Below are 57,671 nucleotides of genomic sequence, written 5' to 3' on the forward strand. Positions count from 1 at the left end.
ATGAGAAACCGGGGCCAGGACTCTGTGCGTTAGACTTTTCGCACACGCCTGCCCCAGCAAAGCCGGTGCCATATCAGAGCGCAGCCTTTTATTGATGTGTTGTCTCTATAAGCATAGACACAAATCAGGGCCAGCAGGCGCCGCCTGGAAAAGCCACCCATTCGCATTTCATCGCCCCGCGGATTTCCTTACAATTCCCCTCTTCCGCCCACTTCCTGAAAACATGGATGCCGAATGTCAGTCGCGCCGACCGAGCTCACCAAGCACACCCCGATGATGCAGCAGTACCTCAAGATCAAGGTGGAACACCCCAACGAGCTGGTGTTCTATCGCATGGGGGACTTCTACGAGCTGTTCTATGACGACGCCAAGAAGGCGGCTGAATTTCTCGACATTACCCTGACGGCGCGCGGCCAGTCCGGCGGGCAGCCGATCCCCATGGCCGGTGTGCCCTATCATTCGGCCGAAGGTTACATTGCACGCCTGGTGCGTGCGGGCCAGTCCATTGCCATCTGCGAGCAGATCGGCGACCCGGCCACCAGCAAGGGACCGGTGGAACGCAAGGTGGTGCGGATCGTTACGCCGGGCACCCTCAGCGATGAGGCGTTCCTGGAAGATCGGCGCGACAACCTGCTGGTGGCCATTTTCAGTCACCGGGAAGCGTTCGGGCTGGCCACACTGGATATCTCCAGCGGCCGTTTTTCCGTGTCCGAACTGACCGGCACCGAATCCCTGCAGGGCGAACTGCAGCGGCTACGCCCGGCGGAAATCCTGATCAGCGAGGATTTCCCGTTTGAGGAGTTGCTGGAAGGCTTCACCGGCATCCGGCGCCAGGGGCCCTGGCTGTTCGAACGGGATTCGGCCCACCGCATCATCACCCAGCAGTTGCAGGTCCGCGACCTGACCGGCTTCGGCTGTGAAGACCTGTCGCTGGCCATCTCGGCTGCCGGCTGCCTACTGCAATACGCGAGAGAGACCCAACGCACGGCCCTGCCCCACATCCGCAAACTGTCCCGGGAACGGCGCGAGGATGCGGTGATCCTGGATGCGGCCAGCCGCCGCAACCTGGAAATCGACATGAACCTGACCGGCGGTACCCAGTACACGCTGGCGTGGGTCATGGATCGCACCGCCACGGCCATGGGCGGACGCCTGATTCGACGCTGGCTGAACCGCCCGCTGCGGGATATTCAGACGGTGCGTGAGCGTCAGGGCGCGGTGTCCGCGATGCTGGACGGGTTCCATTACGAGCCCTTGCACGATCAGTTGAAGTCGGTTGGCGATATTGAACGCATCCTGTCCCGTGTCGCGCTGCGCTCGGCCCGACCGCGGGATCTGGCGCGCCTGCGCGACGCCTTTAATCTGCTGCCTGAGCTGCAGTCTGTGCTGGGCGCGGTGGATTCGGAGCATGTGGCGCAACTGAGCCAGACGGTCAGCACCTATCCGGAACTGGCAGACCTGCTGACCCGCGCCATCATCGAGAACCCACCGGTGGTGATCCGGGACGGCGGCGTGATCGCCGAAGGTTACGACGAGGAACTGGACGAGCTGCGCAACATCAGCGAGAACGCCGGCCAGTTCCTGCTCGACGTGGAAACCCGCGAGAAGGAGCGCACCGGCATCAGCACCCTGAAAGTCGGTTACAACCGGGTCCACGGCTACTACATCGAGATCAGCCGGGCGCAGTCCGACCAGGCACCGGTGGATTACATCCGCCGCCAGACCCTGAAGAACGCCGAGCGCTTCATCACGCCGGAGCTGAAGGAATTCGAAGACAAGGCCCTGAGCGCCAAGAGCCGCGCGCTGGCCCGGGAAAAAGGCCTCTACGACGCCCTGCTGGAAAACCTGGCCGAACAGCTGGCGCCATTGCAGGACACCGCCCAGGCGCTGGCCGAACTGGATGTCCTGAGCAACTTTGCCGAACGTGCCACGACGCTGCGGCTGAATCCGCCGGAATTTAGCAGTGAACCGGGCCTGGATATCGCCGCGGGCCGCCACCCGGTGGTGGAGCAACTCCTCAGCGAACCCTTCGTGCCCAACGACCTGCTGATCGACAACGAACGCCGCATGCTGGTGATCACGGGTCCGAACATGGGCGGTAAGTCGACCTACATGCGTCAGGCGGCCCTGATCGCGCTGCTGGCCTATACCGGCAGTTTCGTCCCGGCCGATCGGGCCATTGTCGGGCCGGTGGACCGGATCTTTACCCGCATGGGCTCGTCCGACGACATCGCCGGCGGCCGCTCCACGTTCATGGTGGAAATGACCGAAACCGCCAACATCCTGCACAACGCCACCGAAAACAGCCTCGTGCTGATGGACGAGATCGGCCGCGGGACCAGCACCTTCGACGGCCTGTCACTGGCCTGGGCCACCGCCGAACAGCTGGCGCAGAACGTGCGTTGCTACACCCTGTTCGCCACCCACTACTTCGAGCTGACGCAGCTGGCCGATCAGCTGCGCCACGCGGTCAACGTCCACCTCACCGCCACTGAGCACGACGACAGCATCGTGTTCCTGCATAACGTCCACGAAGGGCCCGCCAGCCAGAGCTACGGGCTGCAGGTGGCCAAACTGGCCGGTGTCCCGCAGGACGTCATCGACAACGCCAAACACCAGCTGCATCGACTGGAAGGTACCGAGTCTCCCACCCGACCGGCCCCGGCGAAAGCGCCAACCAGGGTGGCCGAACCGGCACAACCGACAACGATGCAGGGCGACATGTTTTCCGGATTCGAGCCCAGCGCCGTGGAAAAGGCGCTCGATAAACTGGATCTGGACGGGCTGACACCGCGCGAAGCGATGAACCGTCTTTATGAACTGAAGGACCTGTTGGAAAGTTCCTGACGTACATAAGGTTATAATAAAAGGGCCTTGTCGGACGGCAGGCCCGAGCTTGCCAGTTGGCGGGACGCTCCCTACAATACCCGCCTCGCAACAACATTAAGCTCAGTGGACGGCCCTGAAAGCCGCTTAAACTGACCGGTGACGCACTTCGGGCTTCGCCGACTGATGAGACAGACTGAGAAACCAGGGATATAACCATGGCATTTGTCGTTACCGATAACTGCATCAAGTGCAAATACACCGACTGTGTGGAAGTCTGCCCGGTAGACTGCTTCTACGAAGGCCCGAACTTCCTGGTCATCGACCCGGACGAGTGCATCGACTGCGCCCTGTGTGAACCAGAGTGTCCGGCTGAAGCGATCTTCTCCGAAGACGAATTGCCGGCCGGTCAGGAGCCGTTCGTCGAACTCAACGCCGACCTGTGCAGCAAGTGGCCGAACATCACCGAGAAGAAAGATCCCCTGCCCGACGCGGCCGAGTGGGACGGTAAGACGGACAAGCTGCAGTATCTGGAAAAATAGGGCCGGCGATACGGTCGATAAAAAAAGGGGAGCCTGTCGGGCTCCCCTTTTTTTGTTTGTGCCATTTCGAGTCGACGAGTCGATTGGGACGCGAAACAATGTAGCCGACGCTTTAGCTTCGGAGGGGCCGCAAGGGCCCTAATGAGTCCGGCAGGAAATCGAGATTACGGGGAACTCTCAGCCGCCTTGCAGGCGGCTCAGAAGCTGAAGCATCTGCTACAGGCTCGAGTTGGCAATAAACAATGTCGGCCTAAGGCTGCGTCAACGCCAGCCGCGCCCCCAACGCCACAAACACCCCACCGGTCAGCGCATGCATCAACCGCTTCAGGCGTAGCTTGGTGCCCCAGCGACGGGACTTGAGGATCATCACGGCCACCAGCGTCTGCCAGATCATGGCCAGCACGAAGTGTACCGACGCCAGCAGAATCGATTGGGTAAACGCGGCCCCCTTGGGATCAATGAATTGCGGCAGGAAAGCCATGTAGAACAGGGCCGTCTTGGGGTTGAGAACGTTGGAAAGCACGCCTTCGCGCAGTGAGCGGGACAGGCGATAGTCGCCCTCCCCCACAGTGGCCACGGCCGGCATGGGCGAACCGGAGCCGGAGGTGCGCCAGGCCTGGCGCAGGCTGGTCAGCCCCAGCCAGATCAGGTAGAGCGCACCCAGCCATTTCACCGCGGTAAACGCCCAGGCGGTCTGCACCAGGATCAGGGAGATCCCGACCGCCGACAGCGTGGCGTGGACGAACAGGCCGCTGCAGATGCCCAGGCTGGTCACCATGCCATCGCGCAGGCCGCCGCGGGCGGTGTTGCGCATCACCAGCAGCGTATCCACGCCGGGCGTCACGGTCAGCAGTGAAATGGCAATCAGGTATGCCCAGAACAGCTCTGCACTCGGCATGTCACACTCCGTTATTCGTCAGCCAGGGCTTTCTTGACCGCCGCCGACCGATAAAACGGCGCCAGACGACGGCGCAACAGGGCTTCAAGATACCCCTCCTGGCGCAGCAGGTCGAGCAGCGGCGGGACAAACGCGTCGACTTCGGCCATCACCACGTCCGGTGTCACACCGACATCAGACAGCAGCTCAATCAACGGCACCTCACCGTACTTCTCGAACAGGTGCGCCACCACGGCGGTGTAGCATCCCTCGAAGAACGGTGTCTTGCGGAACTCCAGCCAGAATTCATAGCCCAGCACGACGAACTCCTGCAGCTCGATATCGCCCAGACCGGCCTGCAAATCCGCCAGCGTGCGATCCTCGACGCCGTTCCAGGCGGCCATCACCGTATCCCGCAACTCATCGTCCGAGAGTGCCTTGAGCAGGAACTGTTCGCTGCGGGACAACAGCGCCGGCAGGTTGTCGCTGAGGTACGCCTTGATCCGCTTCTCGAAGGCTTCATCGATCCCGGGCACGGCACGATTGGCAACCCGCTTGCCGAACTTCATCATCGAGCCCACGCCCGGCACATTGCGTGAAATCAGATTGTCTTCATACAGGTAATTCACCAACCCGTGGTAGACGATGTTCGACACCAGTTCCTGGTAGACCGGGTGCGCCATCACCTCGCCAATCAGCCGTTCGCGATGCTCCCGCAACTCCAGGAACTCCTCGACAAACCCCGCCGCCTGTTCGCGGCTGAGAATATCCCGCAGACGCGTGGTGGACTGCACCGGCGCCGACAGCACCTGGCTGGCCATTTCGCCCGCCAGCTCCGGAATACCACCATCGATGTCCATATCCACAACCAGTCGACGGATAACGCCCAGAATCTGCGCCTCGCTGACCGCCTGTCGCAGGGTCACCTGCCCGGCCAGGCCGAACAGTTCATCGACCTCGTTGGCGATAAAGCGCCGCAGCTTGGCGCCTTTGAGCGCACTGAGTTCATGTTTGATGTGCAGTTCCAGCAGCTGATCTGCCAGAGAGTCGGATGCCTTGGCCATAGTGGGTAAGCTCTTGGTTCGCCCGACCGGTTCCGGTCCGGGGCTCAGGATAAACGGTGACGGCAGGTTAGCATGCGGAAGGCGCCTGCAGGATTCGCCCTGCAGGCCAGTTGAAGCGGTAAATCGGGCAAGCGGAATTACTGGTAGTCGGCGAACGCGTGCTCGTCGGCCGCCAATGACAGGCACAGGCTGCCGGGTCCGATATAGATGCTGCTGGTTATCCCCATCTGGGAGAGCAGCAGTTCGACATCGTGTTTGGCACAGGTTTCACGCAGCTGATCGAGTCCGGGCAGTGCATGGATCTCCTCCCACGACAGCCCACAGGACAGGGCGACATAAGGCGTCAGCAGTCCCGCCTCCACCCGCGCAACGGCGTAGTTCATCACCTTCTCGACCGCCGCATCGAAATTGCGGGTCTTGGCCGCGGGCTTGCCCTCGGCGCCCTGCCCAAAGATGATCGGCGTGATGTTCAGTGCCTTACCCAGAAACGCCACAACGCCCGAAATGCTCTTGTCCCCACGGCGACGCGCCCGCTCACGGATGTAGTGCAGATCCCGCGGAATCACCGTGGTGTAGATCTGGTCCGTAAACGCCTCCACCTGCTGGCGCAGGGCATTCTTGGAAAGCTTCTGGTCGATCAGGCGCAGGGTGTGGGCTGCCAGCAGGCCCTGACCGGCAAAGATCTGCTTGCTATCGATCACCCGCATGGAGAATTTACCCTCGCGCCCCGCCGCTTCACGGGCGTCGTGGTAATGCGCCATGACACTGTTCATGGCTTCGGTCGCGTTCTGGAAAATCAGGCTGCGGGAGCGGGTCACCGTCTCACAGAACGCCACGTCGTACTGGGTGACGATCTCATTCAGGAACAGGTCGTGGATCTGCTCGGCACTGTAGGCCTCGGTTTCGGCGTGGTGGCCCTTCTGCAACAGGCCACTGTCGTAGAATTCCGCCGTTTTGGCCGGGTCGTGGTCATCGACATAGGTTTGACCGTCGATGCGGGCGGTTACGGGGAGGATGAACAGGTTGTTTCGTCGGGAAAACTCAAACGGCAAATCACAGGCTGAATCAACGATCAGACCAACTCGCATGCTAGTGTCCCTCTATATCTCCACTTGCTTCACCGGGTCGATGACGATGCCGGCAACGCTTCTTATGCTTATTGTGTGGGGCGCACCCCTAAGGATGCGCCATTACGGGAGGAATATCACAGTCCGGCGGGCTTTGCAGTAAACTCTTGCAAACTGTGGTCAGGTCTCAGGCGCTCTTCCGGGTTGGCCCGTCGTCCGTATCGTAGACCGAATCCAGTTCTTTCAGGTTCCTTTCCAGCAGCTCCCGGTTGTCCTGGTCCCAGGGATGAAACCCGGTCCGGAAATAGGCCAGGAACTCCGGCAGACAACGACGCAGCACCCCCGGCTTGCCCCACAGAAAGTTGATCCCTTCGAGCCAGACCCGCGGACTCCACAGCTTGCCCTCGGACTTCAGAATGCTGCAGGTATTCAGGAACGTGAACTTGAAGAAGTTGTAGGTCACGAACAGGAAAACCACCTTGCGCAGCCGCTCGTCGCCGACACACTGGCGATAGACGTCGAAGGCCACCGCTTTGTGCTCGGTTTCCTCAATGGCGTGCCAGCGCCAGAGAGCCCGCATCTGCGGTGTGGCGCCTTCCATCCACTCCGGGTGTCCGAGGATGGCATTGGCCAGCACAGCGGTGTAGTGCTCGGCGCCGCAGGTGCCGGCCAGTTGGCGCGACGGCGGCAGCTTTTTCACCCACCGGGTGTGCCTCTGGAAACGGGCGTCGATGGCATCGATGTCGTAGCCGCGTGCCTTCAGCCCTTCGTTATAAGCCCGGTGTTCGCGACCGTGCAGCGCTTCCTGGCCGATAAAGCCACGGACTTCCTGCTTCAGTTTGGGATCGTCAATCCGGTCGCGATAGAGCCGGACCGAATGGATGAACTGCTCTTCGCCATCCGGAAACTGCAGGGACAGCGCATTGAAAAACGCAGTCCGGAACAGACTGTTGCCGTGCCACAGGGTGCGTAGCTCCTGCTGCACATCGAAGCTGATATGCCGCGGTTCGACGCGGATACCCGCCGGTGTGGAACTGGCAGACATAGACACCTCCATCGGTTGCCTTGTTCTTATTGTCTCTTGAACCGTCCGGCGCCCGGCTTCCCGGGCTTCAGATTTATTCGACACCCTTCAAATTAAAGCGATCGCTTCAATTAATAATTCGAGCATAGCGCAGTGATCACGGGTTGCACAGTCCCGCCACGACGATTGGCAGTCCGATCGGGCCATTCAGCGCGCTCCCCCAAGGCTTCAAACGCCCAAAACAGCGTTGTGGTATTCCGTGGCGCCGTGCAAAATCAGGCGTTTATAAAACCATAAGAATCAGGGACAGCTGGAGACGCACACGCATGGACATCAAAGGGGCGGTGGCCGTCATTACGGGCGGAGCTTCTGGCCTGGGCGAGGCCACGGCGCGACGCCTCGCAGGACGCGGGGCCCGGGTGGCCATCCTCGACCTGCAATCAGAACGGGGCCAGTCCGTGATGGCCGACATCGACGGGTTGGCGATCGAATGCGATGTCCGCGACGACGACGCCACGGAAGCAGCCTTTCGACACATTATCGACACCCTCGGCGCCCCCTCGATTCTGGTGAACTGCGCCGGCATTGCCACGGCCGAGAAAATCATTCGCAAGGGTCGGGCAGCCACCATGGAGCGGTTCCGGCGGGTGATCGACACCAACCTGTTCGGCACTTTCAACAGCCTCCGACTGGCCGCCGAGGCGATGAAAGACCGCGAACACAACGCTGATGGCGAGCGGGGTGTGATCATCAACACGGCCTCCATAGCCGCCTACGAAGGCCAAATCGGACAGACGGCCTACGCAGCCTCCAAGGGTGCCGTGGTCTCGTTGACGCTCCCCGCCGCGCGGGAACTGGCGGACTACGGCATCCGGGTCAACGCCATCGCACCGGGCCCGTTCACGACCCCGATGGTGGCCCGCCTGCCGAGAGAGGCGAAAGCGAACCAGGCCGCCTGCATTCCCTTTCCCGCACGATTTGGTTACCCCGACGAGTTCGCCCGCCTGGTCGGGCAGATCATCGAAAACCCGATGCTGAACGGCGAAACCATCCGGCTGGATGGGGCGCTTCGCATGACCGCCGTCTGACGAGACAGGAGCCACGACTGTGCTGCACCGACTTCTTTTGCTGCCACTGGCCCCCGCCCTGATTGTCGAAGGTCGCTGGGTTCGGGCCCATACCCCACGGTTGCCGGAGCCCGAGGGGGCGCGCGCGGGCGTCTGTGGCGACGGCCCCGACCTGCGACTGCTGATCATCGGCGACTCGGCCGCGGCGGGGGTCGGCGCCCCAACCCAGGACCAGGCGCTGGCCGGTCAGGTCAGTCGCAAGCTGGGCGATCACTATCGCGTTCACTGGCACCTGGAAGCCCTGACCGGCCGCCGCGTCGACGATTACCTGCCGCCCAATGGCCCGCTGCCAGACTTCGATCCGGACGTGATCCTGATCTCCATCGGAGTGAACGACGTGACGTCATCCATGAGCGCGAAGCAGTGGCTGACAAAAGTCGGCCAGTGGCTCGGACACTTGCGGGACCGCTATCAACCGGCCCTGATCCTGTTCACCGATGTACCGCCCATGGACCACTTTCCCGCCCTGCCCCAGCCACTGCGCTGGTATCTGGGCAAACGGGCGCGGGAGTTCAACAATGGGCTGGCGCCACTGTTGCGCGGGATGCGCGACGTGGTACGGGTGAGCGTGCTGTTCGAGAACGATCCGGCCGTGATGGCATCCGATGGTTTTCACCCGGGCCCGGAAGGCTACCGGGTGTGGGCCAACGAAGTATTGACACTGGTACGCAGCCGGCTCGGGGACGAGCCGGCTGCGTCCACCGGAGTCACTTGATGGATTTGGCGGTATCCCGCAGCACAAATTTCTGGATCTTGCCGGTGGAGGTCTTAGGCAGTTCCTGGAAGACCACCGTCTTCGGCGCCTTGTAGTGGGCCAGTCGCTCACGGCAGAAGCGGATAATCTCTTCCTCGGTGACCTCGCCGGCATCCGGTTTAAGGGTGACGAAGGCGCAGGGGGTCTCGCCCCACTTCTCGTCCGGGCGGGCCACCACCGCCGCTTCCAGCACCGCCGGATGACGGTAGAGTGCGTCCTCGACCTCGATGGTGGAAATGTTTTCGCCGCCGGAGATGATGATGTCCTTGAGCCGGTCCTTGATCTCCACGTAGCCGTCTTCATGGCAGACACCCAGGTCGCCGGTGTGGAACCAGCCGCCGCGGAAAGCCGCTTCGGTGGCATCCGGATTCTTCAGGTAGCCCTTCATGATGGTGTTGCCGCGAAGGAAGATCTCACCGATGGTCTTGCCGTCTTTCGGCACGGCTTCCATGCTTTCCGGATCGCCCACCATCATGCCGGCCAGTGTCGGGTAGCGGACCCCCTGGCGGGCTTTCATGTCGGCCCGTTCGTCCAGGGGCAGCTCGTCCCAGCGGGATTTCCAGGCACAGACGGTAACCGGTCCGTAGCTCTCGGTGAGCCCGTAGACGTGGGTGATGCGAATGCCCATTTCCTCGATGGCGCCGATCACCTTGGCAGGCGGTGCCGCGCCGGCCGTCATGGCATTGACCGGATGGCCGATCGTGGTTTGCTTGTCCTTGGGGACGTTCAATAGACCGTTGAGGACGATGGGCGCGCCGCACAGGTGAGTGACACCATGCTCTTCAATCAACCGAAGGATCTTTTCCGGGTCCACCTTGCGCAGGCAGACGTGGGTGCCGGCCACCGCTGTGACGGTCCAGGGGAAACACCAGCCGTTGCAGTGGAACATGGGCAGCGTCCACAGATAGACCGGGTGCATGCCCATGGACCAGACTTCCGAATTCCCCAGCGCGTTCAGGTAGGCCCCGCGGTGGTGATAGACCACCCCCTTGGGATTGCCGGTGGTGCCTGAGGTGTAATTGAGGGAAATGGCGTCCCACTCGTCCGGCGGCGGCTGCCAGTTGTATTCCGGGTCACCGTCGGCGATGAAGGCTTCGTAGTCGAGGTCGCTGACGGCCTCGCCCTCGCCGTACTCGGGATCGTTCACGTCAATGATCAACGGCGGGTTGTCCAGTTTTGCGACGGCGTCCCGGATCACCGGGCCGAATTCCCGATCGACCAGCAGCACCTTGGCCTCGGCGTGCTTGAGCACGAAGGCGATCAGGTCGGCATCCAGCCGGATGTTCAGGGCGTTGAGCACGGCCCCGCTCATGGGGACGCCGAAATGACACTCGAGCATCTGGGGAATGTTGGGGAGCATGGCCGCCACGGTATCGCCCCGGCGAATACCGTGCTTGGCCAGCGCCGATGCCAGCCGGCAGCAGCGTTCGTAGGTTTGCCCCCAGGTGTACCGGGTCTTGCCGTGAATGACGGCCGTGTATTCGGGATAGACCCGGGCCGTGCGGGCAATGAAGTCGATCGGCGTCAGGTTGTCGTAGTTGGCGTTAACGGGCCCAAGGCCCTCCTCGTAGATCGACGGCATGGGACTCCCCCGGCAGGTTTCGAGTGATTGGCCCATTCAGTGTAGAACCAAACCCGCTTTGATCACCAACCTTTCGGGGTGCCTCCCGTCATCTCACGCGGCCCGTCTCATCTGGGTGGCCACCAGCTCGCCGAGTGTCCGGATCGCCCACTCAATCCGCTCGCTCCAGGGGTTGGCGCAGTTCAGGCGGATGTAGTCCTCATACTTGTCCGTCGTCGAGAACATCCGCCCCGGCGCGATGTTGATGCTCCTTTCCCGCGCCTCCTGATAGATGGTGGTTCCGGAGACGCCGTGAGGCAGCTGCACCCAGAGTACGAAACCGCCCATGGGACGGCTCACCGCCGTGCCTTCCGGGAATTCGCGCACCACGGCCGCGCGCAGGCGTTCCGTCGCTTCCTTGTAGCGCTGGCGGGCGGTACGCAGATAGCGGTCGTATCCGCCCTGCTCCAGGAAATGGGCTACCGCCAGTTGGGGGATGCTCGCCGTCGCCATGTTGTTGAAGTACTTCTGCTGACTGATTTCGGCGAATCGTGGTCCCGGCACCACCCAGCCCAGGCGCAGGCCCGGCGAGATGGTCTTGGAGAACGAGCTGCAATAGATCACGTTGCCGGTGGTGTCGAACGACTTGGCCGGTCGTGGCCGTTCTCCCTCGAACGGCAAATCGCCGTAGATATCGTCCTCGATCATGGGCACCTGCCTTTCCGCCAGCAGGTTCACCAACCGTTTTTTCTGGCTGTCCGGCATGCGCACACCCAGCGGGTTGCTGTGGTTGGCCACCACCACACAGGCCTTGATGGGCCATTGCTCCAGGGCCAGCTCCAGCCCTTCGAGGCTCATGCCCTCCAGTGGATGGGTGGGTATTTCCAGCGCGCGCAGACCGACCACCTCCAGGGCCTGGAGGATGCCCGGAAACGACGGCGATTCCACCGCGACGATGTCGCCGGGCTGGGTCACCGCGCGCAGGGCCAGAATAATCGCTTCCTGGGCCCCATTGGTGGCGATGATGTCCTCATGGGTGGTCACCACGCCGAGGTTGGTCATGCGCTGGGCGATCTGGCGCCGGAACACGTCCTTGCCGGGAAAGGCATAGTCCAGGGCTTCCAACCCCTGCCGGGCGGCCCAGAGCGTCGCATGCTGGATCTGGCGCAGCGGCACATAGTCGGCATGCGGCACGGCGGCGCCCAGCGCCACCATGTGTTTGCGCTCGACGGTGCACAGATCCAGCGCCATATCCCGCGCCGTGACGGGAGCCGGCCGGGACTTGGGACGCTGCATGATAGGAATCGGGGCTTCCTTGCAAGGAACCCTGGCGTAGTAGCCGCTGCGCTCACGCGCTTCCAGATAGCCGCGACTCTCCAGCGTCTGGTGCGCCTGGAGAACGGTGGAAATACTGACACCGAACTGGCGGCTGAGCACCCGTACGCCGGGCAAACGCTCACCTTCGCGGTAGACGCCGTCACTGATCAACTGCTGGATCTGATCGGCCAGCTTGGCATAGAGGACAGTCATGGTGGTGCTCCCTGAACAGGCCCAGATGGGCATTTATCCTTGTGTTCCATGCTCCCAGAAACACAGACTTCACCGGCAGCACAGTTGTTCAGTCAATCGACCGGTACAGTTGGATCGCATCGCCTCCTGTACCGGTTCAATTATAGCGTGACTGGATCTGTGACGGTTAGCCCTGGCTCGGGACAATGCGGTTCGGACTCACGGAAAGGAGTACTGCCATGCTGACTTCACGCTACCCGCGCCCTCGTCTCGGGCGTCTGCGCAACGATCTGCTGGACCTGGATGGCGCCATTGGGTCGATCACCGTCATGGACCCGATCACCACGACACAGTGGCTGACGGAGGCCGGATTCGCACCCCGCCATCGGGAGCCGGGTCACTGGATCCTGAGCCGCGGCGCGCAGCATATTCACCTGTACGGTGAGGCAGAACTTTCCGCGTTCGCCCAACGCTATCGCCCAAACCATGCCCCTGTGGCACTCTCAGACACGACACCCGAGGAGATCGATTCATGACCGAACTGCCCCTGTACCAGGTGGACGCCTTTGCCAGCCGCCCGTTCCGCGGAAACCCCGCGGCGGTGATGCCGCTGACGAACTGGCTGGACGACAGTCTGCTGCAATCGCTGGCACTGGAGAACAACCTGTCGGAAACCGCCTTCCTGGTGCGCGAACCGGAGGGCAGCGACGCAGACTTCCATATTCGCTGGTTCACGCCGGGGATCGAAGTGCCGCTGTGCGGCCACGCCACACTGGCGTCGGCCTGGGTGATTTTCAATCGGCTGGAATGGCCAAACGACACGGTGCGCTTCCGATCCCTGAGTGGCCCGCTGGGCGTCAGCCGCAAGGCGGATGGCTGGCTGGAACTGGATTTCCCCAATCTGCCCTACGCGCCAATCCCAACACCGGAGATCATCCGTCGCAGCGTACCGGAGGCACCGGAACAGGCGCTGCTGATCAACAACGACGCCAATCACATGATCGTGCTGGAAAGCGAAGCCGCCGTCCGGGCCCTGAATCCGGATCTGCGAGCCCTGAAAGCACTGGAGCGCGGCGGCCTGATCGTGACGGCGCCGGGTGACGACTGCGACTTCGTCAGCCGCTACTTCTGCCCGGCCGACGGCATTGACGAGGATCCGGTGACGGGCTCGATCCACAGTGTGTTGACGCCCTATTGGGCGGAGCGCCTGGGCAGGACCCGACTGGTTGCGCGCCAACTTTCGGCCCGTGGCGGGGAGCTGCGCTGTGAACTGCACGGTGACCGCGTCCACATTGCCGGGCAGGCCGTGCCTTACCTGACCGGCACGGTGCAACTGGCCTGACCGGTGATCGCCGTCAGCTTACCGCACGGGCCTCCGGCTGGCGGCGGTCATTGATCGGGCTGGTGCCAAAATAGCGCTTGTAGTCGCGGCTGAACTGGTGAACGCTGCGATACCCTGTGGCTGCGGCGGCCTGATTGACGTTCAGGTCGTCGTGGGTCAGCAACAGCTGGGCATTGATCAATCTCAGTCGCTTGATGTACTGCAGGGGCGACACCTGGGTGACTTGCTTGAAGTGCTGATGGAACGTGGACACGCTCATGTTCGCCTCGCGCGCCAGGGCCTCCACCGACAGTTCCGTCCGGTAATCGGTGTGGATGTGGGTCAGCACCCGCACGATGCGCGAGTAGTTGCCCTGATTCCGGATCAGCGCCCTTAGCGCCGGTCCCTGCTGGCCTTTCAGTGCCTCGTAGACCACCTCGCGAATCCGCTGTTGGCCGGCAATCCGGGCGTCCATCGGATCATGCAGCGCCCGCAGCAGGCGAATGACCGCCTCGTGCATGCTGTCGGTCATTTCCACTGAATCCATCGGCCGGGGCGGTGTCGCCTCCGGGTCGTCGTCGACTTCCCCCATTTCCACCACCAGCTCACCCAGCATAGCGGGATCAATCTGCACGGCCAGCCCGAGCATGGGCGCTTCCTCCGAAGCAAAGGTCTCGCACTCAAACGGCAGCGGCAGGGTCTGGACGAGGTATTGGCCGGGGTTGTAGTGGATCTCACGATCGCCGAGGTAACCAATCTTGCGACCCTGGGCGATGATCGTCAGGCTGGGCTGGTAAATGATCGGTGTTCGATCGATTTTCCGATGGCAGGCCATGACACGGATACCGGGCAGCCGTGTGTCGGAGAATCCGTCACTTTCGATCAGTGGACGGATGAGGTCTTTCATTTCCGGTGAGCGGCCGATTTCGCTGTGCATGCCTTCTCTCGCGCGTTCTGACTGGGCGCTCCATTATGCCTAAAATATCCACGCCGGGAACAGGGATCGCCACGCCTTCATAGAAATGTGCAAAAACGCCAAAGGAACGTTGATGGTCGGCCCGAGCCCGATCTCGCACACTGTGAACCCTGCAAGTCGATTGAATTCCATCCCATTGAAAGAGGATACACACCGATGTCGAATGCAAAGGGTTACGCAGCGCACTCGAACACCTCCGGCCTGGCGCCGTTCAGCTTCGACCGGCGCGAACCGCGGCCGGATGATGTATCGATCGAGATTGATTACTGCGGCGTTTGCCACACCGATATCCACTTCGTCCAGAACGACTGGGGCGTGACCAACTACCCGGTGGTCCCGGGCCACGAAATCATTGGCCGCGTCACCGCCGTCGGCAGCGACGTCACCGGTTTCAAAGTCGGCGATGTCGTCGGCGTGGGCTGTATGGTGGACTCCTGCCGCAGCTGCTCGGCCTGCGAGGCCGGTCTGGAACAGTATTGCCTGGAAGGCATGACTTCCACCTACAACGGCGAGGACCGTCACGATCACAGCATCACCTACGGCGGCTATTCCGACAAGGTGGTGGTCAGCGAGCGGTTCGTGGTGAAGGTTCCGGAGAAGCTGGATCCGTCCAGCGCGGCGCCGATCCTGTGTGCCGGCATTACCACCTATTCCCCGCTGCGCCACTACGGCGTCAAAGCCGGTCATAAAGTGGGTGTGATCGGCATGGGCGGCCTGGGCCACATGGGCGTGAAATTCGCCAAGGCGCTGGGCGCGGAAGTGACGATCTTCACCCGCTCAGAAAGCAAGGTGGCCGAGGCCAAGAAACAGGGCGCGGACCACGTGGTGATTTCCACGGACGAGGCGCAGATGGCTGCGGCCGCGGAGCACTATGACTTCATGCTCGATACCGTGCCGGTCCAGCACGACCTCAATCCGTACCTGAACTGCCTCAAGTTCGACGGCATCCACATTATTGTCGGCCTGCTCGAGCCGGTGGATCCGGCCCTGGAAGCGGGCAATCTGGTGTTCAAGCGTCGGGTACTGGCCGGTTCCCTGATCGGTGGCATGCCGGAGACCCAGGAAGTCCTGGATTTCTGCGCCGAGCACGACATCACCTGCGATGTGGAAATGCTGGACATCCAGAACATCAACGGGGCCTATGAGCGCATGAAGAAAGGCGATGTGAAGTACCGCTTCGTCATCGACATGCAGTCCCTCAAGGCGAGCTGATCGCCGACCGCCCCGGGCGCTCAACCATCGACGAGTGTTAACGGGGCGGCGCCCTCCACGCGATTCCGACCATGCTCCTTGGCCCGATAGAGGGCGTGGTCGGCATCCCGCATCATTCGATCGAACACCGTATCCATGGCGCCGGCGCCATAGTCACCGAACCAGGTCGCACACCCGATGCTGACCGTCACCCAACCCAGCGGCGAGCCGTCGTGGGGAATCGCCAGGTCAAACACCGCCTTGCGGACACGGTCGGCCACGGCCAGCGCTTCTTCCGCGTCGATGGTCGGCAGCAGGATCGCGAACTCCTCCCCTCCCAGACGCACGGACAACTCCCCCGCCCGCGCGCACTGGTGACGAAACACCTCGGCCAGGCGAACCAGGCAGCGATCCCCCTGGGAGTGTCCGTACTGGTCGTTATAGGCCTTGAAGTAATCCACATCGATCATCAGCACGGATATCGGTTCGCCACTGCGTTGGGCACGACGTCCCTCTTGTTCCCGAACTTCCGTGAAGTAGCGCCGATTGGCCAACCCCGTCAACGGATCGGTGCGTGACAGGCGGTACAGTTCGCGCCGGCTCGCTTCCAGCTGACGCTGGCGCTGCCAGCGCTCGATGACCTTGAACAGGATCTCGCCCAACAACCGTATCAGACGCTCTTCCAACGGCGTGTACAGGCGATTGGCCGGCTCGCGGAACAGCAGAAGGTAGCGCTCGCCTTCCATCTGGACCGAACAGATCGTGTCTCCATCCGACCAGGAAGCCGGCCCCACATACCAGCCCGGGAACCATTCGGCCCGGGCCAGGACGTCAATATCCGGCAGTTCGCCGCGGGTGCCGGTCCACTGGTAGCACCACGTCCAGTCGCCTTCGACCGGGGCCAGCGCGATGCCGCCGGCAGTGGCCCCCAGTCGCTCGGCACTCTCCGAGAGGGCATCACGGATGGCCTGGGGTTGACCGGCCGCCGGCACGTCAATCAGCTTGACGGACAGCCGTGACAGAAACTCAAGCGCGGCATTGATATTCGACACGTCCTCGGTGCGCTGGCGTATCCGATCGTCCAGCCGGTCCCGTTCCTCGCTGAGGGCGCGGATGGCCTGGTCACGCTCTTCGCTGAATCGGGCAATGCCGTCACGCAGCGTGTTGAAACCCTCCACCATCAGGTCGATCTCATCCTCCCAGTGATGTCGGGTGCGTTCGAGTTCCAGCGGTGGATTGCGACGGCCCGGGTTGAGCTGCCGGCTGTAATCGGCCAGGGTCCGCAGCGGTTTGTTCAGGCGCGCAAAGATAATCCGGTAGGTGATCAGGCTCACCACCAGCGCGAACAGGACAAACTCCAGAAAGCTGATGACCACCGACTCGGTGATGGCCTGGTTGATGTAGTTCTGGTCGTACCAGATATCCAGCTCACCGAGGGTTTCACCCTGGTCGGCGGGATGGGGAACCGGAATACGACGGTCCGGCGCGCGCTGTTGAGGTCTGCTTCCGGACAGGAATGTCATCCCGGTGGCTGCCGATACCCGGGCCGCCGCGATTTCCGGATGACCGGCAATCAGGTCCACCTGGTGTTGCAGGGCGTCCGCCTCGATATCCCAGATACCCACGGTGAGCATCGGCACATAGGCCTTGGCGAAGGCGGTGGTCAGCTTTTCGACCCGGTCCAGTTCCTTGTGGTAGGCGTGGTAGCAGTAAAACACGCCGACCACCATCGCAAACACGCCCGCGGCCGCCACGACATTGCGCAGCACCGTACTGGCGAGAGAATGGAAAGGACGGGCAACGACGCGCATCAGGGCTCCAGCAACCGGGCAAGTTCAAAGTCGTAATGGTCGACTGCCGGATTCAGCGCCTTGCTAAACGGCCGGAAATCCAGCGATGGCACGCCGCTCGCCCCGAATATGGCCAGATAGCGTCGCGCCTTGGCGGGCGAAAACAGCGTGAACATCGGGCGCGCCATTTCCAGCCCTTCCGAATCGGCAAAGTCGATGCCGTGCTGATAGTCGTAAAGCACCACCAGCGCCCAGGCGCCGGCCATGAAGTGGCCGCCGGCCAGTGCGGTCAGCTTGCCGGAAATCACCGCCTGCATGGCCTCGGCCGAGGTGTTCACACCCGAGAACAGCACGTCTTTTCCCGGTATTCGACGCCCCAGGGCCGACATGGCCCCAAAGGCCACCTGATCACTGCCCGACCAGGCCAGGGTCGCGTCGGGATAACGCTGGTAAAGCTGACCGGCCTTGAAAGCCGCCACATCCTGCCGCCAGTCGGTCTGCACGAGCTGGTCGACGACCACATCCCCCGCTTCTGCAACGGCCTTGCGCATCCCCTCGTTGCGCTGGATCGACGAATCGGTTGAGCGATCCCCGGACAGGGCCAGCAGATGGAAGCGGCCATCCGGCGCCGACAGCCCCTTATATCGCGCAGCGTCGATGAGCTTTTTTGCCGTCAGGTACCCCGCATCCTCCGCTTCGGGTGTCAGTGAACCCAGCAGCTCACTGAAATGCTCGCGGGGTAATCCGTACTGTTGGTGTTCGGAGGGCAGCAGGCCATTGTAAGCCAGGAAAACAGGAATACCGGCCGCTTCGGCCAGTGTCATCTGGGCGGCAAAGGAGCCCTTTTCGACCGACAGGATCAGGTAATCGGGCCGCGCCGCCGGCGGGCGGGCAGTCACCTCGCGGGTCAGCTCAATCTGCTGGAGAACATCCCGCTCGGCATAGACGATTTCCAGATCAATGCCCAGACTGCGCGCTGCGGATTGCATGCCACGGGACGCATCGACCCAGAAGGCTTCATCGTGATGCCCCGGGTTGATAAACGTGACGGAAAAGGCCCAGCCCCATACGGGCAGGCCGACCATCACCAACGCGACTGCAATTCGTAACACCACCGACTCCAACGCCATCAGACTTTGCGGCGCCGATTATAATGATGGTTACGCAAAGTGACCATTTTTTACACATATTAATTTACATTTCTTTTTATTGTGGATAAGGCGTTACGACGACAATCCAAAGAGAGGGCGTACTGAAAGAGGGCCGTCCGGGGTCCTACAGTTTCCAGGGAATGGGCGGCGGGGACAGGCGGGGACCATCGAATTGGGGCACATCGCCGAAGCGATCACTGGCCGCCTCCCAATCCCGCTGCGCCTCGGCGATTTCGGCCCTGGAATAGCCCACAAAATTCCACCACATCAGCAATTCGTCGTTCAGGGGCTCGCCGCCGAGCAACAGCGCCCGACCTCCGGCCGGCGCCTCGAACGTCACCTCGGACCGTCCCATACCGAAATACGCCAGCTCGTTGACGTCATAGGTTTCGCCAGAGCAGGTGAATGCGCCCTCCAGAGGCAGCAGCCCGTATTCATAGTCCGGCCGCAAAGGGATCGTGATCGGACCGCCGGATGGATGACGCAAATCCATGCCAATCAGCGGCGAAAAGGCCAGAGTCGGCGCGTTGTGTTCGCGGAAATGCCCCGTCAGTAAGGTGGCGTCGGCCCCCTGCTCCTGCCAGCGTGGCAGATAGGGATAGTGATCGAAACGGGGCTCGGTCTCCCGGTCGGCATACGGCAGGGCGATCCAAAGTTGCACCGCGTGCAGGGTGTCGGAATCGCCTATGGATTCTTCGGTGTGTGCGATCCCCTGACCGGCCGTCATCAGGTTCACCTCGCCCGGGCGAATGACCTGCTCGGAGCCCAGGCTGTCCCGGTGCAGGATCTCCCCGGCAATCATCCAGGTGAACGTCTGAAGGCCAATATGGGGATGGGGCCCGATGCGCATCCCGGTATCGCCGGGGCCGAAGGTGGTCGGGCCAATATGGTCGAGGAAGCACCAGGCACCGATCGTACGCCGCTCCCGGGTCGGCACCGACCGGGCCACCGGAATGCCGCCGACATTGGTGAGGCGGGCCTTGACCCGTTGCACCTGGCGCTGGCCATCGACCATCGGGCAATCCCGGGACGATGACAGCGTCGGATGAGGATCGGTGTTACTCATGACCACTCCTTTGCCGTCAGGATCTCTTATTTTCATTATAGCCATTCGAACCAACAACGACCCGAGCGTAAGAAAAACGTATAATCCGCCGCTGACATGTTCCAACCGGCCCCCAAAGTCCCCATGCCGCAAACCTACGATGTGATCATAATCGGCGCCGGTGCCGCCGGCCTGATGTGTGCCGCCACCGCCGGCTACCGCGGGCGCCGCGTGCTGGTGATCGATCACGCCAACAAGCCGGGCAAGAAGATCCTCATGTCTGGCGGCGGGCGCTGCAATTTCACCAACCTCAACAGCACGCCGGCCAACTTCCTGTCCGCCAATCCCCATTACTGCATCTCAGCCCTGAAACGCTATACGCCCCAGGATTTTCTGGAATTGGTCGAGCGGCACGGTATCGAACATGAGGAAAAGGCGGCGGGACAGCTGTTTTGCCGGGACAGCAGCAGGGACATTCTCAACATCCTGCTGACCGAGTGCGAATGGGCGGGCGCCGAGATCCGGCTCAAGACCAGTGTGACCGCGATCCGTGAACAGTCAGGGGGTTATCAGGTACGGACCAGCACCGGCACGCTGACCTGCGAATCGCTGATCGTGGCCTGTGGCGGGCTCTCGATTCCCACCATGGGCGCTACCGGCTTCGGCTATGACGTCGCCCGACAGTTTGGCCTGGAGGTTCTGCCCACCCGGGCGGGCCTGGTGCCCTTCACCTTGCATCCTGAACTGAAGGAGCAACTGGCGCCACTGTCCGGCATCAGCTGCCCGGTCGATGTCCACTGCAACGGCGAGCACTTCCGGGAACCCATGCTGGTGACGCATCGCGGGCTGAGCGGTCCATCGATGCTTCAGATTTCGAGCTTCTGGCAACCGGGGGATGCCCTCCAGATTGATCTGCTGCCCGGCGAGAACGCGCAGGAACGCCTCAGCCAGCTGCGCCAGGACAAGCCCCAGTCCACCGTGGCCCACTACCTGAACCGCCACCTGCCCAAGCGTTTTGCCCAGGCCTTCAACGACCTCCAGGGTTGGACGGGCCCCTTGCAGGGTTACCGTAATGCCGATCTCGAGGCCGTCGGACAGACACTCAATCGCTGGACCATCAAACCGGCGGGTACCGAAGGCTACCGGACGGCCGAGGTCACCCTCGGCGGCGTCGACACCCGCCAGCTGTCGTCAAAGACCATGGCCGTCAACGACCGACCCAACCTGTTCTTCATCGGCGAAGTGGTGGACGTGACCGGGCACCTTGGCGGGCACAACTTCCAGTGGGCCTGGGCGTCCGGCGTGGCAGCTGGCAACGCCGCCTGATCCGACGATCAGGCCGCCGCTGGCTCCAGATTGGCCACCCGGTACTCCCGAATCGGCCAGTGCAATGCAACCGCCACCAGACTCAGCGCCACACTGGTCCACCAGACCGCGTCATAGTGACCGGTGTGTTCGTAGATCCAGCCGCCCAGCCAGACACCGGTAAAGCTGCCCAACTGGTGCCCCAGGAACACGACGCCATATAGAGTTGCCATGTAGCGGGTGCCGAACATGGTCGCCACCAGTCCCGTGGTGGGCGGCACCGTCGCCAGCCAGAGAAAGCCCGTCAGACAGCTGAACGTGAGCACCGACGCCAGCGACAGCGGCAGCACCAGTAACGCCACCGTCACCACACCCCGGGCGATGTAGATGAACATCAGCACCCGCTTCATCGACACCCGGCCAGAGATGTAGCCCGACACCATCGCGCCCACCACATTGCACAGCCCGATCAGCGCGATGGACCAGGCCGCCACATCCGGATCAAAGCCGTTGTCGGTGAGATACCCCGGGAAATGGACGGTGATGAATGCCAGGTGGAAGCCACAGACGAAAAACCCCACCGTCAGCAACCAGTAAGAAAGATGGCCCCGGGCCAGCCCCATCGTTGTGGCAAAGGACGCTTCAGCCCCGGCCCCGGGGGTCGCGGGCGCAGTTACCTGAGGCTTAACCAGCCGGGCCAGCGGCATGACCAGGATGATCATGCCCAGCGCCATCAGGGACATGACATTCAACGCGCCGGTCCAGCCGAACAGGTCGATAAACTGCTGGGCCAGCGGCACGATCAGAAACTGGCCCATGGAGCCGGCGGCCGTCCCGACGCCGAGCACCCACTGACGATCCTCCTCGCTCACGGCCTTGGCCATCAGCGGCAGGACGATACCAAAACCGGTCCCGGCGATGCCGGCCCCCACCAGGAAGCCCGCGCCCATCTGCAGGGTCCAGACGGAATCGACACCCGCTGTCAGCCACAGCCCAAGCGCGTAGAGCAGCGCGCCCGCCACCAGCACTTTCGTGTTACCGAATCGATCCGCCAACCCACCGGCGAGGACCGCGATGACGCCCCAGGCCAGGTTCTGGATCGCCAGGGCCAGGCCAATGACGTCCCGCCCCCAATCGTTGGCCTCAGACATCGGCTGCACAAACAGGCCAAAACTGGCGCGAAAGCCAAAGGCAAACATCAGCAACAGCGAGGCCGCCACCAGGATGATCCAGGCATTGGGGCTCAGGCGGGCAGGCTTCATGGCGCGCTCCGTTCAGGTTGAGAATGAATTCAGCTATTCTCAACAGAAGCCTAATCACCAACAAACGATATTTTTTGCGACCTTGAAAGAGAATTTCTAAATCGTGAGCCAGCCACCGCTCAAAGCCCTGCACTACTTTTGCGTGGCCGCCCGGACCCTGAGTTTCAAGCAGGCGGCCGACGAGCTTTCCGTCACGCCCGGAGCCATCAGCCAGCAGGTCAAAACCCTGGAAGATTGGCTGGGGCTGCCGCTGTTCCAGCGCAGTGCGCGCCAGGTTACCCTCACCGAAGCCGGCAGTTCGTTCTACCGGCGCATCTATCCCCTGTTATCGGAGTTACTGGGCGTCACCGTCTCCATGCAGCGGATCAATCGCACCCGGACGGTCCGCCTGACCCTGCCGCCAGGATTCGCCATGATCCGTTTCGGACCGCAACTGGGACGGTTTCGCGAGGCGCATCCGGACATTGAGCTGCAGCTGCATGCTTCATCGTTGCTGTCGACGCTGGACGGCAGCGATCACGACCTGGCGATCCGCTACCTGCCCGAGGCCGACCCGCGTTTTGACTGCAATGGCCTGGGAAAACTGGAGGTCATGGCGGTGTGCAGCCCCGAATACCGGTCACAACATCCCGGACTTGGGGGCGGCAACCTCGACGGGTGCACACTGCTGCACGATCACCTGCACCAGGACTGGCAGCGCATGATCCAGCAAGCGGGCCTGACCGGCCGTCCACTGGACAACCTCTATTCGGATCATTCCACCCTGGCCCTGCAGGCTGCGGAAAGCCATCTGGGCGTCTGGCTGACCGATCAGATCCTGGGCAAACCGGCGCTCGACGCGGGGCGGTTGTGCCGGATCTTTGAAACGACGCTGCCGGCGCGACGCCACCTTTTTCTGGTGCACAATCGCCAGGCACCGCTGAGCGACGCGGCAACGACCGTCAAGCAGTGGATTCTCGATCGCTTTCGGCTGGGGTCAGCGACCGACGGCTGAGGCCAGTTTCAGTTCCTCCATCAGACGCTCAACCAATTCGGCGGCGGGAAGCGATCGCGCCAGTGGTGCGCCCTGCCCGGCCCAACAGGCATCGAACCCATGCTGACCGGCTTCCAGGGCGGCCGCTTTCAGTGCCTTGCCAGCCACATAGGCGATGGGGTAATCCGGCATGATGCCCAACGCCGAGGGAGTGTCCACCTCCTGGCTCCAGCGGTCGACAAAGCCCCGCGCGGGACGGCCGGAAATCACCGGTGTCAGGCGGGTCTCGATCGCCGCACCGTCGCGGAACCGTGCCCGGTAGGCATCATCGGCCGACGACTCCGGCGACAGGATAAACGCCGTGCCCATCTGCACGCCCACGGCTCCCAGATCCAGTGCCGCCCGGATGCCCCGGCCATCCATGATGCCGCCGGCCGCGATAACCGGTAGGCGGCAATAATTGCTGAACAGACGCACCAGCGGAAAGGTTCCCAGCTCCGGCCCGCCAGCGGGATCAAACACGCCGCTGTGGCCTCCCGCCTCACGCCCCTGGGCGACGATGCCATGCAAGCCGGACTTCTGGATCTGGAACGCTTCGTTGAGACTGGTGGCCGTCGCCATCAACGTGATGCCGGACGCACGCAGCTCATCGATCCAGTCCTGGCGCGGCAGACCGAAATGGAAGCTGACCACCGCAGGCTGGGTTTCCAGCAGCATCTCGAACATGGCCTCGTTCTCGACGAAGCTTGGATAGGGAGACGCCAGCGACGCCGGTGGCTCGGCCTGCACTTCCTCAAACAACGGTTTGAGATAGGCCAGCCAGGCCGCCTCCCGCTCCGGGTCCGGCTGTTCCGGCTGGTGGCAAAAGACGTTGACGTTAAACGGGCGGGCAGTCTGCTGATGGGTGTCGTCGATCATTTTCCGGGCAGCCGCCACACTGCTGGCGCCAATACCAATCGACCCCAGTCCTCCAGCATTGGACACGGCCGCCGCCAGCGCCGGTGTCGACACGCCAGCCATGGGCGCCTGGATGATGGGATGGGAAATCCGGACCCGCCCAATTGCCATGCTGAAATCAGCCATGCTGCACCTCCCTGCTCGTCAAGACAGTTTGCTCTCCCTGAAAAATAACACCCCCGGGCTCCTGAGCGGGAGTCCGGGGGTGTTATTCCGAATATAGAGCGGGTGAATGAGCCCGGCCGAATCAGGCCGTTTCCATCTCGAAATCCATCACACGGCGATTGATGAAATCGAAGCTGAAGCTCTTGCTACGCATGCGACGCTCGATCAGGCTGGCGAGTTTATCCAGACGGGTGGGCACGGCCATCAGTTTGTCCTGCGCCTCGCGGCCGGCCGCATCGTCGGGCACCAGATCGGCAATGCCCCAGCTGTCCAGACATTGCTGAACCACCTTGCGGTAATCCCGGGGGCCGTAAATGCCGGCGCGGTGGACCACATCCGCCATGTCGTCGTAGCCGGCGATGTTGTGACCCGGCATCGCCAGGCGCGGCGTCACTTTCAGGGCCGATTGCATGGCGCGGGTGCTGTCGGTTTCCAGCAGGCCACAGAAGGCATCCCGGTAGAACCGGAAATGCCGCGATTCGTCGGCTGCAATGTGTCCCAGGATGCGCTGGATGACCGGATCGTAGTTGGCCGCCAGCTTGCCGGTGTTGGCATGAGCCGCTTGGGTGGCGCGCTCCTGCAGGCTGGTGTAGGCGAGCAGCTGGTAGGGATCGTCATGCCACTCGGGATCGAAACCGGACTCCAGGTACAGGTACTGGAGCTTCTCGAAGGCTTCCATGTTGAACAGGCGGGTATCGCGGACGTAGTCGTGCAGCGCGCAGCCGTGACGATCCTCTTCCGCCGTCCAGAGGAAGTTCCAGCGCTCCCAAGCGTTGCCATGGCCCAGGTGGACGGCAATCAGGCGATGGAAGTGCGGCAGGCCTTCTTCGGTCAGCAGGTTCAGTGCCAGCGACACCCGTACCGGGTCAGGCAGCCCCCTGGCCCGCTCACGCAGATCAACCAGATACTGCTCCTGGTCGTCCGTGATGCCCTCGCTGGATGGCAGGAATTCGCTGGGCATCCACAGCCGCCGCTCGTCCAGGTGGCGCTGCGTCAGTTTTTCGACCAGGGGTTCCAGAGACGCCAGGACCTCCCGTTTCTCGTTCAGTTCCGTCGATGCCGTCATTCTGTGCTCTCCTCTCGGTTACCCCGGTTCAGCGTACACACGTCCGCCAAAAATCATTGATGCTCTAAAATTACCACTGCCATCCGGGCCCAGACAATCCTATCAAGACTATTCGCTAAGCCTTTAAAGAGGATGTCATCCAGCCTTAATAGACGACAGACCCACAGTGAAAGGCTTACACCCGTTCTCTTAAATTTCTGTGACAGTCGCGGTTAGAGACCGCTCTAGAGCGGCCGAATACCCCATGGCAATCGGAAATAATGTTCCGGATCACAATCGGTTACCGATGCTGTCATTGTAATGTCACACAGCTGTCATACCGTTCCGTTTTCCCAGAACCCGGAGACAGTATCGTGCCGATAGCCTTCGTCCGCCGGCTGGCCACGCTCGCCAGCGCCACCCTGCTTGCCCTCATCAGTGCCCTCGCCTGCGCCAACGACCTGGAAATTCATGGTTCCAACACCATTGGCGCCCGACTCGCGCCGGCCCTGGTGGCCGGCTACCTGAAACAGGACGGCGCCCGTAACATCGCCATTAAAAGCACACCGGTCGAGAACGAGCAGCGCATCACCGGCCAATTGAAAGGCCAACTGTTCGAAGCCCGGGTGGAAGCCCATGGTTCGGCCACAGGTTTCAAGGGACTGCTGGAAGGCAGCTCCCAGATCGCTGCCGCCTCGCGCCCGGCGAAAGACAAAGAAGTCCAGTTGCTGGCCAAGCGCACTGACCTTCGCGATCGGGCCAGCGAGCACATCATTGCCATCGACGGGCTGGCCATCCTGGTGCATCCGTCCAACCCGATTGAGACACTGCAAAAAGACACGCTGGCGAAAATCTTTGCGGGCCAGATCAGCAACTGGAAACAGATTGGCGGACCGGACCGCGGGATTCACGTCTACGCCCGGGACGAGCGATCCGGCACCTGGGACACGTTCCATCACCTGGTCCTGGGCAAGCAGTACAACCTGACCCCAAACGCCAAACGCTACGAGTCCAACGACCGGCTGTCCGACGACGTCAGCCAGGATCCCGCCGGCATCGGCTTTACCGGCCTGGCCTCGGTTCGTAACAGCAAGGTGCTTGCGATCGCCGATGGCGATTCTGCCGCCCTGCTACCGACCCGGCTCAATGTCGCCACCGAGGATTACCCGCTTTCCCGCCGCCTGTTTCTCTATTCCCTCGGCAGCGATGACAGCCCGGTGACCCGTGACTTCCTGGAATTCGTTCAGGGCCCCAAGGGGCAGGATATCGTTCAGCAGACCGGCTACATCTCGCAGAATATCCAGGCGGTGGAGGATGATCGCGGTGACAGCATTCCTGCCTCGCTGCGCACCCTTACCCACGATTTCCAGCGTCTGAGCGTCAACTTTCGTTTCGCCGAAGGCCGCACCCACCTCGACAATAAGGCCCACCGCGACCTGGCCCGACTCAAGCGTTTCCTGGATGCCCATCAGGCCAGTGGCAGTGACCTGATGCTGATTGGCTACGCCGACAAGCAGGCCAATGAACTGCGCGCCCAGATGATTTCCGAGCTGCGGGCCCTGTCGGTCAAGAAGGCGTTGCGCAAGGAGCAGAACATCAACGTGTCCGCCTATACGGGCTACGGCCACTATGTACCGGTCGCCGGCAGTGGCGGTGCGGAAGGCGCGAGCCGGAACGGGCGTGTGGAAGTCTGGTACCGGCAGCCCCATTGAGCGGACAGGCGAATGCCGGGCGGCCGCAGGGCCCGGCAACACATTTGCTTACAAAAAACCAAAAAAATCCAATAGTCCCGGAAAGTTACACTTCCTACACTCCGTAAAGGCGTTTTACATCTTTTTACGGAGTGGCCGTCATTCGCTTCCTGCTTTCCCATATGTTCAGTCTGCGTCTGGTGGTCGTCGCTCTCGCCCTGGTTGCCGTGCTGGCCGGCGACCAGCTGCCCCTGATTGACCACCTGGACCACGCCACCTTCCTCACCTTACGGGACGTGCCCGATCAAGGCGGCGCGGAAGCGGTTCCCCTGCCCGGCAATGGCTTCCAGCAATATCTCAGCCGCCAGGAGCTGCACCAGCCGGACTGGAGCATTCACCTGATTCGCGGCCTGGTGGTCGGTGTCGTCCTGCTGCTGGTTTTCGGGATGCCGGCGTTCGGCACGGGGCTCTCCAGCCTGCTGGTAGCGCTGGCACTGATCGGCCTGCTGGTGGCGCAAGCCATCCTGTTACTCTACCGCCAGACCTGGATCCCCATGGGGACGGTACTGACGGTGCTGGTTCCGGGCTTTGCCATCATGTTGTTCTGGATGCAGCCCTTCCGTGAGATTCGAGGCCTGCGCCGGAACCTCCGCCAGGCCCGCTGCCAGCTGGGTCGACTGCTGCTTCAGCAGGGCCAACCGGACGAGGCTCTGGCCGCCCTGGCTGACTGCCCACCCTGCCAGGCCAGCCTCGACCTGCAATACGACATCGCCATCCAGCAGGAGCGTAAGCGCCAGTACGAGGCGGCCGCCGACACCTATCGCCAGATCCGGGCCCAGCGCAAGGGCTTCAAGGATGTTGCCAAGCGGCTGCAGGCGCTGGAACAGTTCGGTGCAACCGGCACCAGCCCGCAACCGATCAGCTATGACGCCACCAGCACGTTGGTCTTGCCGGACACCTCCGTCAGCAAACCGACGTTGGGACGCTACGAAATCGAACGCGAACTGGGGCGCGGTGCCATGGGTGTGGTCTATCTGGGCCAGGATCCCAAGATCGCTCGCCGGGTCGCCGTCAAGACCTTCAGCTACGCCCAGTTCGAGGGAACCGAGCTCAACGAACTCAAGAACCGCTTCTTCCGGGAAGCGGAGGCGGCCGGCCGGTTGAACCACCCGGCGATCGTGACGGTCTATGATGTAGGTGAAGAAGCGGACCTGGCGTTCATCGCCATGGACTACGCCGAAGGTCGTCCGCTCAGCGCCTGGGGCAAGCCCGACCGGCTGCTAAAACTGCCCGTGGTGCTGGACGTACTGGCCCGGGTCGCCGAAGCCCTGGACTACGCCCACGGCCAGAAAATCGTCCATCGAGACATCAAGCCGGGAAACATCATCTACGACGCCAGGAGCGGGGACGTGAAAATCACCGACTTCGGTATCGCCAAAATCGCCGACGACTCCCGCACACGCACAGGCAATGTCATGGGCAGCCCGCTCTACATGTCACCGGAGCAGCTCAAGGGGCAACGGGTGACCGGACAATCCGACACCTACAGCCTGGGGGTCACCCTGTACAAACTGGTCTCCGGTGCCACGCCGTTCAACGCCGACACCCTGGCCAACCTGACCTACCAGATCCTGAACAAGCGCCCCCGCAGCGTTCGGGAATTCAACCCGGACCTGCCGGATGGCGTGGTCCGACTCATCAACAAAGCCATACAGCGGGATCCGGCCAAGCGCTTCGCCAGCGCTGGCGCCATGGCTGACGCCCTGCGCCGGGCCGCTGCGCGTGAAGGCAGCAAGGAGGCTACCTGATGACGCTCATCGCCACCGGACTCACCGACATCGGCACCCGCCGGGTCAGCAATCAGGACGCCATTGCCTGGCACGTCTGCCCGGACAGCACCCGGGCCCTGGGCATCGTGGCCGATGGCATGGGCGGCTACAAAGGCGGTGAAATCGCCAGCCAGGTGGCTGTCAACGTCATTACCCAGGTGCTGGTGCCGCTGATCAACCAGCCTCCCGTGGACGACGCCGCCCAGGTCCGGGCCATTCGCGACGCCGTCAACGAAGCCAACGAGCAGATCCAGGCGCTGCGCGAGGAAGATCCGGTACTGGGCAACATGGGCACGACCATCGTGCTGGCCTGGATCCAGGGTAGCGATGCGCTGGTCGCACACATTGGCGACTCCCGCTGCTACCACCTGAGCGGTGACCAGCTGGACCTGAAAACCCGGGACGACACCGTCGTCCAGAACATGATCGACGACGGCAGCATCAGCGAGGCCGAAGCACCGCGCATGCCGTTCCGTAACGTGCTGACCCAGGCGCTGGGCTCCAACGAGGCCGCGGAGCCGTCCCTGTGCCGCTTACAACTGGCGCGCGGCGACCGGCTTCTGCTCTGTTCCGATGGCTTGACCGAAGCCGTGCCGGAGGCCGACTGGCCCGGTTTGATGCTGGCGCGGGATCCGCTGCGCGAGCAGGCCAACACCCTGATTCATACCAGTCTCGAAAACCAGGCGGCGGACAATGTGTCCGTCGTCCTCATTCTCAAGGAGTCATGACATGGCAGCGCTTTCCCACCTGGTCGACAACCTTGTTGTCAACACGTTCGAACTGGACGGACCACGCGTCCACATCGGCCGTCACCCGGACAACACCATCCAGATCGACGAGATCTCGGTCAGCGCCCGCCATGCCCATATCGACGTGGAGCCCAACGCGTATCTGGAAGGCACCATCGACTACTACATTACCGACGACAACAGCACCAACGGGACCTTCGTCAACGACATCCGCATTGATGACCGCCAACGTCTGAACAACAACGACGTGGTACGGATCGGCTGGAACCTGTTCCGGTTTGTGGATGAGGAAGAGAACACGCTGGAGAAGACGGCGTTCATCCTGGAAGAGTAGTTCCGACACCCTCGATACGGGCGGCGGGCCATGTGCCGCCCTTTCCCGCCGGCATTGCAAATTGTTCTGACACAGCCTCTTTCCCCCGCCCCGCCTGGAAAAAGCCCAACCCATTGAATTCACGGCGCCGTTACCACAATCGAAAATCAGACGCATTAGCGGGAGTCGGCGCACTTTACAGTCAGACGACAAGCGTCCTGCAAACCATTGATTTAGTGCGCTACCAGTTCAGGCACGCTATATGCTGATCGTTCAATGGGCCTGCATAGGTCTACATTGAGGATCAATGCCATGGATAAACTGATCGTATTTGCGCTGACAACATTGCCAGCAGCTGCCGCTTTTGCCACCTATTGCAAAGGAGACAGTTGTAACCCACCCCCGGTTTCCGTGCCGGAACCAGGAATGTTTGGCCTAATGGCAACGGCGGGTATCGTTTTCTATTTGGTTAACCGCTTCAAAAAGCGGCCATAATCAAGCAATCGCCGGACGCCGCCCTCCAGGATAAACGGCGCGTCAGCCTCACTTGCCACCCGGCGTCCGGCAATTCAAAAAGACAACGAGTTCATTGAAGGCGTCATCGACGCCCACCACACTCCTGATTGAGTGCCACAACAAAAAGCCACGGCGGGGTGAACAGACCAGTATCCGAGTCATCCCGCCGCGGACCACAGAATACGGCGCCCCTCACTGATTTGCGCCTCCGCTATCAACCTTCGGCCGCCCGGAACCGGGCGATCCGCTCATCGGTCAAGGGGTGTGACGACATCAGGCCATTGATCGCGGTTTGCCAGCCGGAGGCCTCGTCCCGCTGGTTTTCGTCACTGCTGTCACCGCCCTCAAGACGCTGCATAATGGCAATAAAATGGCCGGGATCCACCTGCCGCGCCTGCATCAGGTCCAGCGCGTACTGATCCGCATCCCGCTCCATATCCCGGGAATAGGCCAGGTTAAGCAACACGGCCGGGCCGGTCACGGTGGTATCGGCAAAGGCCGTCAAATCGCCGGTCATCATCACCAGCAGCCAGGCGGTCAGAGAAGAATGGACCACGCCCTGCATCCCGTGGTTGTGGGCCACGTGCCCGAGTTCGTGGGACAACACGGCGACCAGTTCCTGATCGTCCTTTGCCAGGGCGACCATGGCGTCGGTGAAGACGATGGTGCCATCCGGCAGGGCCATCGCGTTGGCCCCCACCGCGTCACTGTGACGAAAGAGCACATGCACGTCCTGCCCGGGAATCGTCTCCAGATAGGGGGCGAAAGTCGATTGCAGTTGCGCCTGTCGATCCGTCGGCAACGTGCTGGGCTGCATCACACTGGAATCCAGCGTGTTCAGCGTGGTCTGGCTGAGGCTGTCCACCACGGAGGCCGGCATCATGTCCGCCACCACCTTCGACGTCCAGGGCAAGCCATACAGGAAGCTGCCCAGGGTTGTCAGCGCGGCGACTACCGCAGCAATCAGGATCAGCCCCAGATGATTTTCCAGGCGATGGACCCAGCGCGACAACCGACCGGTCTGGAAGTGCCGGGTCAGCGCATCGACGCCGTCGTTATCGGACGTTTCAAATACGCCGTCCTCCAGCAGGTGCAGGTAGCGGGGCGTGTTGCCGACCCGCGGCGAGACCCGGATGGCGTGCCATTCCAACCGATGGCGCTCGTCGCCGGTGTCCAGGATCAGCTGGTCGTCGTCCAGGCACAACCGGGAGGGGCGCCGCCGGGAGGTGGCGCCACTGTAGTAATCTCCGGTCAATTCCATATCAGAAAGCGGTGATACCGACGTCGAAGGCATCGCCAAGCTCCTGCCCCAGCGCGCTGGTGCGGCGGTCTTCCGCGGCTATGAAGCCGTCCAGGTCGCCTGCGACGGTCATCTCGGTGCAAGCGGCCCGGTAACGCGCCATGCGCACTTTGGCCCAGGGTGTGAACAAGCCCAGCGTCAGGACAACCAGCGCGCTGTTGGACGCGTAGATCCACAGCATCTGCTTCGGCGACAGGTGCGAATGCAGGCTGTGATCGCGCAGCGTGAGGTTGTTGAGGAAGAGGTTGGTCAGTCCTGCCATGAAATAGCCGAACACCGCCAGGTAACCGGCCATGATCACGACGAACGCCAGCGCCGGATTGATCAGGGTAAACGCCACAATGCCACCGATGCCAAAGGCAATGGCCATCAGCAGCCCCTTACCGAAGAAGGCATAATATTCGCCGTTGGTGCTGTCGAAGCTGAAACGGCTCGTGCCGTAACGGAAACCGTTGCCCATGAACCGGTGCGTCTTGAGAACGCTGAACGGCGTCAGCAGCAGCAAGGTCAACAGGTTCAGGAAGGGCCAGACCACCATCACCATCAGCGCATCGGCATAGCTGGCTTCGAAATCGAAGCGCACATTGCGGTAAGCGCTATTGATGGCGCGGAAACGCAGCGAACGGATGACAATCCAGGGGATCGCGAACATAAAGCCGATACCCATGATGATCGCCGCGCCCGGCACCAGATTGGCCACCAGCGCGTAGAGGATGAAAGCGAAAAACGCGATCAGCCGCCCTTTGAGAATCGTGATCGGATCCGCCAGGTACTGGAAGCTGGCGCCATCCAACTGGGTATTGCCATAAAAATACTGGTTATTGCGCACGGTCGCCCAGGCGGAATAGATCCCGAAGGTGACCATCGTCAGCAGGATATTGACGATCCAGATCCCGAAGTATTCGCCCCCCTGGCCGGTGAAACGGAATTCGGTATCCCGGAAATCCTCCGGGTCGACCGTTTTCCTGACCGGGCGCTGAATGGGCGTCGATCCAACCGGCTTGGCCTCGAAGCGGGCGGGACCGGTCGGAGGCGTTTGCGCGCCCTCGTCGGCCGCCGTCATGGCCGCCGCGGCCTGGTTCGGCGCCGGCTCATTAGGTGCGGCGGTCTCTTCCTCGCCTTCCACCGGCTCCACTGCCAGCTCGCTGAGCGATGTGGCGTAGCGGGGCTTTTCCGGTTCCTGCGGCTGGGCGGATTCGGCCGGCGCCGCGGCGGGCGGCGTGTCCATGGGCTGTACCACAACCGCTGCGCCGGCTTTCAGCAGGCGGTCGCGATACTGGTTGGCCTGATCGAGCGTCAGGTCCTTTTTGAGATTGCGGGATGTGCCATCGAACAGGCGCGCGGCCCGCTCCTCGGACACTCTGAACAACGCCTGGACGTTGCTCTTCACCTGTTCGGGCGAAAACCCGTCCACGATGCGGCCGTCAAACTGAATACGGTAACGATCAGTGCTCATAATCCACCCTACTGCTTCCATTCCCTTAAAAACGCGCTTCGAACGCGCCGGATGAGTCGCTTCCTGCGTGCACCGCAGACGCTCCACCAAACATTAACAGAGATTCATCCCTACATCTGATTTTCAGCGTTTCAAAGTGTTAAACATATTAAAATCTTTGCCCCATTTGAGCTTCTTCTCACGCCAACGTCGGCAATCAGGCGTAGCGCTCGGAGACGAAGCCGTGTATTTTTGCCGGCCTTAAGGATCATAACGTTACAGGAAGTTAACAATGAACCGGGCCGTAAAATCGCAGTTTGATTCCCTCTCCTCGTCGCTGGGGCAACATCTGAAGCGCTATTTTGCCGCTATTGCCGGCACCGTAATCGCATTGATGCTGGGCTTTTCCTCCTTTTTTACCACCGAACTGGGCTACACCTACGTGGTTCAGGACACGCTGTTTGGCACCATTCGGGTCTTCACCGAACCGGGCGTCCACCTGAAAGTGCCCTTCTTTTCCAATGTCTACACCTACAACCAGGCGATGACGCTCAACTTCGGCAATCAGGAGAGCGGCGAGGTCATCCGCGCCACCCGCCAGCTGAGTAACGTCGAGGTCCAGTTTGCCGATACCTACACAGCCAGCATCCCGGCGACGTTCCGCTTCAAGCTGTCATCCGATCCGGAGCGCATCATCGCCATGCATCGGGAATTCCGCAGCTACGACAACCTGATCGATTCGCTTCTGCTCAAGAACGCCAAGAACGTCACGGTGGTCACCGCCACCCAATACACCGGCGAGGAATTCTTTCAGGGCGGGCTGAACAAGTTCAAGGTGCAGCTCGAAGACCAGCTCCAGAACGGCCTGTACCAGACCGAGCGCCGGCAGGTCGAGGTGGAGCAGACAGACCTGGCGGCGGTGTCATCAACCAACGACGACGCTGACAAGCTGGAACACAAGGTCCAACTGGTGTGGAAAAACATCATCCTGCAAAACGACAAGGGCCAGGCCAAGCGGCTGGCCAACCCGCTGGATTCCTATGGCATCCAGGTCCGTCAAGTCACCATTGGCCGGCCCATTCCGGAGCATCGCCTGGACGAACTGCTGGTGAAGAAAAAGGACCTGGTCGCCAAACGGATTACCGCCATTCAGGCCCAGGAAACGGCCCGGGCAGAAGCCAAGACCGCGCAACTGGAGAAGGAAATCGAAAAAGCCCGCGCGATCCAGGACGCCCAGCGCGCCAAGGAGCTGGCGATCATTTCCAAGCAGAAGGAAGTGGAAATGGAGCGCCAGCAGGCGGAGCTGGAACAGGTCCGCAAGCAAAAGGAACAGGCTGTCGCCCTGCTTGAGAAGCAAACCCAGCTTGAAGTGGCCACCGCCGAGCGGGACATCCAGAAAGCCAACGCCGATGCCGCCACCTATGCGGCCAAAGCCATCCGCGAGAAAGGTCTGGCGGAGGCCGAAGTTGCCAAGGCCAACCTGATGGCCAAGCAGTCGGCGCGCGATATTTACATGGCGGAAATCCAGCGGGATATCGCCCAGGTCATGTACCCGGCCTTGAAGGAGACCCAGATACAGATGCCGGCCTACTACGTGGGTGACGGCAGTGCGACGCCAGTCAACAGCCTGGACGTGTTCACCAGCCTGGGTGCCATGGACCATCTCAAGCAATCGCTGCGTACCGCAGAGCGCGGCCAGTAAACTCCAACGCCCGCGGTCACAGACTGCGGGCGTCTCAACCTTTCCTGATCGTCACATCCGGCACCACCCTCTCAGCGTACTGTCCTAGCGGTCTCACCAGGCCGGCAGTTGACCTGGATATCGCGAGCACTTGATCTCACCGCAGATCGTCCCAAGGCTTGTAATCTGGGTCGGTTCGCCCCGGCCTGACATCTTCGACACGACAGGAGGCACCATGAAGACCCGGACGTTTGGCAATACGGATATCGAAGTCACCCCGGTAGGCCTGGGCACCTGGGCCATTGGCGGCTGGATGTGGGGCGGCACGGACGAAGCCGAATCCATCGATACCATCCATGCCGCGATCGACAAGGGCATCAAACTGATCGATACCGCGCCGGTCTACGGTTTCGGCCGTTCCGAGGAGATTGTCGGCAAGGCCCTCGCCGGCGGTCGCCGCGAGCAGGTGGCACTGGCCACCAAGGTCGCGCTCAACTGGTCCGACGAGCACGACAAGGTCTGGCGCGATGCCACGGCCAAACGGATTGAGAAGGAAGTCGAGGATTCGCTGAAGCGACTTCAGACCGATCACATCGACATCTACCAGGTGCACTGGCCCGACCCGGTCACCCCCATGGAAGAAACCGCCCGTGCCCTGGAGAAGCTGCTTAAGGACGGCAAGATCCGTGCGATCGGGGTCAGTAACTTTTCGCCGGAGCAAATGGACCAGTTCCGCGAGTTCGCCCCTTTGCACAGTGACCAGCCGCCCTATAACCTGTTTGAGCGGGGCATTGAGGACGATATCCTGCCCTACTGCCGGGACAAGGAAATCGCCACCATCACCTACGGCGGTCTCTGCCGCGGCCTGCTCAGTGGCAAGATGACGCCCAAGAGCGAGTTTGAAGGCGACGACCTGCGTAACAACGATCCCAAGTTCCAGGGCGATCGCTTCCAGCAGTACCTCAACGCCGTCAACGCACTGGACGACTATGCCCGGGATCACTTCGGCAAGGATGTCCTGGCCCTCGCCCTGCGCTGGCTGATTGACCAGCCCGGCGTGACCACGGCACTCTGGGGTGCCAGACGGCCGGAACAGCTGGAGCCGGTCAGCAATGTAGAGGGCTGGTCACTCGCCGAAGAGGACATGACAGCGATCAACAATATCCTGAAGCAACACATTACCGACCCGGTCGGCCCGGAATTCATGGCCCCACCCAGCCGCGAAGGCTGATGGCCTTACCATCCTGCCCCCCCGCTCCTGCCCTCCGGGAGCGGGCTATAATGCCGTGTAGAACACCGCCCCGAACCGCAGGAAACCACTATTCGAGCCAAAGCCAAGCGTCTGTTGCTGTTCACCGCTGAATTTGCCATTCCCATTATTGCGGTGGGCGCCTTGTCGTGGCTGATCGGCGGCTATCGGGTGCTGGTTCCGGCACCGCCGACCAACCCGGACAACATCTGCGACATCTTCAGCGAGCATCCGGATTGGTACGACGAGGCGGCGGCCTCCCAGGCCCGCTGGGGCACGCCCATCGCCACCCAGATCGCCTTCGTGCGCCAGGAATCCGCCTTCCAGAGCCGCATCCAACCGCCACGGACCAAACTGTTTGGCGTGATCCCATGGTCGCGCCCGACTTCTGCGTTTGGCTACGCCCAGGCGCTTGATCCCGCCTGGGGCGAGTACATGGAGGACGCCGGCAGCGTCTTCGCCGACCGCTCCCAGATGAAACACGCCCTGGACTTTATCGGCTGGTACAACGCGCGGACTCATCGCCAACTGGGCCTGTCACTGGACAATACCCGCGATCTCTACCTGGCCTACCACGAAGGCCCGACAGGCTTCGTCCGCCAAAGCTACAAGAAGCGCCCGTGGGTCCAGCGTGTGGCCAACCGGGTCACGACCCACGCCACCACCTATGCGGCCCAACTGGAGCAGTGCGAAGCCCAGTTAAGATGCCGGCATATCTACCAGTTCTGGCCGTTTTGTGAATAAGCGGGAAAGCGAGGACGCAAAACGAGAGGGAAAATCTGACGGGATCCATCCCGTCCTTGCGGTGCTACAGGGTGACGAGCAATCAGCGAGGCGTTCCGTAAACGGAGGTCCAGTAGTTGCTGTAGTCGTTGGACGCCGACGTGCTGTCGATCCGGACCGCGGCAAACTCCTCAAAGCGGGGATCCATAATGTTGCGGCAATGACCCGGACTCGCCAACCAGCCGGCCGTGACGGAAGCCGGTGAATCGTAGCCGGCCGCAATGTTCTCACCGACAATCGACCACTCGTAGCCGGTCGCCGTGACCCGATTGCCCACAGTCAGGCCATCCGATCCGGTGTGGCTGAAGAAGTTATGGGTTTCCATGTCCACACTGTGCGTCCTGGCGGCGCCCTCCAGCGTGCAGCTGTAGGTGACCGGCGTTGTCGCCTCATAATGATCGTCACCACACATCCGGGCTTCAGAGCGGGCGATGTTGATCAGCTCGATCAGCTCAGCCTGGTATTGATCCACCTCGCAACCGGCGGACATTTCAACCGGGCCAGCCGCCACGGTCGCCTGACCACTGCTGGAGGTTGCCGAGGCCTCTGAAACGGTGCTGCCGCCGGAACCACCGCCGCCACAGCCAGCCAACACGCCCGTTGCTAAAAGGCTAATTGTAATACAGTGTGAAACTTTCATAGTCAGCACCTATATGCACGAGATGCTCACTATACAGCCAGCATTTTTGAAAGCACGTACGTAAATCCCCAAATTACAACATGTTACGAATCATTACCTGCCAGCTAAAAGGGGATTCAATTCAACGAACTGTTTACCTTTTAAGCAATTGACAGCTTCTGTGCATGCACAAAAAAAGGCACTGAATGGCAACCATCCAGTGCCTCTTCCGAGGGACGAGTCAGGGTCGTCCTGCCCCCGATCGCACTCGTCCGTCTTCCCTGTCCTTTCCTGATGCCATATCGGGCGATCAGAACATGTAATTCAGACCGACGCGGGCCGTGTCGAAGGACGGACCGTCGTTGGTGACCTGGCCGTTGAAGTCGTCTTCATCAATGTCCACGTTGTAGCGGTCATACTCGGCATAGGCTGTGAGGCTGTCGGTAACGCGGAAGTCCACGCCCGCACCGACCACCGGGCTCACTTCATCGTAGGTTTCGCTTTCGTCAAAGGCGTCCACGTCGTAGGAATAGACGAAGGCACCCGCCTTGCCGTACACGCCGAAGCTCTCGGTTACGGGGAGGCGGCCCTTGGCAGACAGCGCCAGACCTTTCAGGTCACTGTTGACGTCATCGTCCTCGCCGAATTCACCGAAATCCAGGTAGTCACCCTCCAGGGCGAAATACCGGTTGAACTGATACCCGACGGTGCCGGCGAACAGGTCGTTCTCGTCCTTGAATTCACCGCCGTGGGATTTAAAGCCGCCGTAACTACCACCGATGTAGAAACCTGAGTCATCACGCTTGTCCTGCGCGAGGGCAGCCGGTGCAGCGAATACAGCAGCGGAAAGCAGCGTGACGTATGCAAGATTCGTCTTGGTGTTCATAGCGATAGAGTCCCCGTAGGTTCTTCCGTTGAATAAGCCCGGGACACCATGTCCGGGCAACACCATTCCACCCTAACGAAACTCACCGCGGCTGCGGGTTAAAACAGGAATACGGTTTATTAATCAATCGTTTACATTACACACACTTAACCCGACCGCTCCAGGAGTGAGGCGGGTTACGGGTTGGCGTCACAAAAAGATAATTACGACTAAACTGAAAAATAAAATGAGGGAGAAACTTATGCTTCGCCTCTTCGTTGGTCTTGAGTTACCGGAAGATGTCCGTCAGGCACTGACCGCAATCAGGGGCGAACTGAAGGGCGCACGCTGGCAGACGGCCGGACAACTCCACATGACGCTGAGCTTTATCGGCAATGTCGGTGACGACAATCTGCCCGTCATCTACGATGCGCTTCATGGCCTGCCACTGGATCCTTTTCCGGTCACCGTTGCGGGTGTCGGTCTGTTCGGCTCCCCCCAGTACCCCAAAAACCTCTGGGCCGGCGTACTGGACCGGGAGCCGTTGATCGATCTGCACGAAGAGATCCACCAACGATTGAAGCAACTGAACGTCTCGAGCCAGGGGCGCGGGTTTCGACCGCACATCACCCTGGCCCGGTTTCGTGGGCGGCGCACCCGTCAATACGCGGCCCGCCAGGACAAACGCGAACCAGCCCAGAGCCTGAACCGCTTCCTGGATAAATACGGCCAACTCGAATTGCCATCATTCGGCGTGCATCACGTTAGCCTGTTCAGCAGCACGCAACGCCCGGAAGGGTCCCACTATCAGGTCATCGGCCGTTTTCCCGCCGATTGATGCCTACCACAGCCAAGCCCTTAATGGCCCTCGGCTTCACTTAATGCGGCGACGCCGACGCTTGCCGAGGTCGGCCATGATTCCGCCGTCAGGGCCGTTGCGAAGTGGCGATGCAGGAACGATCGCAGTTGATCCATCCGCGGGCCAGGTCGATCCAGGTCCGGGCGAACGCCGCGGCGGAACCCGGGCAGTCCGGCGGGACCGGTGAACGGTGCGAGCAAGTCAGGATCACGGGCAATGATGTGGACGGGCACATCGCGGCTTGCGCCCTCACCGGTCACCAGCGGCGCCGGCTGGTGATCGCCGAGCAGGATCAGCAGCGTGTGCTCGTCCACATGACGAATGGCGTAGTCCGTCGCCACGGCCAGGGCATAGTCGATCGCCCGAATGTAATGCTGCCGCACTCGCTCGGGATTACGCCACAGCTCGGCGGGCGCCTCTCCCGCCCCTTTCCATGGGGCAAAGACCTGACCGTCACCGATGGCCTGCCAATCCGGCAGCACCGGCAGGATCGGCACCCAGGGCGCGTGGCTGCTGATCAGCGCCAGCTCGGCGAATATCGGTGTCGCCGAGGCGTCCCGTACCTGGCGCTGGAACCAGGACCAGGTGTACTGGTCCGGCATGGTGACCCAGTTCAGCGCCGGGCCGGCGTAATCAATGCGCTGGGCGTCGTAGATGTGCCGATACCCCAACTGGCGCCCTTCCGGCCAGGCGCGGGTGATCGCGGGCATCACGGCAACGGTGTCGTGTCCGGTCTGGCGAAAGTCGTCGATCAGGGTGGTGTAGCCGCTCGACAACATCACGTCGTAAGCCATTGCGCTGTCCACCCACAGACCACTCAAGACCGTGGCATGGGCCAGCCAGGATTGACCGCCCTGGACCGGCGACCGCAAGCGGCCGCTGACCACACTGAGCCCGGCCGAGGAAAGGGCCTGCTCCATGGCGTCCAGGCGCGGGTCCAGTACCGGCCGATAACGGGGATCGCCCAGCGCGGAGACACCATAGGATTCAATGAAGCCGATCAGCACATCGTCTCCGGCCAGTCGATCCATCGCGACCGCACGTCCCCGGTTGCCGGTACTTTCGACAGTATTCAATTGACGCGAAAAGGCCTCGGTCTGTGCCTGTGCGTCCATGATGCGCTCGACCTGAGTTGCCAATACCTCGGCACCGGATACCGTCACCGGGATGGCCCGGACAGGCAGCAAGGCCAGGCCAACCAGGGCGAGCGCCGTCATCGCTTTGGCTTGCCGGACCGACACCTGGCGCCCGGCGAATAGCAGCAGCGTCCGCACCAACCACGCCAGGACCAGCACCGACAGCACCAGAACCGCTGCAAATCCAAGGGCCCAGACATACCCCAGATTGGTCACGACCAGATCGACGACCTTGCCCGGCAATGCGCTGTCCAGGTAGAGATTCAGCGGGCGCCCCAAAGCCAGGCGCATAACGCCGTCGGCCGCCACGAACAGCGCCAGTGCCACGTATCCCGCGCCCAGCCCCCAGGCAATCCGTCGGCGCCAACCCCCACTCCGAATCAACCCCAACAGCCCCATCAGCAACAGCGCGTCCAGTGCCACCCAGGCTACGGGGCCGGGCCGCCACCATTGCAGGGCCAGGCACAGCGCATTCAGGATCAGGAAAGAGAACAGTTGTTTCAGCACGCGCCCACCACGCCAGGACCATTTTTCCGGTTATACGTCCAAACCGCCGGACTGGATACCCGACTTAACCACTCATCGGCGCGATGCGAAATTCCAGTACCGATTCGGTCTCTTCCAGCGTTGCCACCAGCCGGGCGGCACTGGACTCGTCAATTGAACAGAGCACCATTTTATGGCGGCGGACCTGTCTTTCGGCATAGATGCGGTAACTGAAGTCGGCAATGGTGAAACCGTGACTCTCGATGAGTTTGCGGATGACGTCATCGCTGAGTTTCGCCGCCGGGGCGAACTGAACATCGAAGTGATAGAAGGCCTGAGTCGGCACCCGCGACTCAATCCAACGGAACAGGGACAGCACCGTCACCGCCAGCAGCAACGACAGCACCAGGGGATAGTAGAAACCCACACCGGCGAGGATCCCGATGGCGGACGTGATCCAGATGGAAGCGGCAGTGGTCAGCCCGCGAACAGACAGGCCTTCCTTGACGATCACACCCGCACCCAGAAAACCAATACCGGTCATGATGCCCTGCGCCATACGAGTGGGATCGAGCCGAATACCATCCATCGTATCCGGCACCCAATGGGCCTCGTAGACCGTCACCAGCATCAACAGACAGGACGCCAGACTGACCAGCGTGTGCGTACGAAAACCGGCCGGGCGGCCGTGGAACGAGCGCTCATAGCCGATAACCGCGCCGGCAACCAGGGCCGCCAACAGGCGAAGCGCAATTTCCTGATAGTCGCTGCTCAACTGAACGCCTCCATTGCTGCCACGCCTACCCGTTCAGCTTAGCAGAGAAGCAGTACGTCACTTTGCAGGGCTGGTCATATTGCCGCTGCCGGGCTTAGGCTGGGAATGGATTCCCCATGAACCGAAGACAAGGAGAGTGCTATGTATCTTTCCGTCCAGATCAGTCATTACCCACTCCAGGACGAGTACAAAGCCAGCATCAAGCAGGTCATCGAACACCTCCGAAACAGCGGCCTTGAAGTACATCCCAACCGCATGAGCACTCAGGTGTTCGGCGAGTTCGATGAGGTGATGAAGGTGCTGTCCGAGACCATGAAGTGGTCCTTCGAGACTCACGGCAAGGCCGTGTTTACCGCCAACTTCCTGGAGGGAGACCGGCGACCGAAGGACTGACATTAGTCTCGGCCCTGAAGCAGAAAACCGCCACGTCATCGCTTCCAACCCGGCGTCGCTGCCCAACGGGTACCGTCCTTTATCTAGAGACTTGAGTCCAAAGTGTCTGGTTTTGTTTCGATGATGGACGGCGCGAGGCATACACCGGCATCGCTGCACGACTGCACCGTCACAACCAGATCGAGTTGACCGACCGAGACATCCTGAGCATTGGATGGATCCGGGAGTACCGTAATCTGGGTCCCATCGTCATACACCTCGATGGCCTTGCCGGCCAGGACGATATCCGTTGCCCGTCCAGGCGGGTAATGGATGGACATTTCGGCAGGTTTTCCGTCTTGGCGCACCTGCACTGTCGTGGGTATCAGAAAATCCAGCGAGGCGGGCGTCGCGTTAACGTGCCACCCATCCTCGATTTGCAGCGTCAGGACGATACGTTTGCCAGAGGAATCCAAAGTTGCATCGACACTGACTTTGTCGCTGGACTGCATCATGCCGGATGGTTGCGTGACTTTAGGTTTTGCGTCCGTCGGCGGCGTGCTCTGAAAGACAAAAAACACGAGAGCCCCGCCCAGAATCAGCATCAGGACTGAACTGCCCAAAAGATATTTCATTCGGTTCTCCCCTGGTTATTTGGTCCGCGCCCGGCCGCTTCCTGCAATGCTCGGATAAGACTGCTTTCGGAAAAGAGTCCGGTGAAGCGCGCCGTCACCTCGCCATCTCGATCAACCACTGCCGCGAACGGCAAGGCCTGCCCCCCCATGTCCCCAAGGAGCTGTTCACCTCCGGGATTGCTGGATGTGAGATCGACCTGTATGGGTACTACGCCATTTTTCTTCACCACCGCAGCCACCGTCGATGAGGCATACACCGAATGCTCAAGGACTTTACAGTTGATGCACCAGTCCGCCGTAAACTCAATCAAATGGGGCTGATGCTGCTGCACTTTGGCAAGCCGTTTTTCAGAGTATGGCTGCCAGCCAATTCCGTCCCCTTTTGTCGAAGGGTCTCGTGGTGCGGCATAGACCGCCATCACCACCAGGGAAACACCCGTCAGGGTCATCACCACATAACGGCTTGCCCGACTGCCCCTGAGAAAGCGTATGCCTGTCCATAGCATCAACAACGCCAGCCAAAACCACCACAACCCTTCGGATACCGCCTCCGGCACCAGACTGGCGCTGAAAAACACGGCGGCTCCCAGTAAAACGAACGCGAGAAACTCACGCACTGTCCGGGACCAGTCCCCGGCTCGTGGCAATTTTTTCAGCAACGTGGGGTTGAGCATCAACACGACGTAAGGCAACGCCAGTCCGACAGCCATCCCCGAAAATAACCACATAATAACGTGGGGCGGCTGCGTCACAGCGAAGGCCAGAACACCGCCCAGGAAAGGCCCCGCACAGGGTGTGGCCAGTACGGCGCTGAGCAGGCCCGACAAAAAGGCCTCCAGGTGCCGGTGTCCCTGGATCCTGGCAGCAAACTGCGGCACCGGGAGTGGCACATCGAGCCAGGTAATGGCGGCAAAAACCAAAAGCACCACAACCAGCGCGATCAGGAAACCTGTGGATTGGAAGAGGACGCCCCAGCTCCATTGGAGATACGCCGTCAATGCCCCTACCGTCAGGAAGAGCGCCAACGCACCGCCCAGAAAAGCCAAACCGGCAAGCATCCGCTGCCATTGGTGGGTGCCCGATTCCGCCAGGATGGTGCGCACTTTGATCGGAATCGCCGGCAGCACGCAGGGCGTCAGGTTGAGCAGCAACCCTGCGACGACGGCCATGGCCAATTGCCCGACCAAAATCAAATCCGCATCCACACTCACTCAGCTTCCTCAATACCCAAAGCCTCGCCGAGCTGATTCTGGTCCGGCACCCCGGTTATCCCCTGCCATTGCCCATTCCTGTCCTTGAACAGAAGTCCCGGCGTGCCACTGAAACCAAGCGCCGACATCCACTGCCCATGCTGGTCGAGGGCGGCCTGAAGCGTCGCCGAGATACTGTCCTGTGGTTGGACGGGGCCGTTTGGATCGCCAAAATGACTTTCGAACGCCTCCAGAGCCTGCGCCGGTTTATCCGCATTGATAATCGCCGCCGCATACCCGGTGCTCGAGGGTTTCAGAAATCCAACCATGACCCAATGCATTTGCACCTTGCCGTTTTCGACCCAAGCCCGTGTCTGTTTCCAGAAACGGTGGCAAAAGACGCAATTCGGATCGGCAAACACATAGATTTCGGGTTGCCAGGACGCTCCCTCCGTCACCAGGTGCGGATCGTCTTCCAGCTTCCCGGCAACGCCCTTGTAGTCAGGCCCGGGAAGCTGGGTTTGGGCGTACTGGCGGGTCAGATCATTGCCATCCCCATCGATCAGTGATCCCGAAAGAACAAAATCTCCCAGACCGTAGATGATCACTGGCTTTGCTGAATCGCGTTTGACAACATAGCCGGTCACCCCCGGCGCTGGCGTCGAGAAGGAGGTCAGCACGTCCAAATCCATCGATTTAACAAGCTTGGCTACGGCGGGATCTTTAATGTCGGCCTCTTCGGCTGACAGGCCTGCCGAAAAGACGGCAATGAGAGCCATTACGATGATGTGTGAGACAGTTTTAAACATAGACACAGTTCTCGTCGTTAAGAAGTCTTGCCCGTGCATCGAAAACGGCACTATTTCTTTTTCATCGGTGGCATCTTGGAGCAGCAGAACGGCTCGATCTCGGCATTGGCCCTAACGTTATCGTCGGTGGAGCGGTACCAGCCGAGTTTCACACGCTGCCAACCGCTGCGTATAACGTCGCCGCCGTTGTTACGGAGGACGGCGATGACGTCGTCCAGGCACCAGCGGGATGCGTCATACGTGATTTCAACGCGGCCCTTTCGGACGTCGAACTGGATGTAATCAATGTTCGGGTTTTCGATCAGCTCGTTGGCAAGACCGGACAGCCTGTCTTTATCCAGCCCCCTGACTCGAAGCTGGCGCCGAACCAGAAAACCCTGCTGACTGATGGCTTTATGGGGTTTGGGCATTGTGAAACCTCCCTTGTGCCGGTTTGTCCTGCGCGACAAACCTCGCAATTATCTGGGGAGCGCCGCAGGCTCCCCTTGAACATAGCGGCGGACTCTAGGCGGCGAGGCCGGACGTCAGCCGGCCAGATCGCCTGAGCCGCGGCCTCAGTAATCCGTATACTCCCGGTAAACCGAGGATTGGCCGTTGGCGCTGAACGCTACGACGGCGTAGTCCTGCTTGGTTCCCGTCTCCATGCCCGGCGAGCCGGCCACCATCCCGGGAACGGCCAGGCCCACGGTGTTGAAGACGGACTTGTCCCGGTAAGCCAGAATGTCCTCGGCCGGGACGTGCCCTTCGATGACCCGGTCACCCATCACGGCCGTGTGGCAGGATTGCATGGTTTGCGGTACGCCGTACTCGCGCTTCACGTCCATGATGTCCTCGGTGACGTTGTCCTCCACCCGGAACCCGCTCTCCTCGAGATGGGCCACCCAGCCCTTGCAACACCCACAACTGGCCGAGCGGTATACCGTGATGGCGGGTCCGTCAGCGGCCGCGGATGACACCGCCGGGACCGACTCGGAGGTGGCTTCCGGCCGATTGGAGGAATAGGCGGTGGCCCACAGCGCGACGGCCGCGACACCAGCGGCGACGCCAGCCAGACCCAGTTTTTTATTGATCATGAAACACCTCGACTAACAGAAAACAAAAAGTGATGAAAAACCGTGTATCAACCGTTTGCGTTGCGCGATGCCTCATGGGTTCAAACCAGACGCCTCTTGGGGCGCCGGAGATCGCATGGTGACGGAGAGAGACGTCTGTCGAATCCAGCCTCAGAGGCCCGCTCAGGTCGGGCCCATCCGTTTCATCGCGACGGCGAACCGTTGCAACGCATCAACGCGGGGCAAAAATTCAGACGAGTGTTTGGGGAGGGGGTGTCGTGATCGTCAAGTCCGGATTCTGGTAATCGGAACCGGGTTGGGGGAAAACCGATCGAACCGCGAGCTCGGGCGTCGGCAGCTTATGTGAAGGTCCCAGCATGAACAGGACAACGCACTGCCCCATGCTGGCCGGATTGGGGCACACCTTCCCGGCCACCTTGGCGCAGGCGACGCCCTGGTTCGCAGTGCCCGATGCAGCGTGCTGATGAACCACGGACTGGCTCGTTGCCATGGACGCCGCGCCGCAATCCGTCTGACTCGCGCCCGTCGGCAACCCTGTCATCAGAGAGGCAGCAGACGCCGGCCCGCTGAGCAGAAGCAGCAGAGACAGCAAAGCAGCGATGTGGGCACGTAAAGTCACTGGCATCGTTCACCGGACATGGTTGTAAACATCGATGTTTCAGACCGCATGGCTGTCTGCGAGTTCCTGAACCCCATCGATGCGACGATCACAGACTATCATTGCCGGTCCAGCCGTCAATCACCGCGATCATCTTTATCATTGTGATGACGGTGCCCCCGATGCATGAAGACGTGCATCAACGGACAGGCGGCAATCACCAGCCAGGGCAGCGCCCCGATAATCTGGGTTTTATGCTCATCCCACAGGAGAAACACGGCCACCGCCAGCATCAACAGCAGCGGAATCCAGAAACGGAACAGCCCCAGTCTGTGCGTATTCATGGCTATATCCTCGCTCGTCTCAAGCGCAGCGCATTACCGACCACCGACACCGAACTGAATGACATGGCGGCCGCCGCGATCATGGGCGACAGGAGCACCCCAAAGGCCGGATAGAGAATGCCCGCCGCAACCGGCACGCCAATGCCGTTGTAGACAAACGCGAAGAACAGGTTCTGCTTGATGTTGTTCATGGTCATCCGGCTCAGGTGCCGTGCGCGGACAATCCCGAGGAGGTCGCCTTTCACCAAGGTGACACCGGCGCTTTCCATGGCCACGTCGGCGCCGGTCCCCATGGCAATCCCCACCTGGGCCTGGGCCAGCGCGGGGGCATCGTTGATGCCGTCACCCGCCATGGCTACAAAGCGCCCTTCCGCCTGCAGCGATTTGACCTTCTCCGCCTTCTGCTCCGGCAGGACCTCCGCCATGACGTCGTCAATCCCGAGTTTGCCCGCAACGGCCTTCGCGGTCGTAGCGCTGTCCCCGGTCAGCATGACGATGCGAATCCCTTCCTTGTGCAGGCTTTTGATGGCCTCCGCGGTCGTTTCCTTGATGGGATCCGCCACGGCCACAAGGCCGGCCGGTCGCCCGTCGATGGCCACGAACATGGCGGTTTTGCCCTCCGCACGCAGGGATTCCGCGCGCTCCGCCAGGTCGTCACTCTCGATGCCCAATTGAGTCATCAGAGCCTGATTGCCCAGCGCCACAGCCTGCCCGTTGACCTGCCCGGTCACCCCTTTGCCGGTGATGGACTCGAAACCGCTGTAGCTTGACAGCGTGACGTTCCGCGACTCGGCCCCATCCACGATGGCTTCGGCCAGGGGATGTTCGCTGCCCCGTTCGAGCGTTGCCGCCGCCCGCAGGATGTCGTTCTCGTCGAAGCCCTCCAGCGCCACCACGTCCTGCAGCCGCGGGCGACCTTCGGTCAGGGTACCGGTCTTGTCGACAATCAGGGTGTCCACATCACGCAGGGTCTGGATCGACTCGGCGTTCTTGAACAGCACGCCGACCGACGCGCCCTTGCCGCTGGCGACCATGATCGACATCGGCGTCGCCAGACCCAGGGCACAGGGGCAAGCAATGATTAAAACCGCCACCGCATTGATCAGCGCGTAGGCCATGGCGGGCTCCGGCCCCCAGACACCCCAGACGATGAACGTCACCACGGCGGCCAGGACGACGGACGGCACGAAATAGGCCGCCACCACATCGACGAGGTTCTGGATCGGCGCACGACTGCGGCTGGCTTCCGCCACCATCTGCACGATCTGCGACAGCAGCGTCTCCTGCCCCACGCGTTTGGCCTCGATCACCAGGGAACCGGTCCCGTTGATGGTCGCCCCGATCACATCACTGCCGGCGGATTTCTCCACCGGAACCGGCTCGCCCGAGATCATGGATTCGTCCACCGAAGAGCTGCCTTCCAGCACCGTGCCGTCCACCGGCACTTTCTCACCCGGCCGGACCCTGAGATGGTCGCCGGCCTGCACCTGGTCCAGGGGCACGTCGGCCTCATCGCCGTTGGCGTCAATACGCCGGGCGGTCTTGGGCGCCAGTCCCAGCAGGGCCTTGATCGCCGCGTTGGTGGAACTGCGCGCCCGCAACTCCATGACCTGCCCCAGCAGCACCAGCGCGACGATCACCGCCGCGGCTTCGTAGTAGACGGCGACCTGGCCGTTGGCGTCGCGGAACGAAGGCGGAAAAACGCCCGGCAGCAGCGTGGCGACCAGGCTGTAGACGTACGCGACGCCAACACCCAACCCGATCAGCGTGAACATGTTCGGGTTCCAGCCCTTCAGGGAGCGCCAGGCCCGCACGAAAAACGGCCAGCCGCACCACAATACAACCGGCGAGGACAGCGCCATCTCCAGCCAGATCCGGACCCCGTGGGGAATCAGCGCATTCATGTCGAAACCGGGAATCATCTGCCCCATGGCCAACAGCAAGACAATCGGCGCCAGGACGACGGCCACCTTGAAGCGCCGGGTCATGTCCTTGAGTTCCGGGTTTTCCTCGTCTTCGGCGGACACCTGCTTCGGTTCCAGGGCCATGCCGCAAATCGGACATTCACCCGGCTCGTTGCGAACGATCTCCGGATGCATGGGACACGTCCACTCGGTGCGGGTCTGTGGCGCTGCGGGTGCCGTGGGCTCCAGGGCCATTCCGCACTTCGGGCACTCGCCCGGCTCGTCGGACACGACCTCAGGGTGCATCGGGCAGGTGTACGCGGCCTCGTTACGATTCTGATTGGACGATGGCGTGCAATCCACTCTCTTGCCACCATCACCGTATCCAGTTCCATGATGAGACGAATGCATGCCATACTCCTTTATAATGTCGGACACCGATCAATGCTGGCCATCACTCTCGGCGACCAAATCGCGTAAAACACGCGCTACTGGTATGTAATCTGACTTTTCCTGACTCACTGACGATCAAAACAGGGTTATCTGAATTCAAGCTGAATAGAGTCGCTCGTTTTGATCTTTATCATCTTCAGAGAATGGTATCGGCGCCGATCTTAATGCCTACTACTCCGACTCAGCCTCCGAGTGCCATAGATTCCCAGAGATCGCCCGCTCCCATCACCAATGCCCCAGGAAAGTCTGAACCGAAACTGAATTCTCAGTCTCTATTTTCCTCGTTTAATTAAATATTTCAGTTCGGATTCAGATTTGAATGGTCTATTGGGGCTGTCGTTAAACGCCAACAGAAAGGAGCACAGCGATGAAACGACTGACAATAACCTTGTTCTTTATTCTTGTAGCCGGCAACTCCGGTTTCGCATCTGCAAAGTCCGGTGTCGCAGACCGATACAACGAGGCACGCAGCTACCCCTCGGCAGACATCAAGTCAGACTCCGCTAAGACCCTGTGCCAACAACACCGACGCCTTCATGAACAGATGTCGAAAGCCGATCCCGAACAACTCGATCAGCACATGCGTCAGATGAAAGGTGGAAAAGGCTAAATTACGCGCTCAGGTTGCGCCGCAAGATAAACGACGTCTTCTTGCACTGATGGCCGCCGGGGGGTTCCCGTTGCGGCCCTTTTTCATATCTCTAGCTGCCCTGCCACAGCTCCAGTTCCATCGCCGACGACACAGGGCGTTGGCCCGTTAACTAACCAAACCCGGGCGTTGAATTCAGAGTTTTGAATAAAAAAAACCGGACGTCTTAATGACGTCCGGTGCTCGAGCATCTTTCGTGCTACTCAATGGGTATGGCCATCCGAGAAATGATCACTTTCATTTGTGCTTTTCTCTCCCGGAGTCTCCATGTGGGCATGGTGTCCGGAGGGCTCATCCTGTCCGTGATGCCCCGCAGGTCCGTCAGCCGACGTGTCGACAGTTGGCTGCTCGGCGTGGTGGCCTGGCTCGCCGTGCGGCGCCTTCTGTTCCATCATGCTTCTCATATTGCCATGGTCGTGGTCATGGCCATCGTCGGCACCGGCCATAGCCAATTGAACCATTTCCTTATATTCCGCTTCAGACAGCTCAGGCAGTTTTTGAACAAACGCCGTCAGCTCCCACAGGTCTTCATCGGCATGGGTGTTGCCCCAAGCAGGCATACCGGTCATTTTTATCCCATTTTTGATGACCCAGAACTGTTCTGCCGGGCCAAAGTGCCCACCTTCTACAAGCGATGGTGGCATGGGATTCAGCCCCTGCCGAAGAAGCGTATTCTCCTGCCCAGGCTTTAAGTGGCAGGCCGCACAAAGCTGGTCGTAGGCTCGGGCCCCTTGGCGAATCATGTCTTCGCTGGAGAGATCCTGAGGAACGTCGATCTCATCCGCCCGGGCTTGCACCGATTTTTTCATTGTCGTATGCAGCGCCCACTTGCCGAGATCGCTATGCTCCTCAGCCGCCGTCACGTCATAGATGCCACTGTGTATGAAAGCAACCCCACTCAAAGCAAACGCTACCACCACAGCAAGACAGCCAAACAAAATGCGCATATATCCTCCCCTCTGCATAGAAATATTGTGCAAATAAAAAGCGTTTAAACAGACACGTTTGTCGAACACAGCGCATTCAAAAAACGATTTGAGCACCCACAACGGCAAACCAGTCCTCTCCGCTGTCTTCTCCGGCCAGCTTGCGTGTATCGCCGTAGACACGCTCGTTAACAATGCCGATATAAGGAGAAAACAGCCGATCAACCAGGTCGTAGCGCAAACGGGCTCCCAATTCGGTACTGCTCAGTCCCTTGCCTACTCCAATATCGCGATCCTCACTGAAGGCCACAGTCGCATCGAGACCCAAAGACAAAGACAGCCGATTGGTGAACAGCAATTCATACTCCAGATCGAGTTCCGTCGATGCCTTGCCTTTATTGCTGATGTACAGATCGGCATCAATTTCAAACCAGTACGGCGCCAGCCCCGCAATACCTAGCACACCATAGGTTCTGTTCTCGTCTTCTGGAGTGTCGGCACGAACACCCGCTTTCAGATCAAAAAAGTCGGACACCGGTGTCTGCAAAAGAAAGTGGTTTTCCAGCGATTCCAGCGTATTGTCGTCAGCTAGGTATTCCCCTTTCGTTCGCCAGCGGAATTTCAGTTCGTCAGAACCGTAGTAGGCGCTGCCATCCCAGGCTCCCAGCTCTTCATCATCATTGCTGTACCGATACTCAAGCTCTTCGAATTGCACTCCCCAGAAATACTTTGCGGTTTGGAAGTCGCGCTCCTCCGCCGAGACCAGGCCGCTGGCAACCCCACACGTCGCGGCTATAAGATACGGCAACACTCGCAGAGTCATGCATCACCTCCGGTTGCATCCGTGTATACAGCCTGCTGATCGGGCGCGCCTTCAACAATGACTTTCCGGAACATTCCCGAGGCAGCGTGAAACGAAAGGTGGCAGTGAAAAGCCCACTGTCCGGCAGCGTCGACTTCCGTCTCGGTGTAGAGCGTCGTACCCGGTTGTACGCTGACCACGTGTTTTATCGGATTCCATTGTCCTGCATCGACATCGAGGATGGACCACATGCCGTGGAGATGCATAGGGTGGGTCATCATCGTCTCGTTGACGAATTTGAACCGGACCCGTTCGCCGTACTGGAGTCTGATAGGATCGGCGTCTTCGTACTTCACACCATTGATGCTCCAGGAGTAGCGTTCCATGTTGCCGGTCAGGCGCAGCTCAATCTCCCGTGTCGGCTCGCGATCCTTGTAGAGCGGACTCTGGGCACGAAGGTCGGCGTAAGACAGGAATTTGCCGCCGTTGGCGGCTTCCGGTGCCAGACCGCTGCCCGGTGCGTAGAAGGGATCTTGCGGTTTCGCCGACTTGGCTGGAGCACTCTGCTCGGGCGCGACGTGCGTCATTCCGAGCATGCTACTGTGATCCATCCCGGCCATCGCCTGAGTGTTCGACTCGCCCTGTGACGGTTCGCTGGTGGCCGACGTGTCAGCCATGGCGCTGCTGTGGTCCATTCCCGGCATCGGCTCAGTGTGGGCCACACCATGCGACATCTCAGCGTCAGCAGGCCCGTCAGTCATGACTCCCCCATGGTCCATACCCGACATAGTGCTGTGATCCATCTCGCCCGGGTTCATGTCATGCCCCATCCCGGCGTGGTCCATGTCACCGTGATTCATCCCACCCATGCCGGCCATGTCGCTCATGGTCAGCCACGGGGTCTCGCGTAAGCCAGGCACATCGGCCTGCATGCCCTCTCGCGTGGCTAAAGTGCCGCGCGCATATCCGGTGCGGCCCATCGACTCGGCGAATATCGTGTAAGCCCGGTCTTCTCTTGGCCGGACGATGACATCGTAGGTTTCGGCCACGCCGATTCGAAATTCGTCCACAGTCACCGGCTGTACGTTGTTCCCATCGGCCTGCACAACCGTCATTTCCAGCCCGGGAATCCGGATATCGAAGTAGGTCATGGCGGACGAGTTGATAAACCGCAGACGGATACGCTCACCCGGCTGGAACAGCCCGGTCCAGTTCTGGCTGGGGCCCTTACCATTCATCAGCCCGGTAAAGCCCTGAACGTCCTCGATGTCGGCCTTCATCATGCGCATATCGCCCCACATGAGTCGGTCCTTCATCGTGTTCCGGAGGCCGTTGCGGCCGATATCCTCGAAGAAATCGCCCACGGTCAGCTGCTGACGGTTGTAGTAATCCGGCATCATTTTCAGGTTGCGCATGATGCGCTCGGCACTGTGCGGGTGCTTGTCCGTCAGCTGCACCACGTAATCGCGGTCGTAGCGGAACGGCTCGCGGCCCTCGGGCTCGATCGCAATCGCCCCATAGGCACCGTTGGGCTCCTGGAAACCGGAATGGCTGTGGAACCAGTATGTCCCGCTCTGAACGATCGGGAACCGGTAGGTGAAGGTTTCGCCTGGCTGAATCCCGGCATAGCTGATCCCCGGAACACCATCCTGCTCAAAAGGCAGAATCAGGCCGTGCCAGTGGATGGAAGTGCTCACATCCAGGTTATTGGTCACCTGGATCGTGACGTCCTCGCCTTCTTTGAAGCGGAGAACGGGGCCGGGGGAGCGACCGTTGTAGCCGATCCCCTGTTTGACGAAATCGCCGGTATCAATGGTCACCCGGTCGACGGTTAGGCTGTACTCGCCCGCCGTTGCAACGAGCGGGAAAAGTGCCACAATCAATGCACAAAAAGCACGTCGTATTGACGTCATACTTCAGTCTCCGAACCTTCAATGCTTACTGGAAGTCGATCTCGCCGACCATGCCGGCCTGATAGTGACCCGGCACGTTGCAGGCGAACTCGATCATGGCCTGATCGGCGAACTGCCAGACCATTTCACTGGTTTCTCCCGGGGCCAGCAGCAGGCTTCCTGACGTACGGGTCTTCATCGTGTGACCGTTGCCCATATCCATGGAAGCCTGCTCACGATTCAGCACGCCACCAGCAATGATCCCGTGCTCAACCATCATCTGCATCCGGTCCTGTTGGGCATCGTGCATATCGGGAGTGCCCAGACTGAACTGGTGTACCAGTGCTCCGTCATTCCTGAGCCTGAAACGAAGGGTTTCGCCCGGCTCGACGGTGATCTGCTCGGGTTCGAAGTAGTTGTCGTGAAGCACGATGTCGACGGTTCGCGAGAGATTATCTGCCATACCTTCATGACCGACTCCGCCAGCACCGGCATTATGATGTCCGCCATGCTCGTTGCCAGCCGCAGAGGCCGCCGACGCGGCACCATAGAAACCCACCGCCATGACCAACGTCAGGGCCCTAACCCGTTGTTTGCTTTTCATCTGGAAACTCCAAAGAACTTGCCGTTAAGCGGAGGGGGCCGAATGGGCTCCCTGAGGTGGGAATACTCTGCCGCGCCAAACTGAATCCATGCTGAATTTTCCGAAAAGAACATTTTCAGCCAGAATTCAGCTCTAACCGGTAACGTCCCCGACCTTTGTGCGTCACAATCGGAAGCCGAAAGAGCAGGTAAAGCCAATGCGTTTATTGCTGGTAGAAGACGACGACATGCTGGTGGAAAGCCTGATGAAATGGCTGGTCAACGCCGGCTTTGTGGTTGATCGGGTCAATTCGATTGCCCGGGCCCGAACCCTCGGCATTCAGGAAGACTATCGCGTGGCGATTCTGGATATGGGGCTGCCGGACGGCGACGGGCTTCAGGCCCTGCGTTACTGGCGGGAGCATCAACGCGACATGCCGGTGCTCATCCTGACAGCCCGGAGCGCCTGGCAGGACAAGGTCAACGGCCTCAAGGCAGGCGCCGATGACTACCTCGCCAAGCCTTTTCATGTTGAAGAGCTGATCGCGCGCATTCAGGCGCTGGTAAGGCGTTCGGAAGGACGCAGCGAGGCCCATATCCGGGTGGGCGCCTACGCGCTCGACGAAGAGCGCAAGCAGGTACAGACTCCGGACCAGCAGTGGCACGCACTCACCGGGACCGAGTACCGCATGCTGCGCTGTCTGATGAGTCGTCCGGGGCGTGTGCTGTCCAAGGACGAACTGGTCGAGCAGTTATACAGCCTCGACGACGAGCCCGCCCACAACACCATCGAAGCCTATATTCGGCGTTTGCGGAAGATCGTGGGCAAAGAAGCTATCAACACGCAACGCGGCCAGGGGTACACGTTTGATGCGCACTCGCACTAACATCTCCATCAAGGCGACGCTGCTGATCTGGCTGCTGCCCCTGATGGCGGTGTTCATGCTCATCGCCTGGCTCATTCACGGCAGCCTGCTCGACCGCATGACCCAGCGCTTCGTTCATGAACGCCTGCAGCAGGAGGCGTTGTTCCTGGAAAAGCAGATTCGCGAAGCCTACCCCGATCTCGACCCCGCCCTGGCCGCCAGCCCCTACTTCAAGGAGGTGTTCCATCACGCCTTCGCGGTGAAGATGGGGGATCAGGTCTCCGCCTCGCCAGCCAGTCTGACCAGCCCCCTGCGCGCGACGCTGGAGGAACCCAGAACCGGCTTTTTCAATCTCCGCTACGACGCGAGCGGCGCGAAGGGCCCCGGCGAACATGTCATTTACCGGAAAGCATTTTCCATTGACGGGCAGCCCGTCGTGCTGGCCGTAGCCGAAGATCTGGGCGCACTGGCGCGCAGCCAGTTTGAGCTGCATCTGTGGACCGCGTTCGTGGCGCTGGGTCTGCTAGGGCTCCTGATCGCCATGGTCTGGCTCGCGGTCAATCTGGCCCTGCGTCCGGTCCGGCATCTGCAGCACTCCCTGGAAGAGCTGCAGACGGGGAAACGGTCACGACTGGACCTGAACGCGCCCCGGGAATTCATACCGCTGACATCCCAACTGAATACATTGCTGGATCAATCGGACCGGCGACTGAAACGGTCCCGCCAGTCACTGGCCAACCTGTCCCACAGCATCAAGACGCCACTGGCGGCGATCCAGCAGGCCCTTGAAGACACCAGCACCAATCTGGATGCGAATTACCGGCACCGCCTGGCCACACGACTCCTGGACATTGACCACCAGCTCGAATCCGAAATGCGGCGAAGTCAGTTTGCAGGACCTCAGGTTGGCCAGTTCGCCCTGCCGGTTCAGCAAGCCCGCGATCTACTGTGGATGATTGGTCGCTTGTACCCGCATCTGAGCTTTGAACTACGTACGGAACTGAATGAGGACTTTACCTGGCCCGTCGAGGAAAACGACCTCAACGAAATCATGGGTAACCTGGTGGATAATGCTGGAAAATGGGCCAAATCGTGCGTGGATCTATCCATTATTCGCTCCAGTGAATCCCTCCAGATCACTGTTCGGGACGATGGCCACGGTGTGCCGGACAACGAGCTGGAAACTCTGGGGACGCGCGGCCTGAGGCTCGACGAGCAAAAGCCGGGACATGGCCTTGGGCTGGCCATCGTGCGGGATCTGATCACGCGCTACAGTGGCGATATCACCTTCGAAAACGGTCGCCGCGGTGGACTGACGGTGACCATCGTGCTGCGGGCGCCAGGGACGGGTTACGAAACAGCGGGGACGACAAAGCCGGCGGCCTGAATTCAGGGGGGCGAGACCGCCCGGTAGCGCCGCTCGGGCCGCCCCACCGTGCCGTAATTCACCTCGGCGGTGAGTTCGTCCGCACTGACCAGGTACTCCAGGTAACGACGGGCGGTGGTGCGGGACGCGCCAATCTCCTGGCCCACCGCTTCGGCGCTCCAGTCACCGGGTGCGCGCACCACGTCGCGGATCTTGTCGAGGGTGAGTGGATCGATGCCCTTGGGCAGTCGGGAGGGGTTGGCCGGTTCCGGCTCGGCGGGATGACGTGGCAGGAGCGCGTCCACCTCTTTCTGGGCGACGTCACCCAGGCTGTCGAGCGTGCTCAGGTGTTGCTGGTAACGCTGCAGGGCCGCCTGCAGGCGCTCGAACACCAGCGGTTTGAGAATGTAGTCGAAGACGCCACCGCGCAGGGCGCTGCGCAGGGTATCCACTTCCCGCGCGGCGGTGATCAGGATGACGTCGGAGGGGCTGTCGCCAGCCCGCAATTCCCGTAGAAGCTCCAGGCCCGTACCATCCGGGAAGTAGACGTCCAGCAACACCAGATCCGGTTGCAGCACGTCGATCTGGTCCCGTGCATCGGCCAGTGTGTGGGCGATGCCCGTCAGTTCGACAAAGTCGATGCGCTCTATGAAGCGGCGCTGGATTTCGGCGATCTGGCGATCGTCTTCCACGATCATCAATCGAATGGTTCTCACTGCGTGACCCCTTCGGTCTGAACCGGCGTTTTCGACAGATACAGTGTAAACCGGCTGCCGTTCGGCTGCAGGGGCTCCACCGTCACCGAGCCTCCCCAACGATCCACGAACTGCTTGACCAGATACAGGCCGATACCGTGATCGCCCTCGGCCTTGCTGCTGACGCCCCGCTCGAAGATCCGCTCGCGTTCGGCTTCCGGAATGCCCGGGCCCTGATCCTCCACCTCAAAAATCAGGTCGTGCCCCAGATCGGTCATACTCAGATGCACCACGCCGCCCTCGCCGCTCTGTTGGCGCGTGGCTTCCAGGGCGTTGTCGATCAGGTTGCCCAGCACGCTGACCAGCTGATCCCGGGGCAACTGCGGCGGCAGGTCGGCCATCTCGCTGTCCGGATCGATGACCAGTTGCAGGCCCATCTCGCGGGCCCGGTTGTATTTGCCCAGCAGACACCCGGCCAGTACCGGATCCGGCACCGCCTCCAACAGCAGATGGATCAGCGCCTGATGGTCGCTCACTTCGCTGCCGATCAACGCCAGCGCCTGTTCGTTGGCACCGATCTGGATCAGCCCGGCAATGGTGTGCAGTTTGTTGGAGTACTCGTGGGTCTGGCTGCGCAGCGTATCGGCATACTGCTGGATGCGGGTCAGCTGACGGCTTACCTGGTCCAGCTCGTCCC

At 61.1% G+C, this 57,671-nt stretch carries 54 protein-coding genes (1 of these 54 only partly in view); 22 read left to right on the forward strand and 32 right to left on the reverse strand.

The window, feature by feature from the left end; genetic code table 11:
• Positions 1–234 precede the first annotated feature (234 nt).
• Complete coding sequence (gene mutS, locus EB809_RS07925; protein ID WP_123634280.1) at positions 235–2,847, forward strand: DNA mismatch repair protein MutS; 2,613 nt, start codon at positions 235–237, stop codon at positions 2,845–2,847.
• Positions 2,848–3,044: 197 nt separating this feature from the next.
• The gene (gene fdxA / locus EB809_RS07930) at positions 3,045–3,368 is read left to right on the forward strand and encodes a ferredoxin FdxA (protein ID WP_123634281.1); all 324 of its coding nucleotides are present in this window, start codon (positions 3,045–3,047) and stop codon (positions 3,366–3,368) included.
• A 250-nt stretch (positions 3,369–3,618) separates the two neighbouring features.
• Here fdxA and EB809_RS07935 read toward each other — a convergent pair whose 3' ends face one another.
• The 4 genes from EB809_RS07935 to EB809_RS07950 all read right to left on the reverse strand — a co-directional run bounded on the left by EB809_RS07935 (position 3,619) and on the right by EB809_RS07950 (position 7,421).
• On the reverse strand, positions 3,619–4,266 hold the full coding sequence (locus tag EB809_RS07935) for a LysE family translocator (RefSeq protein WP_123634282.1): 648 nt from the start codon (positions 4,264–4,266) through the stop codon (positions 3,619–3,621).
• 11 nt (positions 4,267–4,277) lie between these two features.
• A complete protein-coding gene (locus EB809_RS07940) occupies positions 4,278–5,309 on the reverse strand; it encodes a hypothetical protein (RefSeq protein ID WP_123634283.1) in 1,032 nt (343 codons plus the stop codon).
• A 137-nt stretch (positions 5,310–5,446) separates the two neighbouring features.
• Positions 5,447–6,397 (reverse strand): DegV family protein, encoded by a 951-nt coding sequence (locus EB809_RS07945; protein WP_123634284.1) that lies wholly within the window; start codon positions 6,395–6,397, stop codon positions 5,447–5,449.
• 166 nt (positions 6,398–6,563) lie between these two features.
• Positions 6,564–7,421 (reverse strand): metal-dependent hydrolase, encoded by an 858-nt coding sequence (locus EB809_RS07950; protein ID WP_123634285.1) that lies wholly within the window; start codon positions 7,419–7,421, stop codon positions 6,564–6,566.
• Between the two features lie 305 nt (positions 7,422–7,726).
• On the opposite strand from EB809_RS07950, the gene EB809_RS07955 reads away from it, so the two are divergent.
• Together EB809_RS07955 and EB809_RS07960 are read left to right on the forward strand one after the other, a co-directional pair.
• Positions 7,727–8,488, forward strand: a complete 762-nt coding sequence (locus EB809_RS07955) for an SDR family NAD(P)-dependent oxidoreductase (protein ID WP_123634286.1) — start codon at positions 7,727–7,729, stop codon at positions 8,486–8,488.
• A gap of 19 nt (positions 8,489–8,507) precedes the next feature.
• Positions 8,508–9,242, forward strand: a complete 735-nt coding sequence (locus tag EB809_RS07960; RefSeq protein ID WP_123634287.1) for an SGNH/GDSL hydrolase family protein — start codon at positions 8,508–8,510, stop codon at positions 9,240–9,242.
• Here the strand turns inward: EB809_RS07960 and EB809_RS07965 are convergent.
• The gene (locus tag EB809_RS07965; protein WP_123634288.1) at positions 9,235–10,863 is read right to left on the reverse strand and encodes an acyl-CoA synthetase; all 1,629 of its coding nucleotides are present in this window, start codon (positions 10,861–10,863) and stop codon (positions 9,235–9,237) included. The genes EB809_RS07960 and EB809_RS07965 overlap by 8 nt on opposite strands.
• Positions 10,864–10,956: 93 nt before the next feature.
• Positions 10,957–12,372, reverse strand: coding sequence for a PLP-dependent aminotransferase family protein (locus tag EB809_RS07970; RefSeq protein WP_123634289.1), 1,416 nt, complete (start codon positions 12,370–12,372; stop codon positions 10,957–10,959).
• 218 nt (positions 12,373–12,590) lie between these two features.
• Here EB809_RS07970 and EB809_RS07975 point away from each other — a divergent pair, with 218 nt between their 5' ends.
• Positions 12,591–12,887: a hypothetical protein gene (locus EB809_RS07975; protein WP_123634290.1), complete on the forward strand. Its 297-nt coding sequence runs from the start codon at positions 12,591–12,593 to the stop codon at positions 12,885–12,887.
• Complete coding sequence (locus tag EB809_RS07980) at positions 12,884–13,693, forward strand: PhzF family phenazine biosynthesis protein (protein ID WP_123634291.1); 810 nt, start codon at positions 12,884–12,886, stop codon at positions 13,691–13,693. The genes EB809_RS07975 and EB809_RS07980 overlap by 4 nt, the downstream gene beginning before the upstream one ends.
• Positions 13,694–13,706: 13 nt before the next feature.
• Here EB809_RS07980 and EB809_RS07985 read toward each other — a convergent pair whose 3' ends face one another.
• Positions 13,707–14,609, reverse strand: a complete 903-nt coding sequence (locus EB809_RS07985) for an AraC family transcriptional regulator (protein WP_123634292.1) — start codon at positions 14,607–14,609, stop codon at positions 13,707–13,709.
• Between the two features lie 195 nt (positions 14,610–14,804).
• Between EB809_RS07985 and EB809_RS07990 the strand changes: the two genes are divergently transcribed.
• Positions 14,805–15,860 carry an NAD(P)-dependent alcohol dehydrogenase gene (locus EB809_RS07990; RefSeq protein WP_123634293.1) on the forward strand — a complete coding sequence of 352 codons (1,056 nt, stop codon included), beginning with the start codon at positions 14,805–14,807 and terminating at the stop codon, positions 15,858–15,860.
• Positions 15,861–15,880: 20 nt separating this feature from the next.
• On the opposite strand, the gene EB809_RS07995 is transcribed toward EB809_RS07990, so the two are convergent.
• From EB809_RS07995 to EB809_RS08005, 3 genes are all read right to left on the reverse strand, one after another.
• Complete coding sequence (locus tag EB809_RS07995) at positions 15,881–17,650, reverse strand: diguanylate cyclase (protein WP_123634294.1); 1,770 nt, start codon at positions 17,648–17,650, stop codon at positions 15,881–15,883.
• Positions 17,650–18,741 (reverse strand): ABC transporter substrate-binding protein, encoded by a 1,092-nt coding sequence (locus EB809_RS08000; RefSeq protein ID WP_223807867.1) that lies wholly within the window; start codon positions 18,739–18,741, stop codon positions 17,650–17,652. The genes EB809_RS07995 and EB809_RS08000 overlap by 1 nt, the downstream gene beginning before the upstream one ends.
• 163 nt (positions 18,742–18,904) lie before the next feature.
• Positions 18,905–19,846: a pirin family protein gene (locus tag EB809_RS08005; protein WP_123634295.1), complete on the reverse strand. Its 942-nt coding sequence runs from the start codon at positions 19,844–19,846 to the stop codon at positions 18,905–18,907.
• Positions 19,847–19,969: 123 nt separating this feature from the next.
• On the opposite strand from EB809_RS08005, the gene EB809_RS08010 reads away from it, so the two are divergent.
• Positions 19,970–21,151, forward strand: a complete 1,182-nt coding sequence (locus tag EB809_RS08010; protein WP_123634359.1) for an NAD(P)/FAD-dependent oxidoreductase — start codon at positions 19,970–19,972, stop codon at positions 21,149–21,151.
• Positions 21,152–21,159: 8 nt separating this feature from the next.
• On the opposite strand, the gene EB809_RS08015 is transcribed toward EB809_RS08010, so the two are convergent.
• Positions 21,160–22,392: an MFS transporter gene (locus EB809_RS08015; protein WP_123634296.1), complete on the reverse strand. Its 1,233-nt coding sequence runs from the start codon at positions 22,390–22,392 to the stop codon at positions 21,160–21,162.
• A 103-nt stretch (positions 22,393–22,495) separates the two neighbouring features.
• Between EB809_RS08015 and EB809_RS08020 the strand changes: the two genes are divergently transcribed.
• A complete protein-coding gene (locus tag EB809_RS08020; protein WP_123634297.1) occupies positions 22,496–23,386 on the forward strand; it encodes a LysR substrate-binding domain-containing protein in 891 nt (296 codons plus the stop codon).
• On the opposite strand, the gene EB809_RS08025 is transcribed toward EB809_RS08020, so the two are convergent.
• Both EB809_RS08025 and EB809_RS08030 read right to left on the reverse strand, forming a co-directional pair.
• The gene (locus EB809_RS08025; RefSeq protein ID WP_123634298.1) at positions 23,369–24,448 is read right to left on the reverse strand and encodes an NAD(P)H-dependent flavin oxidoreductase; all 1,080 of its coding nucleotides are present in this window, start codon (positions 24,446–24,448) and stop codon (positions 23,369–23,371) included. The genes EB809_RS08020 and EB809_RS08025 overlap by 18 nt on opposite strands.
• Before the next feature lie 121 nt (positions 24,449–24,569).
• A complete protein-coding gene (locus EB809_RS08030) occupies positions 24,570–25,553 on the reverse strand; it encodes an acyl-ACP desaturase (RefSeq protein ID WP_123634299.1) in 984 nt (327 codons plus the stop codon).
• Between the two features lie 353 nt (positions 25,554–25,906).
• On the opposite strand from EB809_RS08030, the gene EB809_RS08035 reads away from it, so the two are divergent.
• The 5 genes from EB809_RS08035 to EB809_RS08055 all read left to right on the forward strand — a co-directional run bounded on the left by EB809_RS08035 (position 25,907) and on the right by EB809_RS08055 (position 30,609).
• On the forward strand, positions 25,907–27,244 hold the full coding sequence (locus tag EB809_RS08035) for a substrate-binding domain-containing protein (protein ID WP_223807868.1): 1,338 nt from the start codon (positions 25,907–25,909) through the stop codon (positions 27,242–27,244).
• 161 nt (positions 27,245–27,405) lie between these two features.
• Positions 27,406–29,031, forward strand: a complete 1,626-nt coding sequence (locus EB809_RS08040; protein ID WP_123634300.1) for a serine/threonine-protein kinase — start codon at positions 27,406–27,408, stop codon at positions 29,029–29,031.
• On the forward strand, positions 29,031–29,780 hold the full coding sequence (locus tag EB809_RS08045) for a PP2C family protein-serine/threonine phosphatase (RefSeq protein WP_123634301.1): 750 nt from the start codon (positions 29,031–29,033) through the stop codon (positions 29,778–29,780). The genes EB809_RS08040 and EB809_RS08045 overlap by 1 nt, the downstream gene beginning before the upstream one ends.
• Before the next feature lies 1 nt (position 29,781).
• Positions 29,782–30,135, forward strand: a complete 354-nt coding sequence (locus tag EB809_RS08050) for an FHA domain-containing protein (protein ID WP_123634302.1) — start codon at positions 29,782–29,784, stop codon at positions 30,133–30,135.
• Between the two features lie 291 nt (positions 30,136–30,426).
• Positions 30,427–30,609: a PEP-CTERM sorting domain-containing protein gene (locus EB809_RS08055; RefSeq protein ID WP_190294851.1), complete on the forward strand. Its 183-nt coding sequence runs from the start codon at positions 30,427–30,429 to the stop codon at positions 30,607–30,609.
• A 235-nt stretch (positions 30,610–30,844) separates the two neighbouring features.
• On the opposite strand, the gene EB809_RS08060 is transcribed toward EB809_RS08055, so the two are convergent.
• Complete coding sequence (locus tag EB809_RS08060) at positions 30,845–31,924, reverse strand: M48 family metallopeptidase (RefSeq protein WP_123634304.1); 1,080 nt, start codon at positions 31,922–31,924, stop codon at positions 30,845–30,847.
• Complete coding sequence (locus tag EB809_RS08065; protein WP_123634305.1) at positions 31,893–33,386, reverse strand: YjgN family protein; 1,494 nt, start codon at positions 33,384–33,386, stop codon at positions 31,893–31,895. Before EB809_RS08065 ends, EB809_RS08060 begins: the two co-directional genes overlap by 32 nt.
• Before the next feature lie 271 nt (positions 33,387–33,657).
• Between EB809_RS08065 and EB809_RS08070 the strand changes: the two genes are divergently transcribed.
• The 3 genes from EB809_RS08070 (at position 33,658) to EB809_RS08080 (ending at position 37,039) form a co-directional block, all read left to right on the forward strand.
• Complete coding sequence (locus tag EB809_RS08070; RefSeq protein WP_123634306.1) at positions 33,658–35,067, forward strand: SPFH domain-containing protein; 1,410 nt, start codon at positions 33,658–33,660, stop codon at positions 35,065–35,067.
• Positions 35,068–35,281: 214 nt separating this feature from the next.
• Positions 35,282–36,277 (forward strand): aldo/keto reductase, encoded by a 996-nt coding sequence (locus tag EB809_RS08075; RefSeq protein WP_123634307.1) that lies wholly within the window; start codon positions 35,282–35,284, stop codon positions 36,275–36,277.
• Between the two features lie 114 nt (positions 36,278–36,391).
• Positions 36,392–37,039 (forward strand): lysozyme-like domain containing protein, encoded by a 648-nt coding sequence (locus EB809_RS08080; RefSeq protein WP_223807869.1) that lies wholly within the window; start codon positions 36,392–36,394, stop codon positions 37,037–37,039.
• Positions 37,040–37,121: 82 nt separating this feature from the next.
• Here the strand turns inward: EB809_RS08080 and EB809_RS08085 are convergent, their stop codons facing one another.
• Positions 37,122–37,673 (reverse strand): CAP domain-containing protein, encoded by a 552-nt coding sequence (locus EB809_RS08085; RefSeq protein ID WP_223807870.1) that lies wholly within the window; start codon positions 37,671–37,673, stop codon positions 37,122–37,124.
• 334 nt (positions 37,674–38,007) lie between these two features.
• Positions 38,008–38,583, reverse strand: a complete 576-nt coding sequence (locus EB809_RS08090; protein WP_123634309.1) for an outer membrane beta-barrel protein — start codon at positions 38,581–38,583, stop codon at positions 38,008–38,010.
• Positions 38,584–38,824: 241 nt separating this feature from the next.
• On the opposite strand from EB809_RS08090, the gene thpR reads away from it, so the two are divergent.
• Complete coding sequence (gene thpR, locus EB809_RS08095; protein ID WP_190294852.1) at positions 38,825–39,400, forward strand: RNA 2',3'-cyclic phosphodiesterase; 576 nt, start codon at positions 38,825–38,827, stop codon at positions 39,398–39,400.
• A 20-nt stretch (positions 39,401–39,420) separates the two neighbouring features.
• Here the strand turns inward: thpR and EB809_RS08100 are convergent, their stop codons facing one another.
• Both EB809_RS08100 and EB809_RS08105 read right to left on the reverse strand, forming a co-directional pair.
• On the reverse strand, positions 39,421–41,064 hold the full coding sequence (locus EB809_RS08100; protein WP_190294853.1) for a hypothetical protein: 1,644 nt from the start codon (positions 41,062–41,064) through the stop codon (positions 39,421–39,423).
• A 64-nt stretch (positions 41,065–41,128) separates the two neighbouring features.
• Positions 41,129–41,818 (reverse strand): MgtC/SapB family protein, encoded by a 690-nt coding sequence (locus EB809_RS08105; protein ID WP_123634311.1) that lies wholly within the window; start codon positions 41,816–41,818, stop codon positions 41,129–41,131.
• A gap of 141 nt (positions 41,819–41,959) precedes the next feature.
• Here EB809_RS08105 and EB809_RS08110 point away from each other — a divergent pair, with 141 nt between their 5' ends.
• A complete protein-coding gene (locus EB809_RS08110; RefSeq protein ID WP_123634312.1) occupies positions 41,960–42,211 on the forward strand; it encodes a YkoF family thiamine/hydroxymethylpyrimidine-binding protein in 252 nt (83 codons plus the stop codon).
• 83 nt (positions 42,212–42,294) lie between these two features.
• Here EB809_RS08110 and EB809_RS08115 read toward each other — a convergent pair whose 3' ends face one another.
• The 7 genes from EB809_RS08115 to EB809_RS08145 form a co-directional block, all read right to left on the reverse strand.
• Complete coding sequence (locus EB809_RS08115) at positions 42,295–42,825, reverse strand: protein-disulfide reductase DsbD domain-containing protein (protein ID WP_123634313.1); 531 nt, start codon at positions 42,823–42,825, stop codon at positions 42,295–42,297.
• Complete coding sequence (locus EB809_RS08120) at positions 42,822–44,036, reverse strand: protein-disulfide reductase DsbD family protein (protein WP_223807871.1); 1,215 nt, start codon at positions 44,034–44,036, stop codon at positions 42,822–42,824. The genes EB809_RS08115 and EB809_RS08120 overlap by 4 nt, the downstream gene beginning before the upstream one ends.
• Positions 44,033–44,824 (reverse strand): thiol:disulfide interchange protein DsbG, encoded by a 792-nt coding sequence (dsbG, locus tag EB809_RS08125; protein ID WP_123634314.1) that lies wholly within the window; start codon positions 44,822–44,824, stop codon positions 44,033–44,035. Before dsbG ends, EB809_RS08120 begins: the two co-directional genes overlap by 4 nt.
• Positions 44,825–44,874: 50 nt before the next feature.
• Positions 44,875–45,234: a hypothetical protein gene (locus tag EB809_RS08130; protein WP_123634315.1), complete on the reverse strand. Its 360-nt coding sequence runs from the start codon at positions 45,232–45,234 to the stop codon at positions 44,875–44,877.
• 144 nt (positions 45,235–45,378) lie between these two features.
• Complete coding sequence (locus EB809_RS08135; protein ID WP_123634316.1) at positions 45,379–45,897, reverse strand: DUF411 domain-containing protein; 519 nt, start codon at positions 45,895–45,897, stop codon at positions 45,379–45,381.
• A 735-nt stretch (positions 45,898–46,632) separates the two neighbouring features.
• Positions 46,633–46,839 (reverse strand): DUF2933 domain-containing protein, encoded by a 207-nt coding sequence (locus EB809_RS08140; protein ID WP_123634317.1) that lies wholly within the window; start codon positions 46,837–46,839, stop codon positions 46,633–46,635.
• Between the two features lie 2 nt (positions 46,840–46,841).
• Positions 46,842–49,154 (reverse strand): copper-transporting P-type ATPase, encoded by a 2,313-nt coding sequence (locus EB809_RS08145; protein ID WP_223807872.1) that lies wholly within the window; start codon positions 49,152–49,154, stop codon positions 46,842–46,844.
• Positions 49,155–49,563: 409 nt separating this feature from the next.
• Between EB809_RS08145 and EB809_RS08150 the strand changes: the two genes are divergently transcribed.
• On the forward strand, positions 49,564–49,806 hold the full coding sequence (locus EB809_RS08150; protein WP_123634318.1) for a hypothetical protein: 243 nt from the start codon (positions 49,564–49,566) through the stop codon (positions 49,804–49,806).
• Between the two features lie 242 nt (positions 49,807–50,048).
• On the opposite strand, the gene EB809_RS08155 is transcribed toward EB809_RS08150, so the two are convergent.
• From EB809_RS08155 to EB809_RS08170, 4 genes are read right to left on the reverse strand one after another with little or no spacing between them, the layout of a single operon-like run.
• Positions 50,049–50,900 carry a c-type cytochrome gene (locus EB809_RS08155; RefSeq protein WP_223807873.1) on the reverse strand — a complete coding sequence of 284 codons (852 nt, stop codon included), beginning with the start codon at positions 50,898–50,900 and terminating at the stop codon, positions 50,049–50,051.
• On the reverse strand, positions 50,869–51,594 hold the full coding sequence (locus EB809_RS08160) for a copper resistance protein B (protein WP_123634319.1): 726 nt from the start codon (positions 51,592–51,594) through the stop codon (positions 50,869–50,871). The genes EB809_RS08155 and EB809_RS08160 overlap by 32 nt, the downstream gene beginning before the upstream one ends.
• Positions 51,591–53,486: a copper resistance system multicopper oxidase gene (locus tag EB809_RS08165; RefSeq protein ID WP_123634320.1), complete on the reverse strand. Its 1,896-nt coding sequence runs from the start codon at positions 53,484–53,486 to the stop codon at positions 51,591–51,593. The genes EB809_RS08160 and EB809_RS08165 overlap by 4 nt, the downstream gene beginning before the upstream one ends.
• Before the next feature lie 25 nt (positions 53,487–53,511).
• Positions 53,512–54,069 (reverse strand): plastocyanin/azurin family copper-binding protein, encoded by a 558-nt coding sequence (locus tag EB809_RS08170; RefSeq protein ID WP_223807874.1) that lies wholly within the window; start codon positions 54,067–54,069, stop codon positions 53,512–53,514.
• 196 nt (positions 54,070–54,265) lie between these two features.
• Between EB809_RS08170 and EB809_RS08175 the strand changes: the two genes are divergently transcribed.
• Positions 54,266–54,934 carry a response regulator gene (locus EB809_RS08175; RefSeq protein WP_123634321.1) on the forward strand — a complete coding sequence of 223 codons (669 nt, stop codon included), beginning with the start codon at positions 54,266–54,268 and terminating at the stop codon, positions 54,932–54,934.
• Positions 54,918–56,300, forward strand: coding sequence for an ATP-binding protein (locus tag EB809_RS08180; RefSeq protein WP_123634322.1), 1,383 nt, complete (start codon positions 54,918–54,920; stop codon positions 56,298–56,300). The genes EB809_RS08175 and EB809_RS08180 overlap by 17 nt, the downstream gene beginning before the upstream one ends.
• A 2-nt stretch (positions 56,301–56,302) precedes the next feature.
• Here EB809_RS08180 and EB809_RS08185 read toward each other — a convergent pair whose 3' ends face one another.
• Both EB809_RS08185 and EB809_RS08190 read right to left on the reverse strand, forming a co-directional pair.
• Complete coding sequence (locus tag EB809_RS08185; protein WP_123634323.1) at positions 56,303–56,995, reverse strand: response regulator; 693 nt, start codon at positions 56,993–56,995, stop codon at positions 56,303–56,305.
• A protein-coding gene (locus EB809_RS08190; RefSeq protein ID WP_223807875.1) for a sensor histidine kinase crosses the window boundary here: on the reverse strand, positions 56,992–57,671 show its end. The gene runs 955 nt beyond the window's last position; only the last 680 of its 1,635 coding nucleotides appear in the window; its start codon lies off the right edge, out of view; it ends in the stop codon at positions 56,992–56,994. The genes EB809_RS08185 and EB809_RS08190 overlap by 4 nt, the downstream gene beginning before the upstream one ends.

The organism is Marinobacter sp. R17 (assembly GCF_003789045.1).
Taxonomy (GTDB): domain Bacteria; phylum Pseudomonadota; class Gammaproteobacteria; order Pseudomonadales; family Oleiphilaceae; genus Marinobacter_A; species Marinobacter_A mangrovi.

Bases quoted from the DNA above. Each gene is read 5' to 3' on its own strand.
- mutS (WP_123634280.1), top strand. From the start codon at position 235: ATGTCAGTCGCGCCGACCGAGCTCACCAAGCACACCCCGATGATGCAG.
- fdxA (WP_123634281.1), top strand. From the start codon at position 3,045: ATGGCATTTGTCGTTACCGATAACTGCATCAAGTGCAAATACACCGAC.
- EB809_RS07935 (WP_123634282.1), bottom strand. From the start codon at position 4,266: ATGCCGAGTGCAGAGCTGTTCTGGGCATACCTGATTGCCATTTCACTG.
- EB809_RS07940 (WP_123634283.1), bottom strand. From the start codon at position 5,309: ATGGCCAAGGCATCCGACTCTCTGGCAGATCAGCTGCTGGAACTGCAC.
- EB809_RS07945 (WP_123634284.1), bottom strand. From the start codon at position 6,397: ATGCGAGTTGGTCTGATCGTTGATTCAGCCTGTGATTTGCCGTTTGAG.
- EB809_RS07950 (WP_123634285.1), bottom strand. From the start codon at position 7,421: ATGTCTGCCAGTTCCACACCGGCGGGTATCCGCGTCGAACCGCGGCAT.
- EB809_RS07955 (WP_123634286.1), top strand. From the start codon at position 7,727: ATGGACATCAAAGGGGCGGTGGCCGTCATTACGGGCGGAGCTTCTGGC.
- EB809_RS07965 (WP_123634288.1), bottom strand. From the start codon at position 10,863: ATGCCGTCGATCTACGAGGAGGGCCTTGGGCCCGTTAACGCCAACTAC.
- EB809_RS07970 (WP_123634289.1), bottom strand. From the start codon at position 12,372: ATGACTGTCCTCTATGCCAAGCTGGCCGATCAGATCCAGCAGTTGATC.
- EB809_RS07975 (WP_123634290.1), top strand. From the start codon at position 12,591: ATGCTGACTTCACGCTACCCGCGCCCTCGTCTCGGGCGTCTGCGCAAC.
- EB809_RS07980 (WP_123634291.1), top strand. From the start codon at position 12,884: ATGACCGAACTGCCCCTGTACCAGGTGGACGCCTTTGCCAGCCGCCCG.
- EB809_RS07985 (WP_123634292.1), bottom strand. From the start codon at position 14,609: ATGCACAGCGAAATCGGCCGCTCACCGGAAATGAAAGACCTCATCCGT.
- EB809_RS07990 (WP_123634293.1), top strand. From the start codon at position 14,805: ATGTCGAATGCAAAGGGTTACGCAGCGCACTCGAACACCTCCGGCCTG.
- EB809_RS07995 (WP_123634294.1), bottom strand. From the start codon at position 17,650: ATGCGCGTCGTTGCCCGTCCTTTCCATTCTCTCGCCAGTACGGTGCTG.
- EB809_RS08005 (WP_123634295.1), bottom strand. From the start codon at position 19,846: ATGAGTAACACCGATCCTCATCCGACGCTGTCATCGTCCCGGGATTGC.
- EB809_RS08010 (WP_123634359.1), top strand. From the start codon at position 19,970: ATGCCGCAAACCTACGATGTGATCATAATCGGCGCCGGTGCCGCCGGC.
- EB809_RS08015 (WP_123634296.1), bottom strand. From the start codon at position 22,392: ATGAAGCCTGCCCGCCTGAGCCCCAATGCCTGGATCATCCTGGTGGCG.
- EB809_RS08025 (WP_123634298.1), bottom strand. From the start codon at position 24,448: ATGGCTGATTTCAGCATGGCAATTGGGCGGGTCCGGATTTCCCATCCC.
- EB809_RS08030 (WP_123634299.1), bottom strand. From the start codon at position 25,553: ATGACGGCATCGACGGAACTGAACGAGAAACGGGAGGTCCTGGCGTCT.
- EB809_RS08040 (WP_123634300.1), top strand. From the start codon at position 27,406: ATGTTCAGTCTGCGTCTGGTGGTCGTCGCTCTCGCCCTGGTTGCCGTG.
- EB809_RS08045 (WP_123634301.1), top strand. From the start codon at position 29,031: ATGACGCTCATCGCCACCGGACTCACCGACATCGGCACCCGCCGGGTC.
- EB809_RS08050 (WP_123634302.1), top strand. From the start codon at position 29,782: ATGGCAGCGCTTTCCCACCTGGTCGACAACCTTGTTGTCAACACGTTC.
- EB809_RS08055 (WP_190294851.1), top strand. From the start codon at position 30,427: ATGGATAAACTGATCGTATTTGCGCTGACAACATTGCCAGCAGCTGCC.
- EB809_RS08060 (WP_123634304.1), bottom strand. From the start codon at position 31,924: ATGCCTTCGACGTCGGTATCACCGCTTTCTGATATGGAATTGACCGGA.
- EB809_RS08065 (WP_123634305.1), bottom strand. From the start codon at position 33,386: ATGAGCACTGATCGTTACCGTATTCAGTTTGACGGCCGCATCGTGGAC.
- EB809_RS08070 (WP_123634306.1), top strand. From the start codon at position 33,658: ATGAACCGGGCCGTAAAATCGCAGTTTGATTCCCTCTCCTCGTCGCTG.
- EB809_RS08075 (WP_123634307.1), top strand. From the start codon at position 35,282: ATGAAGACCCGGACGTTTGGCAATACGGATATCGAAGTCACCCCGGTA.
- EB809_RS08090 (WP_123634309.1), bottom strand. From the start codon at position 38,583: ATGAACACCAAGACGAATCTTGCATACGTCACGCTGCTTTCCGCTGCT.
- thpR (WP_190294852.1), top strand. From the start codon at position 38,825: ATGCTTCGCCTCTTCGTTGGTCTTGAGTTACCGGAAGATGTCCGTCAG.
- EB809_RS08110 (WP_123634312.1), top strand. From the start codon at position 41,960: ATGTATCTTTCCGTCCAGATCAGTCATTACCCACTCCAGGACGAGTAC.
- EB809_RS08115 (WP_123634313.1), bottom strand. From the start codon at position 42,825: ATGAAATATCTTTTGGGCAGTTCAGTCCTGATGCTGATTCTGGGCGGG.
- dsbG (WP_123634314.1), bottom strand. From the start codon at position 44,824: ATGTTTAAAACTGTCTCACACATCATCGTAATGGCTCTCATTGCCGTC.
- EB809_RS08130 (WP_123634315.1), bottom strand. From the start codon at position 45,234: ATGCCCAAACCCCATAAAGCCATCAGTCAGCAGGGTTTTCTGGTTCGG.
- EB809_RS08135 (WP_123634316.1), bottom strand. From the start codon at position 45,897: ATGATCAATAAAAAACTGGGTCTGGCTGGCGTCGCCGCTGGTGTCGCG.
- EB809_RS08140 (WP_123634317.1), bottom strand. From the start codon at position 46,839: ATGAATACGCACAGACTGGGGCTGTTCCGTTTCTGGATTCCGCTGCTG.
- EB809_RS08145 (WP_223807872.1), bottom strand. From the start codon at position 49,154: ATGCATTCGTCTCATCATGGAACTGGATACGGTGATGGTGGCAAGAGA.
- EB809_RS08150 (WP_123634318.1), top strand. From the start codon at position 49,564: ATGAAACGACTGACAATAACCTTGTTCTTTATTCTTGTAGCCGGCAAC.
- EB809_RS08160 (WP_123634319.1), bottom strand. From the start codon at position 51,594: ATGACTCTGCGAGTGTTGCCGTATCTTATAGCCGCGACGTGTGGGGTT.
- EB809_RS08165 (WP_123634320.1), bottom strand. From the start codon at position 53,486: ATGACGTCAATACGACGTGCTTTTTGTGCATTGATTGTGGCACTTTTC.
- EB809_RS08170 (WP_223807874.1), bottom strand. From the start codon at position 54,069: ATGAAAAGCAAACAACGGGTTAGGGCCCTGACGTTGGTCATGGCGGTG.
- EB809_RS08175 (WP_123634321.1), top strand. From the start codon at position 54,266: ATGCGTTTATTGCTGGTAGAAGACGACGACATGCTGGTGGAAAGCCTG.
- EB809_RS08180 (WP_123634322.1), top strand. From the start codon at position 54,918: ATGCGCACTCGCACTAACATCTCCATCAAGGCGACGCTGCTGATCTGG.